At 63.4% G+C, this 56,906-nt stretch carries 55 protein-coding genes and 1 pseudogene (2 of these 56 cut by a window edge); 20 read left to right on the top strand and 36 right to left on the bottom strand.

All coding sequences use genetic code 11. The features are described from left to right. On the bottom strand, positions 1–610 hold the start of the coding sequence (locus WA950_RS14985; RefSeq protein ID WP_424552512.1) for a nucleobase:cation symporter-2 family protein. It extends 782 nt beyond the left edge of the window; only the first 610 of its 1,392 coding nucleotides appear in the window; its start codon is at positions 608–610; its stop codon lies beyond the left edge, outside the window. Positions 611–771: 161 nt separating this feature from the next. On the opposite strand from WA950_RS14985, the gene WA950_RS14980 reads away from it, so the two are divergent. From WA950_RS14980 to WA950_RS14940, 9 genes are all read left to right on the top strand, one after another. Beyond that, the gene (locus WA950_RS14980; protein WP_424552511.1) at positions 772–1,668 is read left to right on the top strand and encodes a LysR family transcriptional regulator; all 897 of its coding nucleotides are present in this window, start codon (positions 772–774) and stop codon (positions 1,666–1,668) included. A 161-nt stretch (positions 1,669–1,829) separates the two neighbouring features. Beyond that, complete coding sequence (locus tag WA950_RS14975) at positions 1,830–2,630, top strand: aldolase (protein WP_424552510.1); 801 nt, start codon at positions 1,830–1,832, stop codon at positions 2,628–2,630. A 220-nt stretch (positions 2,631–2,850) separates the two neighbouring features. Beyond that, on the top strand, positions 2,851–4,161 hold the full coding sequence (locus WA950_RS14970) for an amidohydrolase family protein (RefSeq protein WP_424552509.1): 1,311 nt from the start codon (positions 2,851–2,853) through the stop codon (positions 4,159–4,161). Positions 4,162–4,210: 49 nt separating this feature from the next. Continuing rightward, positions 4,211–5,203 (top strand): BMP family lipoprotein, encoded by a 993-nt coding sequence (locus WA950_RS14965; RefSeq protein WP_424552508.1) that lies wholly within the window; start codon positions 4,211–4,213, stop codon positions 5,201–5,203. A gap of 43 nt (positions 5,204–5,246) precedes the next feature. Then, positions 5,247–6,230, top strand: coding sequence for a BMP family protein (locus WA950_RS14960; RefSeq protein WP_424552507.1), 984 nt, complete (start codon positions 5,247–5,249; stop codon positions 6,228–6,230). A gap of 97 nt (positions 6,231–6,327) precedes the next feature. Then, the gene (locus WA950_RS14955; RefSeq protein ID WP_424552506.1) at positions 6,328–7,395 is read left to right on the top strand and encodes an ABC transporter permease; all 1,068 of its coding nucleotides are present in this window, start codon (positions 6,328–6,330) and stop codon (positions 7,393–7,395) included. A gap of 72 nt (positions 7,396–7,467) precedes the next feature. Further along, positions 7,468–8,400: an ABC transporter permease gene (locus WA950_RS14950; protein ID WP_424552505.1), complete on the top strand. Its 933-nt coding sequence runs from the start codon at positions 7,468–7,470 to the stop codon at positions 8,398–8,400. 5 nt (positions 8,401–8,405) lie between these two features. Continuing rightward, a complete protein-coding gene (locus WA950_RS14945; protein ID WP_424552504.1) occupies positions 8,406–9,950 on the top strand; it encodes an ABC transporter ATP-binding protein in 1,545 nt (514 codons plus the stop codon). Positions 9,951–10,017: 67 nt separating this feature from the next. After that, complete coding sequence (locus tag WA950_RS14940; protein WP_424552503.1) at positions 10,018–10,941, top strand: LysR family transcriptional regulator; 924 nt, start codon at positions 10,018–10,020, stop codon at positions 10,939–10,941. Positions 10,942–10,993: 52 nt separating this feature from the next. Here the strand turns inward: WA950_RS14940 and WA950_RS14935 are convergent, their stop codons facing one another. The 10 genes from WA950_RS14935 to WA950_RS14890 all read right to left on the bottom strand — a co-directional run bounded on the left by WA950_RS14935 (position 10,994) and on the right by WA950_RS14890 (position 20,372). Beyond that, positions 10,994–12,265 carry an L-fuconate dehydratase gene (locus tag WA950_RS14935; protein ID WP_424552502.1) on the bottom strand — a complete coding sequence of 424 codons (1,272 nt, stop codon included), beginning with the start codon at positions 12,263–12,265 and terminating at the stop codon, positions 10,994–10,996. A gap of 59 nt (positions 12,266–12,324) precedes the next feature. After that, positions 12,325–13,059 carry an SDR family oxidoreductase gene (locus tag WA950_RS14930; RefSeq protein WP_424552501.1) on the bottom strand — a complete coding sequence of 245 codons (735 nt, stop codon included), beginning with the start codon at positions 13,057–13,059 and terminating at the stop codon, positions 12,325–12,327. Between the two features lie 19 nt (positions 13,060–13,078). Then, entirely contained in the window at positions 13,079–13,528 is a 450-nt protein-coding gene (locus tag WA950_RS14925; RefSeq protein ID WP_424552500.1) for a MaoC/PaaZ C-terminal domain-containing protein, read from the bottom strand. Positions 13,529–13,540: 12 nt separating this feature from the next. Continuing rightward, positions 13,541–14,611, bottom strand: a complete 1,071-nt coding sequence (locus tag WA950_RS14920) for a Gfo/Idh/MocA family protein (protein WP_424552499.1) — start codon at positions 14,609–14,611, stop codon at positions 13,541–13,543. After that, positions 14,604–14,933 carry an L-rhamnose mutarotase gene (locus WA950_RS14915; RefSeq protein WP_424552498.1) on the bottom strand — a complete coding sequence of 110 codons (330 nt, stop codon included), beginning with the start codon at positions 14,931–14,933 and terminating at the stop codon, positions 14,604–14,606. The genes WA950_RS14920 and WA950_RS14915 overlap by 8 nt, the downstream gene beginning before the upstream one ends. 2 nt (positions 14,934–14,935) lie before the next feature. Further along, on the bottom strand, positions 14,936–16,054 hold the full coding sequence (locus WA950_RS14910) for a mandelate racemase/muconate lactonizing enzyme family protein (protein WP_424552497.1): 1,119 nt from the start codon (positions 16,052–16,054) through the stop codon (positions 14,936–14,938). Between the two features lies 1 nt (position 16,055). Then, a complete protein-coding gene (locus tag WA950_RS14905; protein ID WP_424552496.1) occupies positions 16,056–17,153 on the bottom strand; it encodes an ABC transporter ATP-binding protein in 1,098 nt (365 codons plus the stop codon). Between the two features lie 3 nt (positions 17,154–17,156). Beyond that, complete coding sequence (locus WA950_RS14900) at positions 17,157–18,029, bottom strand: carbohydrate ABC transporter permease (protein WP_424552495.1); 873 nt, start codon at positions 18,027–18,029, stop codon at positions 17,157–17,159. 1 nt (position 18,030) lies between these two features. After that, positions 18,031–18,927, bottom strand: a complete 897-nt coding sequence (locus WA950_RS14895; protein ID WP_424552494.1) for a carbohydrate ABC transporter permease — start codon at positions 18,925–18,927, stop codon at positions 18,031–18,033. 128 nt (positions 18,928–19,055) lie between these two features. Continuing rightward, entirely contained in the window at positions 19,056–20,372 is a 1,317-nt protein-coding gene (locus tag WA950_RS14890) for a sugar ABC transporter substrate-binding protein (protein ID WP_424552493.1), read from the bottom strand. A gap of 158 nt (positions 20,373–20,530) precedes the next feature. Between WA950_RS14890 and WA950_RS14885 the strand changes: the two genes are divergently transcribed. Further along, positions 20,531–21,319: an IclR family transcriptional regulator gene (locus WA950_RS14885; protein ID WP_424552492.1), complete on the top strand. Its 789-nt coding sequence runs from the start codon at positions 20,531–20,533 to the stop codon at positions 21,317–21,319. 64 nt (positions 21,320–21,383) lie between these two features. After that, positions 21,384–21,911 carry a MaoC family dehydratase gene (locus tag WA950_RS14880; RefSeq protein WP_424552491.1) on the top strand — a complete coding sequence of 176 codons (528 nt, stop codon included), beginning with the start codon at positions 21,384–21,386 and terminating at the stop codon, positions 21,909–21,911. A gap of 14 nt (positions 21,912–21,925) precedes the next feature. Here WA950_RS14880 and WA950_RS14875 read toward each other — a convergent pair whose 3' ends face one another. Both WA950_RS14875 and WA950_RS14870 read right to left on the bottom strand, forming a co-directional pair. Further along, the gene (locus tag WA950_RS14875) at positions 21,926–23,062 is read right to left on the bottom strand and encodes an extracellular solute-binding protein (RefSeq protein ID WP_424552490.1); all 1,137 of its coding nucleotides are present in this window, start codon (positions 23,060–23,062) and stop codon (positions 21,926–21,928) included. After that, positions 23,059–24,216, bottom strand: coding sequence for a CaiB/BaiF CoA transferase family protein (locus WA950_RS14870; protein ID WP_424552489.1), 1,158 nt, complete (start codon positions 24,214–24,216; stop codon positions 23,059–23,061). Before WA950_RS14870 ends, WA950_RS14875 begins: the two co-directional genes overlap by 4 nt. A 235-nt stretch (positions 24,217–24,451) precedes the next feature. Here WA950_RS14870 and WA950_RS14865 point away from each other — a divergent pair, with 235 nt between their 5' ends. Both WA950_RS14865 and WA950_RS14860 read left to right on the top strand, forming a co-directional pair. Beyond that, entirely contained in the window at positions 24,452–24,685 is a 234-nt protein-coding gene (locus WA950_RS14865) for a BrnA antitoxin family protein (RefSeq protein WP_424552488.1), read from the top strand. 60 nt (positions 24,686–24,745) lie between these two features. Next, positions 24,746–24,973 (top strand): hypothetical protein, encoded by a 228-nt coding sequence (locus WA950_RS14860; protein ID WP_424552487.1) that lies wholly within the window; start codon positions 24,746–24,748, stop codon positions 24,971–24,973. Positions 24,974–25,150: 177 nt separating this feature from the next. On the opposite strand, the gene WA950_RS14855 is transcribed toward WA950_RS14860, so the two are convergent. The 11 genes and pseudogenes from WA950_RS14855 to WA950_RS14805 form a co-directional block, all read right to left on the bottom strand. Next, positions 25,151–26,317, bottom strand: coding sequence for a fumarylacetoacetate hydrolase family protein (locus WA950_RS14855; protein ID WP_424552486.1), 1,167 nt, complete (start codon positions 26,315–26,317; stop codon positions 25,151–25,153). Between the two features lie 17 nt (positions 26,318–26,334). Continuing rightward, on the bottom strand, positions 26,335–27,465 hold the full coding sequence (locus WA950_RS14850) for an extracellular solute-binding protein (protein ID WP_424552485.1): 1,131 nt from the start codon (positions 27,463–27,465) through the stop codon (positions 26,335–26,337). A gap of 44 nt (positions 27,466–27,509) precedes the next feature. Further along, complete coding sequence (locus tag WA950_RS14845; RefSeq protein ID WP_424552484.1) at positions 27,510–28,280, bottom strand: enoyl-CoA hydratase/isomerase family protein; 771 nt, start codon at positions 28,278–28,280, stop codon at positions 27,510–27,512. Positions 28,281–28,283: 3 nt separating this feature from the next. After that, the gene (locus WA950_RS14840) at positions 28,284–29,489 is read right to left on the bottom strand and encodes a CaiB/BaiF CoA transferase family protein (RefSeq protein ID WP_424552483.1); all 1,206 of its coding nucleotides are present in this window, start codon (positions 29,487–29,489) and stop codon (positions 28,284–28,286) included. A gap of 37 nt (positions 29,490–29,526) precedes the next feature. After that, positions 29,527–30,807, bottom strand: coding sequence for a TRAP transporter large permease (locus WA950_RS14835; protein ID WP_424552482.1), 1,281 nt, complete (start codon positions 30,805–30,807; stop codon positions 29,527–29,529). Positions 30,808–30,811: 4 nt separating this feature from the next. Further along, complete coding sequence (locus WA950_RS14830) at positions 30,812–31,375, bottom strand: TRAP transporter small permease (RefSeq protein WP_424552481.1); 564 nt, start codon at positions 31,373–31,375, stop codon at positions 30,812–30,814. 76 nt (positions 31,376–31,451) lie between these two features. Next, on the bottom strand, positions 31,452–32,423 hold the full coding sequence (locus WA950_RS14825) for a TRAP transporter substrate-binding protein (RefSeq protein ID WP_424552480.1): 972 nt from the start codon (positions 32,421–32,423) through the stop codon (positions 31,452–31,454). A 51-nt stretch (positions 32,424–32,474) separates the two neighbouring features. Beyond that, positions 32,475–32,945 (bottom strand): annotated as a pseudogene (locus WA950_RS14820) (MaoC family dehydratase); the annotation flags it as partial. 177 nt (positions 32,946–33,122) lie between these two features. Further along, on the bottom strand, positions 33,123–34,166 hold the full coding sequence (locus WA950_RS14815; RefSeq protein ID WP_424552479.1) for a LacI family DNA-binding transcriptional regulator: 1,044 nt from the start codon (positions 34,164–34,166) through the stop codon (positions 33,123–33,125). 135 nt (positions 34,167–34,301) lie between these two features. Then, the gene (locus WA950_RS14810; protein WP_424552478.1) at positions 34,302–35,666 is read right to left on the bottom strand and encodes an ATP-binding protein; all 1,365 of its coding nucleotides are present in this window, start codon (positions 35,664–35,666) and stop codon (positions 34,302–34,304) included. Beyond that, a complete protein-coding gene (locus WA950_RS14805; protein ID WP_424552477.1) occupies positions 35,663–36,325 on the bottom strand; it encodes a response regulator in 663 nt (220 codons plus the stop codon). Before WA950_RS14805 ends, WA950_RS14810 begins: the two co-directional genes overlap by 4 nt. 111 nt (positions 36,326–36,436) lie before the next feature. On the opposite strand from WA950_RS14805, the gene dsbD reads away from it, so the two are divergent. From dsbD to WA950_RS14785, 4 genes are read left to right on the top strand one after another with little or no spacing between them, the layout of a single operon-like run. Further along, positions 36,437–38,239 carry a protein-disulfide reductase DsbD gene (dsbD, locus tag WA950_RS14800; RefSeq protein ID WP_424552476.1) on the top strand — a complete coding sequence of 601 codons (1,803 nt, stop codon included), beginning with the start codon at positions 36,437–36,439 and terminating at the stop codon, positions 38,237–38,239. Next, positions 38,236–39,060 (top strand): prolipoprotein diacylglyceryl transferase family protein, encoded by an 825-nt coding sequence (locus WA950_RS14795; protein WP_424552475.1) that lies wholly within the window; start codon positions 38,236–38,238, stop codon positions 39,058–39,060. The genes dsbD and WA950_RS14795 overlap by 4 nt, the downstream gene beginning before the upstream one ends. Then, entirely contained in the window at positions 39,057–39,764 is a 708-nt protein-coding gene (locus WA950_RS14790) for a L,D-transpeptidase (RefSeq protein WP_424552474.1), read from the top strand. Before WA950_RS14795 ends, WA950_RS14790 begins: the two co-directional genes overlap by 4 nt. After that, a complete protein-coding gene (locus tag WA950_RS14785) occupies positions 39,764–40,372 on the top strand; it encodes a DsbA family protein (RefSeq protein ID WP_424552473.1) in 609 nt (202 codons plus the stop codon). Before WA950_RS14790 ends, WA950_RS14785 begins: the two co-directional genes overlap by 1 nt. Here WA950_RS14785 and WA950_RS14780 read toward each other — a convergent pair whose 3' ends face one another. The 11 genes from WA950_RS14780 to WA950_RS14730 form a co-directional block, all read right to left on the bottom strand. After that, positions 40,373–41,044, bottom strand: a complete 672-nt coding sequence (locus tag WA950_RS14780) for a DUF2161 domain-containing phosphodiesterase (RefSeq protein WP_424552472.1) — start codon at positions 41,042–41,044, stop codon at positions 40,373–40,375. It lies immediately after the preceding gene. Positions 41,045–41,127: 83 nt separating this feature from the next. Next, positions 41,128–42,885 (bottom strand): ABC transporter ATP-binding protein, encoded by a 1,758-nt coding sequence (locus tag WA950_RS14775; RefSeq protein WP_424552682.1) that lies wholly within the window; start codon positions 42,883–42,885, stop codon positions 41,128–41,130. 201 nt (positions 42,886–43,086) lie between these two features. Further along, entirely contained in the window at positions 43,087–43,854 is a 768-nt protein-coding gene (locus WA950_RS14770) for an SDR family NAD(P)-dependent oxidoreductase (RefSeq protein ID WP_424552471.1), read from the bottom strand. Beyond that, positions 43,847–44,749: a hypothetical protein gene (locus WA950_RS14765; protein ID WP_424552470.1), complete on the bottom strand. Its 903-nt coding sequence runs from the start codon at positions 44,747–44,749 to the stop codon at positions 43,847–43,849. Before WA950_RS14765 ends, WA950_RS14770 begins: the two co-directional genes overlap by 8 nt. Continuing rightward, a complete protein-coding gene (locus WA950_RS14760) occupies positions 44,746–45,651 on the bottom strand; it encodes a dihydrodipicolinate synthase family protein (RefSeq protein WP_424552469.1) in 906 nt (301 codons plus the stop codon). The genes WA950_RS14765 and WA950_RS14760 overlap by 4 nt, the downstream gene beginning before the upstream one ends. Further along, a complete protein-coding gene (locus WA950_RS14755; protein WP_424552468.1) occupies positions 45,651–47,273 on the bottom strand; it encodes a GMC family oxidoreductase in 1,623 nt (540 codons plus the stop codon). Before WA950_RS14755 ends, WA950_RS14760 begins: the two co-directional genes overlap by 1 nt. Next, positions 47,267–48,415, bottom strand: a complete 1,149-nt coding sequence (gene dgoD / locus WA950_RS14750) for a galactonate dehydratase (protein ID WP_424552467.1) — start codon at positions 48,413–48,415, stop codon at positions 47,267–47,269. The genes WA950_RS14755 and dgoD overlap by 7 nt, the downstream gene beginning before the upstream one ends. Further along, positions 48,412–49,476, bottom strand: coding sequence for an ABC transporter ATP-binding protein (locus WA950_RS14745; protein ID WP_424552466.1), 1,065 nt, complete (start codon positions 49,474–49,476; stop codon positions 48,412–48,414). Before WA950_RS14745 ends, dgoD begins: the two co-directional genes overlap by 4 nt. Before the next feature lies 1 nt (position 49,477). After that, positions 49,478–50,296 carry a carbohydrate ABC transporter permease gene (locus tag WA950_RS14740; RefSeq protein ID WP_424552465.1) on the bottom strand — a complete coding sequence of 273 codons (819 nt, stop codon included), beginning with the start codon at positions 50,294–50,296 and terminating at the stop codon, positions 49,478–49,480. A gap of 5 nt (positions 50,297–50,301) precedes the next feature. Further along, positions 50,302–51,198 (bottom strand): carbohydrate ABC transporter permease, encoded by an 897-nt coding sequence (locus WA950_RS14735; RefSeq protein WP_424552464.1) that lies wholly within the window; start codon positions 51,196–51,198, stop codon positions 50,302–50,304. 62 nt (positions 51,199–51,260) lie between these two features. After that, positions 51,261–52,622 carry an ABC transporter substrate-binding protein gene (locus WA950_RS14730; protein ID WP_424552463.1) on the bottom strand — a complete coding sequence of 454 codons (1,362 nt, stop codon included), beginning with the start codon at positions 52,620–52,622 and terminating at the stop codon, positions 51,261–51,263. Between the two features lie 153 nt (positions 52,623–52,775). Here WA950_RS14730 and WA950_RS14725 point away from each other — a divergent pair, with 153 nt between their 5' ends. Continuing rightward, the gene (locus WA950_RS14725) at positions 52,776–53,507 is read left to right on the top strand and encodes a FadR/GntR family transcriptional regulator (protein WP_424552462.1); all 732 of its coding nucleotides are present in this window, start codon (positions 52,776–52,778) and stop codon (positions 53,505–53,507) included. Between the two features lie 19 nt (positions 53,508–53,526). Here the strand turns inward: WA950_RS14725 and WA950_RS14720 are convergent, their stop codons facing one another. After that, the gene (locus WA950_RS14720) at positions 53,527–54,543 is read right to left on the bottom strand and encodes a LacI family DNA-binding transcriptional regulator (RefSeq protein ID WP_424552461.1); all 1,017 of its coding nucleotides are present in this window, start codon (positions 54,541–54,543) and stop codon (positions 53,527–53,529) included. A 368-nt stretch (positions 54,544–54,911) separates the two neighbouring features. Between WA950_RS14720 and WA950_RS14715 the strand changes: the two genes are divergently transcribed. Next, positions 54,912–56,000: a Gfo/Idh/MocA family protein gene (locus WA950_RS14715; RefSeq protein ID WP_424552460.1), complete on the top strand. Its 1,089-nt coding sequence runs from the start codon at positions 54,912–54,914 to the stop codon at positions 55,998–56,000. A gap of 22 nt (positions 56,001–56,022) precedes the next feature. Then, positions 56,023–56,906: the 5' portion of a sugar phosphate isomerase/epimerase family protein gene (locus WA950_RS14710; protein ID WP_424552459.1), read on the top strand. Its footprint extends 31 nt past the window's final position; the window shows 884 of its 915 coding nt (coding positions 1–884); it begins with the start codon at positions 56,023–56,025; its stop codon lies beyond the right edge, outside the window.

Raw genomic sequence — 56,906 nt, 5'->3', positions numbered from 1 at the left:
GGAACCCTTTCAGGTAACGCGTAAGCAGCAGGATCGAGAGGAGCACGATGGCAGCGACGCCAAGCGCGAAGGGCGCGCCGTAGGCCGGGTTCGGGATCATGCCTTCGGGTGCCCTGATCATCGGCTGGCCACCGGCTGCCCAGTTCACGCCGACGCGCATAAGCGACAGACCGATGACCAGCATGACCGTGCCCGTGACGACCGGCGGAAAGAAGCGCACCCATCGCCCGAAGAAGGGCGCGGCGAGAATGGTGAAGACGCCGGAGCCGATGACGGCCCCGATGACGCCCGGCATGCCGAGATCCGGGTTGGTGCCCGTCGCGATGATGGAGGGCACGGCGGTGAACGAAATACCCATCATGATCGGCAGCCGGATGCCGACTTTCCAGATGCCGAGCGACTGGATGATGGTCACGATGCCACAACAGAACAGATCGGCGCTGACCAGCATCGCGATCTGTTCCTTGGGCAGTTGCAGGGCGCTGCCGACGATGAGCGGCACGGCGACCGCGCCGGCATACATCACCAGAACGTGTTGCAGGCCCAGAGCCATGAGGCTCGGGACAGGATACATCTTCTCGACGGGATCCGTCGTTACAGGATTGGTCATTCGCATTCCTCCCAGGAATAGCGTTCCGGCGCGGTGCGGGCTTTTTGGCCTCGTGGTTTTCTCACCGCACGCCGTACAACGGGGATCATGCGGCTGGCCAAATCAGCAAACAATCGGCATAATCATATTTATTCATCTGATAACTGAATGAATGGACCGGCATGGACATCACGCTGAAGCAGCTTCGGGCCTTCGTCACCGTGGCCAACCTCGGGCAGTTCACGCTGGCGGCCGACAAGCTCGGCTCCTCGCAATCGGCGGTCAGTACGCTCGTTCGCCAGCTGGAAACCAACCTCAATCTGCGCCTCTTCGACCGGCACACCCGGCTGCTGCGGCTCACCCAGTCGGGCATGGACATTCTGCCAGTCGCCGCCCGCGCGGTGGCCGACATCGAAGGAATGGTCGAAAGCTCGCGGGAGCTGAACGCCCTTCGGCGCGGCAAGGTCTCGATCGCCGCCGGCACAGTCCAGGCGGCGCTGCTGCTGCCGCAGCTCGTCCATGGCTTCAACAAGCTCTACCCGGAAATCACTGTCGAACTTCACGACGTCGCCGAAAAGAGCGTGCTCGATCATGTCGCCAACGGATCGGTGGATCTTGGCCTTGGCACCGTGCCGGAGGAGGATGCCGAACTCGTCGGCACCCGGCTGACGACCGACGAATTCCTCGTGGTGCTGCATGTCGACGATCCGCTGGTCAAGGCGCCGAAACTTCGCTGGACCGACCTTGCCGAACGCAAGCTGATCGGGCCGCAACGTGGAAACCCGATCCGCGAGCGGCTCGAAAGCGAACTGGCGCGAAACGGCATCATCCTGCCGCTCGACAAGACGATGCAGGAAGTGGCGCTGCCGCTCACCATCATCGGCATGGTGGAAGGCGGCCTCGGAGTTGCGATCATGACGTCGGCGGTGACGCGGCTTGCGACATCGATGGGGCTCGTCGTGCGCACGCCGACCGAACCGCACATCCAGCGCGAGGTCAGCCTGATCCAGAAGCGGGCGCGCTCTCTCTCGCCCGCCGCACGACGGTTTCGGGATTTCCTGCTAAAATCAGTGCATTGACCGCGCGAAAAATCGGAGGTTATCTGATGACGCTGCTGGACCGCGCGAGGCGCGGGCAGGCAGGGCGCAGTGGCCGCAAGGCATAGCTGCGCGCGGCACCGGCCCCGATGGGCTGCCCGGCGAGCCGCCGCTCCCAGCCAATCAGACCAGGAGCACCACCGATGGCTCACACCCTGAACGACCACGCCGCGCAAGCGCAGGCCCCCGTCCGGCCGAATCGCCCCGATCTTTCCACCGACGCCATCCGCGCGACAAAGGAAGACCTTGCCGCCTGTTTCCGCATGGCGGCGCGCAACGGTTTCGAGGAGGGCATCTGCAACCATTTCTCGGCGGTCGTTCCGGGGCATGACGATCTCTTCATCGTCAATCCCTACGGCCATGCCTTCCGCGAGCTGACGGCGTCCAAGCTGCTGATCTGCGATTTCAACGGCACGGTCATCGATGGCGTCGGCGAGCCGGAGGCCACCGCCTTCTACATCCATGCGGAGATCCACCGGCGCCTGCCGCGCGCCAAGGTCGCCTTCCACACGCACATGCCCTATGCGACCGCCCTTTCCATGACGGACGGCCCGCCGCTGATCTGGGCCGGCCAGACCGCGCTGAAATTCTACGGCCGCACCGTCGTCGACGAAAACTACAATGGCCTGGCGCTCGACTACCGTGAGGGTGCGCGCATTGCCGGCACGGTGGGCGACGCCGATATCGTCTTCATGAAGCATCACGGCGTCCTGGTGCTCGCGCCAACCGTCGCGGAAGCCTGGGACGATCTCTACTATCTCGAACGGGCGGCCGAGGTGCAGGTGCTGGCCATGTCCACCGGCCGCACCGTCTCCCCGGTGGATCCGGCCATTGCCGAGGCCGCCTACCGGCAGATGCGCGAGGGCGACCCCGCCTCCGCAAAAGCCCATCTGGCGGCCATCCGCCGCCAGCTCGACGCGGAGGAACCGCAATACCGGCACTGACTTATCGGAAAGGCCTGCGGCACACCCGCCAGGCCAGAGCGGGCAGAAAAATCCGTAATGCACTGATTTTACTTTATTATACTTGGTGAATATTGCGACCGCAATAAATCTTCGCAGTCGCAATTGTTACGATTTTTTCGCCAAACAATTTAAATAATGAATTTGTTTAAATTAACAGCCCGTGCTTACGTTTGATCAATAACAAAAGGGGTCGGGACGAATGGTACGTGACAATCCAACAGCATCCCTCGCAAACCTGACCCCGGGTCAGTCCTTTGCACTCACCGGAGGAACCGTCATCCATGCGGACGGTTCGCAGTCGATCAGCGACATCATTGTTGGGGCAGACGGGCGGATCATCGCGGTCGAGCCGTTCCTTGATGCAGCGTCCTGCGGCGCCTGTGTCGATATTTCCGGCATGCTGGTTTCACCCGGCTTCGTCGATGCGCACCAGCACCTCGACAAGACCGGCGTGCTGCGTTTCGCGCCCAATCCCTCCGGCACATTGCAGGGCGCCCGGGAAGCTTTCGGCAAATATGCCCGCACCTCCGGACCGGACGATATCCACAAACGCGCCACGCGCACGGTCGAGCGATGTCTTTCGCGCGGCACGACGGCCATTCGCAGCCACATCAACGTCGACAAGGATGCCGGTTTCCACGGCATCGAGACGCTGGCCGGCATCCGCGATGCCTCCAGGGACCGCATCACTCTCCAGCTCGTCGCCTTCATGACGCCGCATCCGGGCCAGGACTTCGACTGGCTCGACAGCAATATCGACGGCGCGGTGGCGCTGGCCGATGCCGTGGGCGGGACGCCGGCGGTTTCGGAAGATCCGCCGCGCTATCTCGACATCCTGTTTTCCGCGGCTGTCAGGGCCGGCAAGCCGGTCGACCTGCATCTCGACGAGCACCTCAATGCCGGCGTGCACCTCATGGATGCAGCCCTCGACAGGGTCGAGCGCTTCGGCATGCAGGGACGCACCGTCTTCAGCCATGTCTCCGTGCTGAGTGCCCTGCCCCGCAAGGACTTCCAGCGCATCGCCGAACGCATCATCGCCCTCGATGTCGGCGTCGTCACGCTTCCGGCCGCCAATCTCTACCTGCAGGGCCGTGACTACGAGATGCTGCCGCCGCGCGGCCTGACAAGGGTCGCCGAACTGCACCGGGCCGGCATCACCATCGCCACCGCTTCCGACAATATCCAGGACCCGTTCGTGCCGACCGGCTCGGGCGACATGCTGGAAATCGCCCGCTGGACGCTGCTGGCCGGGCACCTGCGCGGCGACGAGCTTGCCGCCGCCCACCGCATGATCACCAGCGCACCGGCCCGCCTGATGGGCCTTGGCAAGGACTACGGTCTCCGTCCGGGGGCCCGTGCCGACTTCGTCGTCACGGACTGCATCGATACCGACACGCTGGTTGCCGGCGGCCCGGACCGCGCCTTCGTCTTCTCGAAGGGACGCCTTGTTTCGCAAACAGCGACCACACTCACGCAGAGCGAAGGCGCCCGCATGAAGGAGGACGCATAAGCGAACGGCACTCCGGGGGATTGGACTTCAGTCTAATGGGAGGAATGGAATGAAGAAGACTGTAATTTCACGTCGTTCGCTACTTGCATCTGCTCTCGGTTTGACCCTTGCCGGCATGGCCTGTCACGCCCCTGCCAAGGCAGACGATTTCAAGATGGGCCTTCTCGTTCCCGGCAGCGTTGCGGAGGAAGGCTGGAACCGCATCGCCTATGACGCGCTGAAGCGGGTTGAAAAAGAATTCGGCGCCAAGATCAGCTATGTCGAGCTGCCCGACAATCCCGCCGCCTTCGAAAAGGCGTTCCGCGACTATGCGGCCCATGGCTACCAGGTCGTCCTGGGGCACGGCTTCCAGTTTCAGGATGCAGCCTTGACGACGGCGGCGGACTTTCCCGGGACCGTCTTTCTCGTCTCGTCGAGCTATGTGCATGAAGACAATGTCATCGGGCTCAATACCGATGCCAGCCAGCCCTTCTACCTGATGGGCGTCATCGCCGCGAAGATGGGCAAGGGCGCCGGCCTTGTCGGCGGCATGGAAATCCCGCCAATCGCCCATGCCTTCGATGGTTTCGAGAGGGGTGTCAAAAGCATCAACCCGGATTTCCCCCTGTCCACCGTCTTCATCAACAGCTTCACTGACGCAAGCGCCGCCAAGGAGGCCGCCGTCAGCATGATGTCGCAGGGCGCGGACTTCATCGTACCGAATGCGAACGCGGCCGGACTGGGCGTCATCCAGGCCACCCAGGAAGCGGGCACGCAGTTCGGCACCTTCAGCGTCTACAGCGACTACACGGAGGTCGCACCCCAGAACATCCTCGGCACGTTCATCGCCGATTACGGACAGGGCATCGTGCGTATCGTCTCGGGCATACGGGACGGCGTGGTGCCGCAAAGCAATGTCGACTTCGGCTTGAAGGACAAGGACGTCATCAAGTTCACCTTCAACGACGAAGCCGCCAGATCGATACCGGAAGACCTTCGCAAACACCTGGAGGAGGTGAGCGCGAAGATAGTGTCGGGGGAGATCGAGACGCGCACGAAGTAGTCGACGCGTCGGTCAATCAACATAAATAACGGGAGGAACGACAATGAGATTTTCACGTAGGACCTTTATGCACGGCGTGGCGGCGCTCTCCATCGCAGCCGCCTCGATCCCGGCAATGGCTCAGGCCGAAGAGTTCAAGATGGGCCTTCTTGTGCCCGGCAGCGTTTCTGAAGAAGGATGGAACCGGATCGGCTACAACGCGCTGAAGGGCGTGGAAGAACAACTCGGCGCCCAGATCAGCTATGTCGAGCTGCAGCAGAACCCCGCTTCCTTCGAAAAGGCGTTCCGCGATTATGCCAGCCAGGGCTACAAGGTCATTCTCGGCCACGGCTTTGAATTCCAGGATGCCGCGCTCGAAGTTGCGCTCGATTATCCCGACACCTATTTCCTGATCTCGTCGAGTGCGATCCATGAAGGCAATGTCATCGGCCTCAACACCGACACCAGCCAGCCCTTCTACCTGATGGGTGTCATCGCCGCGAAGATGGGCCGCAAGGCCGGCCTCGTCGGCGGCATGGAGATCCCGCCGATCCAGGAAGCCTTTGCAGGCTTCAAGAACGGTGCACGGAGCATCAATCCCGACTTCCCGATCAGCGAGGCCTATATCGGCAACTTCACCGATACGACGGCCGCCAAGGAAGCCGCACTGAGCATGATTTCCCAGGGCGCGGATTTCGTCGTGCCTAACGCATCCGGCGCGACCGTCGGCGGCTATCAGGCGATCTCCGAATCCGGGCCGGACGTGCGGACCTTTTCCATCTTCAGCGATTTCACGGAAGTCGCGCCCAACAATATTCTCGGCCTCTACGTCGCCGATTACGCGCAGGGCGTGGTGGAAGTCGCGCGGACGATCCGTGACGGCAGCCCGCCGACGGACAACGTCATCTTCGGCCTGAAGGATCCAAAGGTCATGTCCTTCACCTTCCGCGATGACGGCCCGGTCTCCGTACCGGAAGACATCCGCGCCGAGGTCAAGGCGATCAGCGACAAGATCGCAGCCGGCGAAATCAAGACCGACGGTAAGTGACCGGCGAGCGCTGCGGCCATCCGGCCGCAGCGCTCCATTGCCACACCAACATTCGGACCGATCAATGGAACAGGTAAACCAGGGAGCGCGTGAGAACGTGTATCCTCAAGCAACCCGAGCCCGCGCTTTCTACCGCACACTCTCGCAGGCAGCGATCAGCGCCGTGACCCCCATCGCGGCGGTCCTCGTCGCCCTCGCCTTTGGCGCAGTTCTTCTCTGGCTGAACGGCTTCAACGGGACCGACGTGGTCACAGTGATGGTCTTCGGCTCCTTCCAGGACATACGCTCCGTCGCCGAAATCCTGCTGAAGGCGACGCCGCTCATCCTGATCGGCGCGGGTCTTTGTGTCGCCTTCCGCTGCAACATCTGGAACATCGGCGCCGAAGGGCAGCTCTATGTCGGTGCGATCGCGGCAACATTCGTCGGCACCAGCATCGACGGTCTGTCCGTCTGGGTGCACGCACCGCTCGTCATGCTGGCGGGCGCGCTGGCAGGCGGCGCATGGGCCGGAATCGCCGGCTATCTCAAGGTGCGCTTCCAGGCGAGCGAGATCGTCACCACGATCATGCTCAACTACATCGCCATCATCCTGACGAGCTATCTCGTCACCGGACCGATGAAGGATGCGAGCGCCGCCTATCCGCAATCGGCCCGGCTCGTGCGCGAGGCGTGGACACCGCGCATCGTTTCCGACCTGCGCCTGCATATCGGCATCCTCGTCGCCGTGGTTCTGGCTGTCGCACTCTATATCTTCCTGCAAAGGAGCAGCCGCGGCTTTGCGCTGCGCGTCGTCGGGCTCAATCCGCACGCCGCGCGCTATGCCGGCATGGACGTGCGCCGCAACATAATGCTGGCGATCTGCATCAGCGGCGCGCTGGCCGGACTTGCCGGCGCCTTCGAGGTCGCGGGCGTCACCCACCGGCTCTACCAGAACATCTCGCCGGGCTACGGCTTCGAGGGCATCGCCGTCGCGCTGCTTGCCAACAACAATCCATTGGCAGCGATCCTGTCGGGCGGGCTGTTTGCAACCTTGCGATCGGGTTCGGAGGTTCTCCAGATCACCTCGCAGGTGCCTCAGGTCCTCGTCCTCGTCATCCAGGGCGTCGTCATCCTGTCCGTCGTCGCCTTCGCCAAGTTCCGCAGCATCCTGCGAATACTGCGCTAGGCGGCGGTCTGAACACAGAGGTTTAATGCGCCCTCCAGCGAGGGACGGAAATGATCCAAAGGGGTCCGTTTGATGGACGACATGATGTTTCTCACCTTCCTCGCGACACTGTTGGGTGCCGCCTGGAGGCTTGCCACGCCGCTTATCTTCGCCTCCATCGGCGAGATATTTTCCGAACGGGCGGGCGTGCTCAACATCGGGCTGGAAGGCACGATGCTCGTCGGCGCCTTCTGTGGCTTCGCGATGGCCTTTGCGACCGGCAGCGTGCTGCTCGGGCTCATCGCCGGGATCGGCGGCGGGATGCTGTTCGGGCTGATCTTCGCCTTCTTCACGATCACCATCAAGGCGAACCAGATCGTCGTCGGCGCAGCGCTCAACCTGCTCGGCATGGGCCTCACGGCCTTCCTGTTCCGCACCTACTACGTTTCCACCGGCAAGGGCATCGAGATCGCCCAGCCGGTCAACATCCCCTGGCTCAGCGACCTGCCCTTCATCGGCGAGGCCTTCTTCCGCCAGAACCTGATCGTCTACAGCACCATCGTCGTCACTATCCTCGCAGCCTTCCTTCTCTACCGCACCTCCTTCGGCCTGACGCTGCGCGCCGTCGGCGAGCACCCGAAGGCCGCCGACGTCGCCGGCCGGAACGTCGCCGCCTATCGCTATGGAGCGGTTCTGATCGGCACCGGCCTTGCCGGGCTTGGCGGCGCCTTCCTGACGCTCGGCCATTCCAACCAGTTCGTCGAAGGCATCACCTCAGGCCGCGGCTTCATCGCGCTGGCCGTGGTCGTCTTCGCGCGGTGGTCGCCGATAGGCGCCTTCTTCGTCGCGCTGCTCTTCGGCCTTTTCTACGCCTTGCAGCTCATGCTTCAGGCGCAGGCGTCGATCGTCGTGCCCTATCAGCTTCTGCAGGCGCTTCCCTACATCATGACGATCATCACGCTCGTCGTGGTCCGCGGCAAGGGTGCGGCGCCGAGCAAGCTCGGCCAGCCCTACGACATGAGGTAATCGAGATGTCCCAGAAACCCTTCCTGCGCATCGACAATATCCACAAGCGCTTCGGCCCGATCGTCGCCAGCGACGGCGTCTCGCTCGAAATCGAGGAGGGCGAGATCCACGCGCTGCTCGGAGAGAACGGCGCCGGCAAGAGCGTGCTGATGAGCATGATCTGCGGCATGGTGCGGCCCGACGAAGGCGAGATCGTCTACAAGGGCCAGTCCGTCCGCTTCAACAGCCCGCGCGAGGCGATCCGCCAGCGCATCGGCATGGTGCACCAGCATTTCATGCTCGTGCCCAACCTCACCGTTGCGGAAAACTACATCCTCGGCCAGGGATCGGCACTGCGCGTCATCAACGACATGGACAAGGTCCATGCCCGAATCCGCGAACTCAGCGATCGCTATACGCTCGATGTGCGGCCCGACGCTCTCGTCGAAGACCTATCGGTCGGCGAGCAGCAGCGCGTGGAAATCCTGAAGGCCCTGTTCCACGGCATCGACCTCCTGATCCTCGACGAACCGACGGCCGTCCTGACGCCACAGGAGACCGACCGGCTGCTCTCCCTGATGGGGGATCTCGTCAAGGATGGGAAGACCGTGGTCTTCATCTCGCACAAGCTCGACGAGGTGATGCGTGTCAGCAACCGCATCAGCGTCATGCGCGACGGGCGCGTGGTGCACACCGTCAATGTCGCCGACACGGATGCCCGCGACCTTGCCCGCATGATGGTGGGCCGCGACGTGCGCATGGAACTCCCGCGCAGCCCCGCTGCCCCCGGCCCGCTGGTGCTGTCGGTGGAAAACCTCACCTGTCGCAGCGAGGCCGGTCTTCCTGCGGTGCGCGGCGTGAGCCTCAATGTGCGGGCCGGCGAGATCGTCGGTATCGCCGGCGTTTCCGGCAATGGCCAGACCGAGTTGTCGCTGGCGCTGTCCGGCCTGCTGCCGGTCGATTCCGGCCGCGTCATCCTCAACGGAAAGGACATTACCGGTCACGAACCCGCCCGCATCAATGCGAGCGGCTTTTCCCACATTCCGGAAGACCGGCACAAGCACGGCGTCGTGCTCTCCCTTTCACTCAGCGAGAACACCATCCTGCAACGCTACGACCAGCCTCCATTTGCAAGCCGCGGCATGCTGAACCGCAAGACGATCAGCGCGCATACGCAGGATCTCATCAAGCGCTTCCGGGTGAAATCGCACGACGAGAACCAGCAGATCGGCGACCTTTCCGGCGGCAACCAGCAAAAGCTCGTCGTCGCCCGCGAACTGGCGCGCAACCCGGATTTCATCCTCGTCAACCAGCTTGCCCGCGGCATCGATATCGGCGCCATGGAGTTCGTGATGGAGGAGATGCTGAAGCAACGTGACAACGGACGGGCGATCCTGCTGATCTCCACGGAACTGGAAGAACTGTTTGCGATCTGCGACCGGATCCTCGTGATGTGCCACGGCGAAATCCTCGGCGAACTGCCGCCGGATCGCGGCCGTCTGGAGGAACTGGGGCTGCTCATGGCGGGCCAAAAGGCGGATCATGTCCAACAACCGGCGCTCGCGGGCTAGACAGGAACGTCAACGACAGCGTTTATAAGCAACGTAACCGGCATGTCCCAAGGAGGGCGGCTCGCCCATGAATATAACCCTGCGGCAACTCAGGGCCTTCATCTCGGTGGCCGAGCTTGGCCAGTTCAATCTCGCCGCGAGAAACCTCCATCTGACCCAGTCTGCGGTCAGTATCCTCATCCGTGATCTGGAATCGGAAATCGGCGCTCGCCTCTTCGATCGCCATACCCGCATGGTCTCGCTGACGCTGGTCGGCCAGGAATTCCTGCCGCAGGCGCGCAAGATATTGAAGGATCTGGATCTGGCGGTTGGCGACGTGCGCGACAATGCCTCGCTGAAGCGCGGCCAGGTGACGATTGCCGCCGCGATCGTGCTGGCGGCGACGATCGTGCCGCCGATCATCGCGCGCTTCCTGCGCATGTATCCGGAAATTTCCGTCAATATCCGCGACATGCCGGAAGAAGCGATCAGCCCCGCCCTCAAGCGCAACGAGGTCGACATCGCGGTCGGCACCCTGTCGGAAGAAGATCCCGAGATCACCGCGACGCCCCTGCTGCGCGACAAGCTGATGGTCGTCTGCCGGGAGGATCATCGCTTTGCCAAGCGCAAATCCGTTCGCTGGGCCGAACTGAAGGACGAGAACCTCATCACGCTTGCCGCCGCCAATCCGCTGCGCACCATCGTCGAGCACAATCTCATCCGCGTCGTATCGAGCTTCCGGCCGAAATACGAGGTCCGCTTCTCGACCACCGCCATCAGCATGATCGCCGCCGGCATGGGCGTTTCCGTCCTGCCGGAAAATTCCAGCCAGCTGGCGTCCGTCGTGCGCGTGACGACCGTCGATCTCATCGACCCGCCCGTCATGCGCGATGTCTCGCTGTTGCAGCGCCGGCATCACAGCCTCTCGCCGGCCGCCGAACATCTCAAGGCTGTCTTCGTCGCCTGCGCGGCGGAACGGGCCGGATTCTCCGAACGAAGCCTCCGGGAATAGAAAAGGCCGCGCAGGGCAGCACGGCCTTTCGTTTCGACATTTGGATTCTCGATCAGCCGAACGTATAGGCGGCAATCGATTCCGGTTTCATCTCGATGGAAAAGCCCGGCAGCGAGGGCGGCATATAGGCGGCGTTCTCGATGCGGCAGGGATCGATGAAGTGCTCGTGCAGATGGTCGACATATTCGATGACGCGGCCTTCCTTCGTGCCCGAGACTGTAATGTAGTCGATCATCGAGAGATGCTGGACATATTCGCAGAGCCCGACACCGCCGGCATGCGGCCAGACGGGCAGGTCGTATTTCGCGGCCATCAGCAGCACGGCCAGCACTTCGTTGAGACCGCCCATGCGGCAGCTGTCGATCTGCACGATGTCGATCGCGCCGCCCGCGATCATCTGCTTGAACATGATGCGGTTCTGGCACATTTCGCCGGTCGCCACCTTCACGGGATACACCGCCTCGCGGATCGCCTTGTGACCGGCCACATCGTCCGGGCTGGTCGGCTCCTCGATGAAGAAGGGCTTATATGGCTTCAGCTCGTTCACCCAGTCGATCGCCTGTCCGACCTCCCAGACCTGATTGGCGTCGATCATCATGTAGCGGTCGCCGATCACCTCGCGGGCGATGCGCAGACGGCGCTTATCGTCTTCCAGGTCGCGGCCAACCTTCATCTTGATGTGGGTGAAGCCCTGATCGACAACTTCCTGGCAAAGGCGGCGCAGCTTCTCGTCGTCATAGCCGAGCCAGCCGGCCGAGGTCGTGTAGCAGGCGTAGCCCTCCTTCTCCAGCGTTGCGATCCGCTCTGCCTTGCCGGCTTCCGCCTTCTTCAGGATGGCAAGCGCTTCTTCCGGCGTCAGCGCATCCGTCAGGTAGCGGAAGTCGACGATGGAGAGGATTTCCTCCGGGCTCATCTCGGCAACGAGGCGCCAGACGGGCTTGCCTGCTTCCTTGGCCAGAAGGTCCCACACCGCATTGACCACCGCGCCGGTCGCAAGATGCATCGCGCCCTTGTCCGGCCCGATCCAGCGCAGCTGGCTGTCGCTCGTCACATGCCGCCAGAAGCGGCCGGGATTTTCACGCACCCAGTCGAGATCGAGGCCCACCACAAGGTGCTTCATCGCATCGATGGCCGCGCAGCAGATCTCGTTGCCACGACCGATGGTGAAGGTGAGGCCATGGCCTTCCAGCCCCGCCTTGTCCGTTTCCAGCACGACATAGGCGGCCGAATAGTCGGGATCGGGGTTCATCGCATCCGAACCATCGAGGCTTAGCGACGTGGGAAAGCGCAGATCGATGGAGCGCAGGCTGGTGATCTTGGTCATGGAAGCGGCCCTTGGAATGGTCGGGTTGGCCGCCGGCTGGTGCCGGCGGCATCGGTGTTTCAGATCGTCCAGCCGCCATCGATGGCGTAGGCCTGGCCGGACGTGTAGGTCGCGCCGGCGAGGTAGACGGCAAGGTCCGCGATCTCTTCCGGCGTCCCGATGCGGCCGATCGGCTGGCGGGCGATGAAGGCGGCGCGCGCTGCCTCGAAGTCCCCCTGCGCGCGCAGGCGGTCCTGCAGCGACGGGCTCTCCACCGTGCCGGGGCAAATGCAGTTGCAGCGGATTCCCTCGGCGATGTAGTCGGCCGCGACAGACTTGGTGAGACCGACGACGGCCGCCTTCGTGATGGTGTAGGCGGCGCGGTTCGGCACGCCCTTCACGCTGGAGGCGACGGAAGCCATGTTGATGATCGCGCCGTCCTTCTTCTCCAGCATCGCGGGCAGGACCGCCCGGATCGTGCGTATCATGGCGCGCACGTTGAGATCGAAGGCGAAGTCGAGGTCCTTGTCCGCCATGTCGAGGATCGAGCCGGCATGGACGAAGCCCGCGCAATTGAACAGCACGTCGAACGGGCCTGCCGCCGAAACCACGCGGGTGACGGCTTCGTCGCTCAACACGTCGAGGACGTAGGTCTCGATATTCTCCTCGCCCGCAAGGCTCGTCAACGCATCCGCATTGATGTCGGTCGCGACGACCTTCGCGCCGGCGCGCGCAAAGGCGATGGCGCTTGCCCGGCCGATACCCTGGCCGGCGGCGGTGAGGAGGACGCGTTTGTTTTCGAGGGAACGGGACATGATGGCTCCTTGGCAATGCTCAGGCGAGCGGGCGGCGCTCGACGACATAGATATGATCAGCGGCGAGAACGACCTCGCCCTTCTGGTTGACGACTTCCATACGTTCGACCACACGGCCGGAGCCCGCCCGCTTGGGGTCGTCCTCCTTGCCGGTGATCGTCACGCGGCTGTGGATCGTATCACCAATGAAGACGGGTTTGATGAAGCGCATCCGGTCATATCCATAGGAAAAAGCGACCGGATTGATAACGCTCGCCGTCAGGCCGACACCGATGGAAAACACCATGGTGCCGTGGGCGATGCGCTGGCCGAAGGGCTGCGTCTTCATGAATTCCGCGTCCATGTGATGCGGAAAGAAATCGCCCGTATGACCAGCATGCACGACGAAATCGGTCTCGGTGATCGTGCGGCCGCTGGTCTTGCGGCCATCGCCGATCTGGTAGTCCTCGAAATACTTGACCTGTTCCATGGTCTGTCCTGTCTACGGCCGCGCGGCAAGCGGCGTTGCGGGTGCGGCGCTGGAGGCGTAGGCGGCCTCGACAAGCGCCATCGTCATCCAGCCATCCTCCACCGAGGAGACCAGTTCATCGTCCTCGCCCGAAACGAAGCGCTGGAGGTTCGCCATGCGTCCCACGAAGGCATCGGGGAACCAGGTGCCTTGTAGCGGCACCGGCACCCATCCTTCGCCACCCTTCGGATGGATTTCCAGAATGTCGGGCTCGCCACGCGGATAGTCGAGATTGACGCCGAGCTGGAGATAGGCCGCACCGTCGGTGCCCGAGACGCGGAACTCGCAGGCCTGATGCCTGCGGCCGAACTTGTGGTCGTGGTTGATCGAGAGCGCGCAGCGGACGCGATCGCCATAGTCGAGGATCGCGGTGGTGCGGGTCTGCGCCATGCGATGGTTCGGATGGCCGATGGTCTTGGCATGAACGCCTTGCGGATCGCCCAGCACCTGGCGGATCACATCGAGATAGTGGATCGAGTGCATGGCGATCTCGATGCGTGGCAGGCCTTCGAGGAAGGACCAGAGCTGCCAGGGCGTATCGAGCGCCAGATAGACGTCGAAATCGACGACTTCGCCCAGCAGCCCCTTGGCGATGGCATCCTTCAGCGCCAGCATCATGGGTGCAAAGCGCAGCTGGAAATTGACGGCGGCCTTGAGCTTCTTCTGCCGGCAGATCTGCAGAATCTCGGTTGCCGCTGCAAGATCGGCGCCCATCGGCTTCTGGAGAAGCACCGCCGCGCCATCCGGCAGGGCCGAAAGCACCCGGGCATGGGCAGCCGGAGGCGTAGCCAGATCGAAGATCGCATCGTCGACCGCGGCCGCTTCCTCGACCGTCCGATAGGCGGTCACGCCCCATTTTTTGGCCAGCGCCTTCGCCTTGTCGTGGTCGGGATCGTAGAGGCCGGCAATCGGAAAGCCGCCCTTGCGATAGGCGGGAAAATGCGCGTCGCCGACGATCGACCCGGCGCCGAAGGTGACGATGGGGCGCGGCTTGGCCGGCAGCGGCCAGGACTGGGAAAGCGAGGCTGGATCGAAATCAGGCATGGAAGAAAACCTCCTCCATCGACGCCCACCATTCGCCCTCTTTCCGGGTCTCCAGCGGCGCCTGGCAGGGCATGCAGACGGCCCACCATTCCTGCGTCTTCGGGTCGGCTGCCATCTTCGCCATGTCGGCGGCGTAGTCCTCGCCGTGATATTCGAAGAAGGAAAACAACAGGTTTTCCGGCTCCTTCAGGAAGATAGAATAGTTCCTGATGTTGCAGGCGGAAATCATCGACAGCACGTCCGGCCAGACGGCGGCGTGCAGGCGCTTGTATTCTTCGATCTTTTCCGGCTTCACGCCGATCACCGTGCCGATGCGCTGCATGTCTAGGCCCCTTCGCGGATTTCGTGCTCGAACTCGGGGATCGAACGGCTGCGGATGGCGTCCCAGTCCCAGTCGATGCCGAGACCCGGCGTCATGGGCGCGAGCGCCATGCCGCTCTCGATCACCATGCGCGAGGCGGTGATGTCGTCGAGCTGCGGGATGTATTCGACATATTTGCCGTTCTGTACCGCGCAGGCGAGGCTGACATGCAGCTCCATCAGGAAATGCGGGCAGACCGGCATGTCGAAGGCTTCCGCCGCATGCGCGACCTTCAGCCATGGCGTAATACCGCCGATCCGGCCCGCATCGACCTGCACGATCGAGCAGGCGCCCTTCTGCATGTATTCGCGAAAATGGCGGATGGAATAGAGCGATTCCCCGATGGCAATGGGGGTCGCCGTCGAGCGGTTGAGGCGCACATGCCCGTCGATATCGTCGGCCGGCAGCGGCTCCTCGATCCAGCCGAGGTCGAGTTCGCGCAAGCGCTCGGCCCTTCGGATCGCCTCATCGACGGAAAAGCCCTGATTGGCGTCCGTCATGATCTCGTAGCCGTCGCCGACGGCCTTGCGCACGGCCGACAGCCGCGCGTAGTCCTCCGCACCATGCGGTTTGCCGATCTTCACCTTCGAGCCGGTAAAGCCCTTCGACTTCGCGTCCAGGGCATCCTCGACAAGCGCTTGCGTCGAAATGTGCAGCCAGCCGCCCTCGGTCGTATAGAGCGGGCAGCGGTCCTTGGCGCCGCCGGCGAGCTTCCACAGCGGCAGGTTTTGCTTGCGGGCCCGCAGGTCCCAGAGCGCCGTGTCGATGGCGGCGAGCGCGATGGAGGTGATCGCGCCGATGGTGGTGGCGTGGGTGGCGAATTCCAGCTCGCGCCAGATCGCCTCGATCCGGTCGGCATCCCGGCCGATGATCCTCGGTACGAGGTGATCGGCAAGCAGGCGCATGACGGAGGAACCGCCCGTGCCGATCGTATAGCTGTAGCCGGTGCCCACCGCGCCATCGCTGTCGGTAATGGTCACGAGCGGCGTTTCCTGGGAAACGAAGCTCTGGATGGCGTCCGTGCGCTCGACCTTCGGGCGAAGGTCGACCATCTTCAGTTCGACGCGTTCGATCTTCGCCATGTCAGCCTCGCAGCGTGCGGCCGCTTTCGCGGTCGAAAAGGTGGGCCTGGGAGAGGTCGAAGCAGAACGGCAGCACATCGCCCGCGCGCAACGGCTTCGGGTTCAGCATGCGGCCGACCCACTCGGCACCGCCGAATTCGGAGAAGACCAGCGTCTCGTTGCCGAGCGGTTCCGTGAGAATCACGCCAAGCTCATGCCTGTGCACGTCGGCATCCTCGCCGGAATGGATGCCGTGGCCGGCAGGGTAGAGGTCATCGGGGCGCAGGCCGAAGGTCACTTTCTGGCCGGCGGTCACGCGATCGCGGAAACGCACCGGCAGCGGCAGGCGGTCGCCATTGGCGAACACGACCTCACCATCGGCGATTTCGGCGTCCTTCAGGTTCATCGGAGGCGAACCGATGAAACCCGCGACGAACTTCGAATTCGGCCGCTGGAAAACGTCTTCCGGCGTGCCGACCTGCTCGATATAGCCGTCGCGCATGATGACGATGCGGTCGGCAAGCGTCATCGCCTCCACCTGGTCGTGGGTGACATAGATCACCGTCGACTGGACCTTGGCGTGCAGCTTCTTGATCTCGACGCGCATCTGGGTGCGCAGTTTCGCATCAAGGTTGGAGAGCGGCTCGTCGAACAGGAAGACGTCCGGATCGCGCACGATGGCGCGGCCCATGGCGACGCGCTGGCGCTGGCCGCCGGAAAGCTGCGAGGGGCGTCGATCGAGCAGATGGACGAGGTCCAGCGTCCTGGCCGCCTCGTCGACGCGCGGGGCGATTTCCTCCGGCTTCATGCCGGCAATCTTCAGCGAGAAGCCCATGTTCTCGCGCACCGTCATATGCGGATAGAGCGCGTAGGACTGGAAGACCATGGCGAGATTGCGCGAACGCGGCGGCAGGTCGTTGACGATCCGGCCGCCGATCCTGAGATTGCCGCTGGTGATCGGCTCGAGACCGGCGATCATGCGCAGCGTCGTCGACTTGCCGCAGCCGGAGGGGCCGACTAGCGCAATGAACTCGCGGTCCGCGACCTCGAGGTCGATGCCATGCACCACTTCGAGCGAGCCGTAGCGCTTGACCAGCTTTTCAAGGGAAACGGTTGCCATGGATTATCCTTTGACTGCGCCGGAGGTGAGACCGGAGACGAGATGCTTCTGCACGATGAAGGTCAGCACGAGCGCGGGAATGATCATGATCACCGCCAGCGCGCACATGCCGCGCCAGTCGATGGTGAATTCCGACGTGTAGTCGAGCAGGCCGACCGGCAGGGTCTTGGAGGTGACGGAACGGGTGAGCTGGGATGCCAGCGCGAACTCGTTCCACGAGGTGAGGAAGGCGAAGATGCCGGCCGAGGCGATGCCCGGCCCGGCAAGCGGGAATTCCACCTGCCAGAACGCCTGCCAGCGCGTGCAACCGTCGATCTGTGCGGCTTCGGCGAGATCCTTCGGCACCTGGCGGAAGAAGCCGTCGATCAGCCAGATGGTGAAGGGCACGTTGAGCGCCACATAGGCCATGATCAGCCCGAAATGCGTGTCGATCACGCCGAGCTTGGAATAGACGAAGAACAGCGGCAGCGAGAGCGCGATGCCCGGCACCGTGCGCGTCAGCATCAGGCCGAGGAAGATCGACGACTTCGCCTTGAAGCGGAAGCGCGCGAAGGCGTAGCCGCCGGCCATGCCGATCGCCAGCGCGATCGCCGTCGAGGTGACGGAAATGATCAGCGAGTTGCGGAAATATTCGATGACCGGAATGCCCCCCTGCCCGACGCCGGAAAACATGGCGACGTAGGCATCGAAGGAAAGCTCCTGCGGGATCCAGACCGGCGGCTTGGCCATGATCTCGACCGTTGGCCGGAACGAGGCAAGCACGATCCACAGGCCCGGCAGGCAGATGATCGCCATCGCGAGAAACAGGCCGATCTTGTGGGCGACCGACAGAAGGATGCCGTTGATACGGGCTTTTGCGTTTGCGTTCTCGTTCATCTCACCACTCCGCAGCGATCTGGGTCCGCGCCGCCGCAAGCTTGCGGAAGAAGTAGACAGTGAAGAGGATGGACAGCAGGATCGCGACATAGGCCATGGCATTGGCAAGCCCCATGCGGGCATCCGCATAGGCCGTGCGCGAGATGAGCGTCCAGAGCAGTTCCGTGCGCTTGGCCGGCCCGCCATCCGTCATGATCTTCACGATGTCATAGGCCCGGGCGACGTCGAGCGAACGGATCGTCATCGCGATATAGGCGAAGGGCATGATGAAGGGCCAGGTAACGTAGCGGAATGTCTGCCAGGGCGTGCAACCGTCAACGCGCGCGGCTTCGATCGGCTCCTTCGGCATGGCGAGCAGCCCGGCAAGGATGAGGATGGCGAAGACCGAGGTCGACGACCAGATTTCGGCGATGAGGATCGCGGTGAAGGCGAGCGAGCCGTCGATCAGCCACGGGATCGCCTGATCGGTCAGCCCCAGCGACTGAAGCGCGTTGTTCACCAGCCCGATATTGTCGTTGAACATGAACTTGAACTGGAAGCCGACGAGGATCGGCGAGAACATCATGGGGAACATCATGATGGTTCTGAGCATCCGCTGGCCGCGCGTCGCCTTTTCCACCAGCATGGCAAGGCCGAGGCCGAGCAGCATTTCCACGTTGAGCGCGACGGTCAGCAGGAGCACGGTGCGGCCGAACGCCGTCCAGAACTCAAGGTCCGTCAGGATACGCGCATAGTTGCGGAAGCCGATGAAATTGTAGAGCGAGGCAGGCTGTGTCAGCCGGAACGACGTGAAGCTCGAATAGAGCGACAGGATCAACGGAATGATGACGACGGCTGCGAGCACCAGAATGGCGGGCAGCAGAAGCAGAAATGGCGCCGGTGGCCTCCAGCCTTTCATGTCGGCTTCTCCTGTCTTCACGAATGCGGGAAAGACGCCGCCCGCCACAGCCGGCCGGCAGTTTCGTCCTTCGGAATGTTGCTAGGGGTGGAAAGCGGCGCCGGACAAACCGGCGCCGCATCTGGCAATCAGAGGTCGCCAGCGTCTTCGAGGATCTGCGTCGCCTTTTCGGCGGCCGCATCCAGCGCTTCCTTGGAGGTCTTGTCGCCGAGGATGGCGGCCTGAAGCTCCGGATAGACGGCGTTGGAAATCTCGATCCAGGATGCCGTCTGCGGCACGGCGAAGGCGTTCTTTGCCGCCTCCTGGAAGGCCGTCAGGACTTCCTTGCGGTACGGATCGCTTTCAGCCTGCTGGATATTGTATTCCCAGACGGCGGTGCGCGTCGGCAGCGGACCGGCAGCGGATTCCAGCTTCTGGCTGTCCTCGTTTGTGAGGAACCAGATGAGCGAAGCGGCCGCTTCCTTGTTGGCGCAGCTTTCCGTGATCGAGAAGCCATGGTGGCCGGACCAGCCGGTGCGCTTGCCGGAAGAACCGGCCGGCTGCACCTTCACGCCGACATTGCCGGCAACCTTGGACGACTTCGGATCGTTGAAGAAGCTCGCCCAGCCAGGCCAGTCGAGGTTGACAGCGATGGTGCCCGAGGCAAAGCCCTGGCCCAGGTCGTCCCACAGGTAGTTGGTGGTGCCGACCGGAACCGCCTTGGCCTTGTAGAGGTTGACGAACCAGTCGAGCGCACGCACGCCGGCTCCCGAATTGAAGGTCGGCTTGCCGTCGGCATCGAGATATTCGCCGCCCTCGGCAACCAGCATTTCATAGAAGCGACCGTTGATCGCCTCTTCCTTGCCGGCATATTGCGTGCCGTAGAAATCCGGCGGGTTGGCAAAGAAGGTCGCCTGATCCGTGACCTGCTGCCAGGTGTCCGGCGGGGCCAGGTCGTAGCCAAACTTTTCCTTGAACGCCGTCTTCTTGGCGTCGTCCTCATAGAGGCTCTTCTGGTAATAGAGCGCCGAGACGTCGAACTGCGCGCGCGGCAACATCACGAGCTTGCCGCCAAGCGTGGAGGCCGAGATGGTGGACTGCACGAAAGCGTCGATCTCTTCCTTCGGCAGCAGCGCGCCAAGATCGGTATAGATATCCGGATATTGCGGGGCGAAGGACGAGTGGTTCGAGCCGACGCACCAGGTAATGTTGCCGGTCGCGATGTCCGACTTGATTTCCTTGTCCAGTTCGAAGTGGTTCTTCTTGGAAAGAACGTTCACCTTTGCGCCCGTCGCCTTCTCCCATTCGGCGATGCGCGCATAGAGCGCTTCATACTGCTGGCCGCCGATGAGCTTCGCATCGACAGAGACACCTTCGAATTTTCCCGGCAGATCGGCAGCGAGCGCAGAACCCGCCCATGCGCAAAGTACGGCACCGGCCGCAACGCCGGCTAGAAATCTCGACATCTTCCCCTCCCATTTGGCTTGACGTCAGCCCTTACCAATAAGAGCTTCATTTATATACAAACCAATTATTCACTTATCGTCAAGCAGAAACGGCTATCCGGGATTGTCATTGCGTATTTCTGCGCATATGAATTTGCTTATTCACCGGAGGATTTCGCGTGTCGGACGATGAAAATGATCGCTACAGAGCGCCCGCGCTCGACAAGGGCCTCGACATCCTGGAACTGCTGGCGGACGTTGACGGCGGCCTGACCCAGGCGGAAATAGCCAAGCGCCTCGACCGTAGCCCCAACGAATTCTACCGCATGCTCGACCGGCTGGTGAAGCGCGGTTACGTCACCCGCATCGACGGCGACCGCTTCTCGCTAACGCTGAAACTCTTCGGCCTTGCCCAGCTTCACGCACCGGTGCGTCGCCTCGTCTCCTTCGCGGTTCCCCTGATGCGCGAGCTTGCCGAAGCCTCCCGTCAGGCCAACCAGCTCGTCGTCTTCGACCGCGGCAATCCCGTCGTCATCGCCCAGCAGGAAGCCCCCGGCTACTGGGGCATTTCGATCCGCGTCGGCTCGCGCATCGGACTGTTCGACACCGGTTCCGGCCATGCCCTGCTGGCCTTCCGCTCGCCGCAGGAGCGCGAGCGCATGATCGCCGAACATGTCGGCGACGGCGGCACGGACGGCCGCGTGACGCCCGAATTCCTGGCGCGCCTCGACCTCATCCGCACCCGCGGCTACGAAATGATGCCGAGCGCCCAGACGGCCGGCGTCATCAACCTTTCCGCACCGGTGCTCGGCGCAGACGGAACGGCGATCGCGGCGTTGACCGTGCCCTATATCACGCTGATCAACACGCCCGTCGCTCCCGACATTTCCACGACCATCCAGCTGCTGAGCGACACGACGCGCAGCCTTTCCGAAATGACGGGCGCCGGGTTCAAGGTCGACGAATAGTCGATTTGCATTTGAATGAATCATTTCCATATGACAGATTGATCCTCTATCGGAGGATACAGGCATGACATCGACGGTCGGCACCCAGAGCACACATCCCAAGACGATGCCGCAGGCGCATGCGGATTTGCCGGTCTGGAATTCGGAAAACTGGTTCTACGAAGATTTCGAAATCGGCCACAAGATCCGCTCGCTTCGCCGCACCATCTCGGAGGGCGAATCGATGCAGTTCAACGCGCTCGTGCTCGACATGCATCCTTACGTCGGCGACCAGATCTTCGCCGAGACCGAAGGCCTGTTCGGCCGTCGCCTCGTGGCGGGCGCCTTCGTCTTTTCGGCCGGCCTCGGCCTGGTCGCGACCAACTGCATCAACGCCTTCTCCTACGGCTACGACCGCCTGCGCTTCATCAAGCCGGTCTTCATCGGCGACACGATCTACACGATCCGCACCAATCTCGACAAACAGCCCAAATATGACGAACTCGGCCTTATCCGGGCCTCCTATGAGGTCTTCAAGGGCGAAGGCGAGCTGGTGCTCTATTGCGAGCACATCCAGACCGTAAAATACCGGGACGGCAAACCGCAGGCGTGAAGCGCCCCTCCTTCCTACCGGAAGCTCTTCACGAAAAGCGCGTTGAGATCGGCAATGGCCTGCGCCGCCGGCTCGCGGCTCGTCACGGCCTGGTTGATGCGCTGCGAGGCCGCTTCCTGGAACGGCATGTAGCCATCATGGCGCGGCCGCAGCCAGGCACCCTCGAGCGTCCGGCGCGTGTTGCGGTAGAAGCCGAGTGTCGCGGCATTGGCGGCCTCGTCCTCCCAGCCGGCGGCATGTCCCGGCTGGCCGCCGGACCGCCAATAGCGGTCCGCCTGCACAGGCCCGCCGGCGATCCAGTAGGCAAAGTCGATGGCGGCATCGCGGTTTTCCGAGAAGGCCGAAACGGCAATTCCCGTGCCGCCGAGCGCCGAACCGACCGGGCCGCCAGCACCGGCAACCGGCATATCGGCAAATGCGATGCGGTTTGCGCGAAACCCATCCAGACTATAGCTGACATAGCCGTATATCAGCGGCGAGAGACTGTAGCGCGCGCCGTTCTCCCCCATCCTGTCCAGCACGGCAATCGGATCCATCTCGATGCAGGCCGGGTCGGTAAGCGCAGCAAGCTCGCGGATCATCTCGATGGCCGCAACGCCGGTCTGCGCATCGACGAACGGCCGGTCCTTCTCCACGGAGCACGGCTGGCCGAGATTGCCGCAGAGCGTGAAGAGGCACATCAGCGAATGCGGCGGGCGAAGCGGCAGCAGCACCTCGCCGGCTTTGGCAAGGTCGAGAACCTCCTCCCAGCGCGTCGGCGGGGCTACCATGCGGTCCGGCCTGAAGGCGAGGACCTGCGTTGCCGCATCGATCGGGAATGCCCATTGCCGTCCCTGCCAGTTGTAGCTAGGGAAGGACGCGCCGACCGTACCCTGCGCCAGTTTCGCAAGGGGCACCTCGCGACCGGGCACGTCCAGCGGCGCAAGGCAACCTTCCGCCGTGATCTGCCCGACATGCGGGTGATCTATGACGATGAGGTCGTAGCGGCGGGCAAGTTCCTCGACCGGAAAACTCTCAAAGTCCTGAAGCGAACGCTTGTCCCATTCGATGGATACGCCCGTCTTCTCTAGCCAGTCCTGCGCGCAGGCGACCATCGGGTCGTAACCGCGCGGATGGCTCCAGGTCATGCCCTTGAGGGCGATGCCGCTCACGATGCGAATTCCGCACGGATAGCCGCCGTATGCTCGCCCACGCGCGGCGCGGCGCGGCCGTTTTTCGGGCGGCGTCCGTCGACACGCACCGGACAGCGCGTCGTGCCGATAGAAACATCGTCCTCCCGCGTGACGGTCTGGAGCATATCGAGAACGCGGAAGCCGTCGCTCGCCATGAGCTCCGGCCATTGGAGCACTTTCGAACACCAGATGTCGGCCGGCTCCAGGATGGAAAGCCAATGTTCGACGGTTTCGCCCGCGATGCGCTCCGCGATGATCTGCTTGATCGTGTCGCGCTCGGTGAACCACGCCTTGCTGTCGTCGCGGTAGGGCGCGAGCGCTTCGATCTCAAGCAGGTCCTGCAACCGGCCGATCGGCATCATGGCAATCGCCAGATAGCCGTCCTTGGTCGGATAGACGCCGTAGGGTGCGGAAAGATAGGCATGGGCGCTGCGGAAGTCGGAGCGCCTCGGCTTGCGGCCGCCGTCGTTCAGATGCGTGGTCAGCACCTCGAACTGGAAATCGACGAGGCCTTCGAGCAGGCTCGTCTGGATATGCGTGCCCTTGCCGGAAATGCCGCGCCGCACGAGACCCGCGAGAATGCCCTGGCAGGCATTGGCGCCAGCGAGCATGTCGGCGATGGCAAGACCGAACGGCACCGGCCCCTGCTGCTCATCGCCGTTGAGCCACATCACGCCGGAGCGCGCCTGCGCCAGAAGATCCTGGCCCGGCCGTCCGACCCATGGGCCTTCCTCGCCATAGCCGCTGATCGACGCATAGACGATGGCCGGATTGATCGCCTTCACCGCCTCGTAGTCGAGGCCGAGGCGCTCGATGACGCCCGGCCGGAAATTCTGGATGAGCACGTCGGCCTTGAGGATAAGCTTGCGCAGGAAGGCAAGGTCGTCCGGATTCTTGAGGTCTATGCCGAGGCTTTCCTTGCCGCGATTGATGGCATGGAAGAGCGTCGAGTCGCCGGCGACTTCCGTATCGCTGAGATAGAGCCTGCGGGAAAGATCGCCGCCATCGGGCCGCTCGATCTTGATGACCCGGGCGCCGAGATCGAGCAGGCGTAGCGAGCAATAGGGACCGGACAGAAACTGGCTCATGTCGATTACGGTGAGGCCGGAAAGCAACCCGGTTTCGTCCTGCATCAAGTCTTCCTCCTCATCGGCAGGCCATAGCAGGCCGCCAGAAATTCTTATTTAAATTGATACTTCATATATGAGTTTTGTCAACGCACGGCCGCCCTCGCCGGCCGCAGAATCCAACCATGCAGACATCACGCGCATCTCCTTGTGCCCCTGCAGAACGTGCCGAAGACAGGCATTGCTCGACATCCTCCCGAAAAGGATGGCACAAGCGAATCAGCAACGAAAAGGAAGCGACATGGCATCGACACCGCGTAGACCGATCAATCCGAAGGATGCTGCCGAGGCGTTGTTCAAACCGGCCAAGAAGGTCGCCGCGCCTGCAGTCGAACGGCCTGCAGTCCCCAATACCAAGGAGCTTGTTTCGCTGAAGATCGACAGCGACGTCGTGGCGTTTTTCCAGGCGGACGGGCCGGGCTGGCAGGATCGGATCAATGATACCTTGCGGGCCGCGATGAATCGGCTGGCTTGAACGACGCCGGACAAATGGTCGGGCTGTCACACGAAGCCGGGACAACTCGGAGGGACGGCATTGAGCGATGGAAAGAGGGACCTGACGGCCCTCATGAAGTCGGTGATTGAAGCGCCGAAGCGGGACAACACGGACTACCACCACGCAATCGCAGAAGTCCGTCGCGCATTTGCCGAGGCCGATGCGGCGCTCGGTCCTGATATCCGCGTCAGGACGAAACGCAAATGGAAGCGAAACGGCGACTACGTCGTGAAGCTGACGTTCAGGAAAAAGGCGCCGGACGCCTGAACAGGCGCCGCGCCGCAGCGCGCCGTTTTCGCGTTTCGCGGCGCAAACAGATGGGCTGGCGAACCCGTCCCGCGCGATCGACATGTGCGTTCGTTCCGTCAATTCCGGCAATCCGGGCTGAGCGATGATAGAGTGATACCCGGCTCCCCGAACGGGAGCCGGCTGGTTCCGAGCCTCCTAGAGGAGATTGCGCGCGGCGAGATTGCGCATCAGGTGCGATGCGCCGAAGCCCCAGGGTGCCGCGCGGTCGGTCGGCTGCACGCGGTTGACGAGCGCGCCGAGTTGCGGTGCGCTGATCGTCACGACATCCCCTGTCTTGTGGGTGAAGCCACGCCCCGGCTCGTCGCGATCCTGGATAGGGGCGAACATCGTGCCGAGGAACAGGACGAAGCCGTCAGGATAGCAATGATGGGCGTTGACCGCCTGTGCGACCAGATCCTCCGGATCCCGGCTGATCTCGCTCATGGAGGAATGGCCGGTCATCCGGAAACCCTCCGGGCCGTCCACCGCAAGCGAAAGCTCCAGCCGGCGAACGTCATTCATATCGAAATGCGCGTCGAACAGGCGGATGAACGGACCGATGGCGCAGGCGCCGTTGTTGTCCTTCGCCTTGCCGAGCAGGAGCGCCGAGCGGCCCTCCACGTCACGCAGATTCACATCGTTGCCGAGCGTCGCGCCGACGACCTTCCCGGCGGAAGAGACGACAAGCACCACTTCCGGTTCGGGATTGTTCCAGGTCGATGCCGGATGCACGCCGATATCGACGCCCGTCCCGACGGCGGAGAGCGGCTGGCCCTTGGTGAAGATTTCGGCGTCCGGGCCGATACCGACCTCGAGATACTGGCTCCACGCACCGGCTTCGATCAGCGCCTCCTTCAGCTTGGCGGCTTCCGGCGATCCGGGCTTCAGATTGCGGATGTCGTCGCCAACCAGCGACGCGATCCGGGCTCGCATGCCGGCGGCAGCCGCCGCATCACCGCGGATGCGCTCCTCGATGACCCGCTCCAGCATGGAAACGACGAAGGTGACACCAGCCGCCTTCAACGCCTGAAGGTCGACCGGCGCGAGAAAATAGGGACGCGACGCATCGCGCACCTCTACCGCGGCGTTTTTCAGGATCTCCTCGACCGAACCGATATCCTCGCCCTCGGCAGCCCGCAATGCGCTGGCGGGATTGCCCGCCTCGCAGAGATCGCGGACCGTCGGGAACGCGGCCGTGATGTCGATGACGCGCCCTCCCTCGATCCGCACGACGGACGGGCCGGCCACGTCCGGGCGGTACACCCGGCCGACAAGGCTCGCCGTTGCATTCTCGAGAAGGGCATTCATGCTGGTATCAACCATGTCTGTTCCAGGGCCTGTCAAATGAAGCTGCTGCGAAAGAGAGAATTGAGGTCGGCGATCACCGTGCCCGCCGCTTCACCGGCCTTGAGGCCGGTGCTGATGCGCTCGGACGCCGCCGCCTGAAACGGCATGTAGCCGTCGTGCCGGGGGCGCAGATAGGAGCCTTCGAGCGTCGCCCGCGTCTTGCGGTAGAAGTCCCAGGCGGGAGCGTTGACGCCGCCGTCCTCCCAGGCCAGCGCGTGCCCCGGCTGGCCGCCCGCAGCCGCATAAGGACCGCGTTGCGCATCCGCGGCGGAAATCCAGTAAGCGAAATCGAGCGCAGCCTGCGGGTTCTTCGTATAGGCGGAGACCGCGATGCCCGTTCCACCCAAGGTTCCGCCGACAGGCCCGTTCGTCCCGGCTGCCGGAATATCGGCGAAGTCCAGCCGGTTCGGCCGGAAACCCTCCCAGGCATAGCTGACATAACCGTAGGTGTAGGGAATGCAGGCCGCCCTGCCCCCAGCCGCAGCCATCGCTTCCGAAGCCTCGATCGGGTCCATGTCGAAGCAGGCCGGATCGAGATGCTGCACGAGCTCCCGCAGAAGGTCGTAGACTTCGGCGCCCGCCGCCGGATCGATGAATTCACCCGCAGCCGCCGCACACGGCCGGCCGATGTTTGCGGCCAGCGTGTAGAACGTCATGAGGGCGTGCGGCGAGCGAAGCGGCAGCAGGACACGTCCCTCGCGGGCGAGATCCATGACCTCGGCCCAGCGCTCGGGCGCACGGGACACCAGGTCGGGCCGGAAGGCCTGCACCTGCGTCGCCGCATCGATGGGGAACGCCCACTGGCGGCCCTGCCAGAAGTAGCTGCGATAGGACGGGCCGACGGTTGCGGCGGCAAGCGCTGCGCGTTCCGCCTCACGGCCCTCGATATCGAGCGGCAGCAGGCAGTTTTCCCGCGTCACCTGCCCCACATGGGGGTGGTCGATGACGATCAGATCGTAGGCGCGGGCCAGTTCGTCGACCGGAAAGCTCTCGAAGTCCTGCAACGAGCGCTTCTCCCAGACGACCTCGATCCCGGTCGTTTCCCGGTAGATTTCGGAGCAGCGCACCATCGGGTCGTAGCCGCGCGGATGGCTCCAGGTCATGCCTTTCAATGTCACGGTCATGGTCGCAACTCTTGTCTCTTGCTTTGTATCGGGAGCAGGTTTGGTCAGCGCCGGGAAAAGATCGGGGCGCGCTTTTCCTTGAAGGCCGCGCGGCCTTCGAGGGCGTCGGCCGTCGCAAAGCAGATCGTCTGTAGGTCGCGCTCGTATTCGATCGCCTTTTCCTGCGGCATGGAATGGGCCGCGCGCAGGTTCAGCTTGGCGGTTTCGGCCGCAATCGGCGCACGCGATGCAATCGTCTCGGCGATGGCGCGCGCGCGCGCCATCAATTCTGCCTGCGGTACGACCTCGGTGACGAGCCCCCAGGCCAGTGCCTTTTCAGCCGGGATGGGATCACCCGTCATCAGCATCAGCGCCGCATTGGACGCACCGACCGAATGCGCGAGGAAAGTGGCCATGCCGCCGCCGCCGATCCAGCCGAGCTTGATTTCCGGGGCCGCGAACTGGGCATTGTCGGATGCGATGCGGATGTCGCAGCTCATCGACGTTTCCAGCCCGCCGCCGAAAGCGTAGCCATTGACGGCCGCAATCGTCGGCTTCAACAGCCGGCGCATGGCGTCGCAATAGTCCGGCCGGTTGCGGAACTGCCACGGCGTTTCGTAGGTATCCAGTTCCTTGATGTCCGAGCCGGCGCAGAAAGCCCGCTCGCCTGCGCCGGTCACGATGACGCAGCGGATCGTATCGCTGGCATTGACGGTTTCCACCGCTGCGATGATCGCATCGGACATTTCCGGCGTGACGGCATTGAGCTTGTGCGGCCGGTTGAGCGTGATCGTCGCTACATGGCCGTCAACCGTGAAGAGAACGTCGTCCGTCATCGCTCAGATCTCCCCCTGGGCGACGACGCCGGTTGCCAGAAGATTCTCGATGCGGTCCGCATCGAAGCCCGCTTCCGTCAGGACTTCGCGCGAATGCTGGCCGGTAACCGGAGCGCCGCGATCGACCCGCGAAGGCGTCTTGGAGAAGTTGATCGGGAAGCCGGGCGTTTTGACGTGGCCTTCGGTCGGATGGTCGTACTCGACGAAGGTGCCGTTGTGGAGGATCTGCTCGTCCTTGACCAAATCCTCGTAGCCATAGACCGGGCCGCACCAGATATCGGCGGCGCGCAGCAGTGCCAGCCATTCGGCGGACGTCTTGGCCAGAAGCCGCTGACGCGTGCAGGCGAAGATATGGTCGCGCTGCGTCCAGCTGTCCGTCTCGTCGTCCATCGTCAGGAAGGACGGCTCGCCGATGATCTCGCCAAACTTCTTGAGCGGCGGGAAGGCGACGATGATGTAGCCGTCGCTGGTGGCGAAGGCGCCATAGGGCGCACGGATGTAGACGTGGGCGTGCGGCTCGGCGGAGCGCGCCTGCGGCTTGCCGGCCACGGTGAAGACGGAGAGTTCCTGCATCTGGATGTTGGTGATGGCATCCAGCATGTTCACCTTTACGAGCTGGCCCTCGCCGGTACGCTCGCGGTGAAGCAGCGCCGCCAGCGCGCCTTCGAAGGCGGTGTATGCAGCCACCGCATCGACCAGATACTGGCCGGCGGCGGTCGGTGCCTCGCCCTCCCGGCCAGCCGACAGCATGGCGCCGGACATGCCCTGCAGCACCAGGTCCTGGCCGGGACGGTCGAGATAGGGGCCGTCCTCGCCATAGCCCGACATGGAGACATAGACGAGGCGCGGATTGAGCTTGGACAGCGTCTCGTAGTCGACGCCGAGCCGCTTGGCGACGCCGGGACGATAGTTCTGCAGGAAGACGTCGGCGTCCTTCACCAGATCGAGCAGGGCTGCCTTGCCTTCCGGCGACTTCAGGTCGATCGCCAGCGACCGCTTGTTGCGGTTCAGCGAGAGGAAGGAGACGTTGATGCGGTTGCCCTTTGCGCCACCGGCCGAGACATGGCGCTGCCACTCGCCGGTGACGGGTTCGATCTTGACGACGTCCGCACCGAGATCCCCGAGCCGTTGCGCGGCAAAGGGGCCGGCCATTGCGATGGAGCAATCGAGTACGCGGTAGCCGGAAAGAATACCGGGGTTTTTGGTCATTTCACTAGATCCTTGGTTCTAACTTTGCAGTCGGCGCTCAATAGAAGAAGTTCGGCAGCCACATCACGATCGGAGACCAGTAGGTGATCAGCAGAAGCATGATGCCGAGGGGGATGTAGAAGGGCATGATTGCCCTGATCATTTCCGAGAAGCGTATCTCGGCGATGTGCTGGCAGATGAACAGGATGACACCCATGGGCGGCGTGATCGCGCCGATCAGCAGGTTGACGATCATGATGACGCCGAGATGGATCGGGTCGATGCCATAGGCGGCAGCGAGCGGCAGGAGCGCCGGCGTTGCGATCAGCAATACGGCTGTCGTTTCGATGAAGAGACCGAAGATCAGCAGGGCGATATTGACGACCAGCAGGAACACGACCCAGTTTGCGCCGATGGACTCGAAGAAACCGAGCAGGCCGGACGCATAGTTGCCGACGGAAATGATCCAGCCGAACGGGACCGCAGCCGCGATGATGAGAGTCAGGATGCCCGACGTAACGGCACTCTGGCGAATGTGCATCAGCAGCGAGGAGAACGTCAGGTCCTTGGTGACGAAGCCGAGTACGACGGCATAGATCACGGTCAGGGCGCCAAGTTCCGTCGGCGTTGCGAAGCCGAGCAGCATGCCGGCCGTCAGGAAGATCGGGGCAACCAGTGCCGGCAATGCCTTCCAGAAGGTGACGGCGATCAGCGGAATGCTGGCGCGCGGCTCCGTCGGCGCCTTGACGCGGCCCGTTGCAGCCAGGACCCAGACGAGGATCATCAGCGCCAGACCCATCGTCAGGCCCGGAATGATGCCGGCAAGGAACAGCTTGGTGAGAGAAACCTGCGCGGTCACGGCGTAGACGACCATGATCACGCTTGGCGGAATGATGGGGCCGATGATGGCGGAGGCGGCGGTGCAGGCGGCGGCAAACGGAGCGCTGTAGCCATGCTCCTTCATGTGCTTGATCTCGATGGTGCCGAGACCGGCCGCATCGGCCTGCGCCACGCCGGACATGCCGGCGAAGACCATGCTGCCGAAGATGTTGACCTGCGCAAGGCCGCCCTTGATATGACCGACAAGTGCGACAGCGAAGGCATAGATCCGCGCCGCGATGCCCGCGCCGTTCAGGATATTGCCGGCAAGCACGAAGAGCGGGATTGCAATCAGCGGGAAGCTGTCGAGGCCGGAGGCCATGCGCTGCACGACGATCTGGATCGGCATCGGCGTGAAAATATCGATATAGGCCAGCGACGACAGGAAGAGCGCGATGGCGACGGGGACTTCGGCCGCGAGGAGGGCGAGGAAGCCTGCGAAAAGAATGAATATCGGCACGGGATCAGCTCGCGGTTTGGGGAATGTCTTGCTCTTCGACGGGGAACGGCTCGACGAGCGGCGTCCGGTCCTTGAGCACGATCAATCGGAAGAGGCGGGCCAGGCTCGCAAACGCCGTCACGAAGGCGAAGTAGAACAGCGGCACGGAATAGAACCACGAGCGCGGCACATCGATCGGCAGTGCGATGGTCGTGCTGCGACCTTCGATGGCGATGACGCTCGGCGAAATCCAGGCGAGATAGGCGCATCCGAGGAAAATGAAGAAGTGGCTGACGATCGCGATCTTGCGAAGGCCCTCTTCTCCGAAATTGGCGCTGAAAAGTTCCACCTTGATGAGGCGGGCCTGCTTGGCGCCATAGCTTGCGCCGACAAAGGTGATCCAGATGAAGGCGTAGACAGCCCCCTCCTCGACCCAGGTAATAGGACGCCCGAACGCGTAGCGTGTGACTGTCTGAAGCGCGATGGACACGATGATGAATGTCATCGCGACGACCAGCGCGGAAATTTCCAGTCGGGCGATGATGCGGATGATCCCCGCAAAAAACCCGTCAATTCTCTTGGCAAGCATTGTTTCTACCTCTTCGCGAATGCATCCGCCCTTAAGGTGGGGAAGCGGCCGGCACGGGCCGGCCACTCGCATCCGGTCATTTCAGGGACTGAATCTCGGCCCAGAGGCCCTTCGGCCAGAAGCCTTCGGATTCCAGCTTCTCCACGGCGACTTCCGAACGCTCGCGAAGCGGCGTTACGTCGATTTCCGTCACCGTCGCCCCGTCGGCAGCCATCTTTTCGAGGGTTTCGGCCTGCTCCGCCGTAACCGTTTCCATTTGCCAGTTCACCGCATCCTGCGCAGCCTTGGACAGCAGCTCCTGGGTCTCGGGAGATTGCGACTGGAACCATGCGTCATTGACGGCGATGTGCGCGATGATGCGGACATGGTCCGTGCGCGTGACGTTCTTCGCCGCCTCATGGAACTTTGCACCATGGATGGAGGAGATGCCGCCTTCGGCGCCTTCGACAACGCCGGTGGAAAGCCCCAGGAATGTCTCACCCCAGGCGACACGCGCCGGCGCAGTACCGAGGGTTTCCCACAGCGCCAGATAGGTGCGGATTTCAGGCACCCGCATCTTCAGGCCGGCGAGATCCTCGATGCCCTTGATCGGGCGGGTCGATACGGTCACACGGACCTGTCCGGGAGCTGCAGCCAGAACGCGGACCCCCTGCTCGGCACGCAGTTTTTCGACAGCCTTCTTGTAGGTATCGCTCTGGATGAAGGCCTGGACGTGGGCATTGTCACGGAACAGGAAGCCCCAGCTGACGATATTCAGTTCCGGCACCCAGTTCGAATAGAAGCTGAAGTCGTCGCCGTAGAACTGAACGGCGCCGCTCATCACCTGCTCGATGACCTGCACGTCGTTGCCAAGCTGCTCGCCGCGAATGAACTCCAGCTTGATCTGGCCGGCGCCCCGTTCATTGACGAGATCGACGAAGTGCTGGTTCTGGCGATCATAGACGCCCTCCAGCGGGTCGGCCCCGCCGAACACCGCCGAGACATCGGCGGATGCCGTGCCCATCGTCCCCAGCAGCGCCAGCGCGCCGATCAGACCTCTTCCTATCATTTTCATGCTCTCCTCCCTTTGAGCTTGGGCGGCAGTCACGCCGCCCCGTTATTATTCAACCGGTCGAGTACCTTTCGGGGTCTTCTCGACCATTCGAATGTGATCGCTAACAAGAACAGTTTCGCCGCGCTGGTTGATCACCTCGCAGCGCTCGGTCACGCGGCCATATTCAGGCTTGCGCGGATCGTCCGCCTTCTCGATGACAGTGACGCGACTCTGGATCGTATCGCCGATGAAAACGGGGCGGACGAAGCGCAGCCTGTCGTGGCCATAGCTGAACGACGCCGGATTCACCTCGGCAGCCGCAAGGCCGATTCCGATGGAAAACACCATCGTTCCGTGCGCAATTCGCTTACCAAACGGCGTTTTCGCGGCAAATTCCGCATCGACATGGTGGGGGAAGAAGTCACCGGTATGCCCGGCATGCAGGACGATGTCCGTCTCGGTGATCGTGCGCGTCGGCGACGAGCGGGTTGCCCCGATGGTGAATTGCTCGAAATAGACGGCGCTCGACATGACTCTCTCCCTTGCAAAAGAACACTCGAAGTCGCCGCCGGGCCAAGCAAGGCTCCGGCGTCAGGCGACCATTATGGATCGCTTCGAATGACGGGATTTTGGGTCTCCCCCCGAAAACTCCGTAGTTTCGTGTTAGCGCTATCAGAAAATGTTGTCAATTGCCCCTGAGCGCTTTCAGCACGCTTATGCGCTGCCGCGCCGCAGAAGCTGAAGCGGTACGATTGTCTGGCGCGGCCCCTTGGCTGTTCCATCCAGTCTTGCGAGAATGGCATTGGCGGCAAGGACGCCGATTTCCTCGAAAGGAACGGCGATTGTCGTCAGCGACGGCTGGACTGAGTCGGCGAAATCGTAGTTGCCGAAACCGCAGATCGCGAGTTGCTCCGGCACGCGCACTCCCCGGCGGTTGCACTCGAGCAAGGCGGAAATCGCCAATGTGTCGGCGCTGAAGAAGATCGCCTGCGTCAGCGGATCGGCCGCCAGCACCTGGTCGAGCCCACGAACGCCATCGCCGGCAGGCATCGGCAGCGTGAGTTCGATGCGGGCGACCGGCGCCAGGCCCTCTTCCTCCAGGCGAGATTGCAGGCCTTCGAAACGCGCATTGGAGCGAAAATCCTGATCGCGCCGCCCGCCGACATAGGCAATGCGCGTCAGGCCGCGGCTGAGGAAAAGCTCGGCAACCTTGCGGCCCGCCTCGAAATTGCTGAAACCGATCGACATGTCCATCGCGGCATTGTCGCCATCAAAGGTCTCGACCACCGGGACACCGCTGCTCTTGAGGAGCTGACGCGTCAGATCCGTATGCTGTGTACCCGTCAGGATGAAGCCGTCCGGCCGGCGTTCGAGGAAGGACTGCACGAGACGCTCCTCGCGCAGTTCGGAATAATCGCTATGGCCGATCACGACCGAAAAGGAATGCTCCTCCAGAACACGCACGATGTGGTGAACTTCCTGTGCATAAACCGTGGCTGAAAGGCTCGGGATGATGACGGCGACGATATGGCTGACACTCGAGGCCAGTAATCTTGCCGCGCTGTTCGGGATGTAGTTCAGGTCCCGGATGGCCTGTTCGACGAGCTTGCGGGTCTCGTCCGCGACGAGTTCCGGGCGGCTGAGGACGCGCGATACCGTCTGCGTGGACGTGCCCGCCAGCCGGGCGACGTCCTCCATCTTGACCCCGCCACTGGACAGGCGGCGGCCGCGCTTGCGCTTTTCTGTTGTCCCGGACATGAGCCCTCCCCGGCCGTAGTTCGCAGGAGACCTATCTTATATCGCGCGCCATGCAAACGTCAGGTGGCAAGGCCGAAGACGAAATCAAACCAAAGACGTGGCCATTTCAGCGACACACTATCAAAGCTGCCAGCGTCAAACGTCGCTGATCGGAAACGACATCCGCACGACAAAGCCTGCGCTACGCTGGTCGAACGAGAGCGTGCCTCCCAGCTTTTGCACCGCCATTTCAACGATCGACAAGCCGAGACCCGTTCCTTCCCCTCCGCCTGTCCCTCGGTTGAAGCGTCCCAGAAGGTGCCGCACCTCGTCCGGGGTCATGCCGGGTCCGCTGTCGATGACGTCTATCGCCAGCGCCGTCGACGTTTCCTCGATGAGGACCTCGACACGGGAGCCCGCCGGCGAATGCACGATTGCATTCTCGAGTACGTTCTTCATCATGAGCCCGAAGAGCATGCGGTTGAAACGGGCAGGTCGAACGGTGTCGCCGACACCGACCTCGACCGTCACGTTCCTGCCGGCCCGCAGAGTTTCGAGGTCAGCGCGAATCTCCTCTATCACCACCGCGAGGTCGACCGGCTCTGGCGACCGGGGCGTATCGGCGGAATCGACCGCCGCCATGTCGATGAGCTGGCGCACGAGCCGTCCGGTGCGGTCGACACTGGTCGAGATGTGGCGCAGCGCCCTATCCCTTATGCCGGCATCGTCGCTTCGCAAGGCGACCTGCGCCTGCGTCTTCAGACCGGCAAGCGGCGTCTTCAACTCATGCGCGGCGTAGGCGATGAAGGTCTTTTCGCGGTCACGCGCCTCGCTGACCCTTTGGAACAGAGCGTTGAGAGAGCGCAGGAGCGGACGCACCTCCCGCGGCGCACGCCCTTCCTCGATCGGGTGAAGCGCAGTGGCCGACCGGCCTGAGAGCGTGCTTGCAATGCGGCTGAGCGGCGCCAGCCCGCGGTCGACGCTGAACCAGATCAGTGCCGCAAGAATCGGCAGGATGGCAAGAGCGGGGATCAGCTGCCCCTTGACGACATCGCCGATCAGACGGTCCCGGATTTCGAGACTGTCGCCGACAAGGACGCGCACGCCGAGCGTCGGGTTGACCACGGCATAGACCCGCCAGCGCTCGCCGTTGATGACAGTTTCCTGGAAGCCGTCGTCGTGACCGGCCAGCGATGCCTTCGGCGCGCTTTCCGAACGGCTGACGAGCTGGCCCTCCAGCGACCAGATCTGACAGGAAAGCTGGCGGCTGTAATTGCCTTGCGCCACCGTAAAGCCCGGCGGGACATCGCCGGGCGTCACCGCATCCACGGCCGCAGCGGCATCGATATGATGATCGGTGAGCAGCGAGCTCACCATGCGGGCAGCTTCGGTCAGCCTTGCATCCAGCACCTGCTCCACCTGATGCTGCGTGCTGAGGTAGGTCCAGAACACCGCGCAACACCAGACGGTACCGGTCGTTACAAGCAGGATGGCGATGAGGCGGATACGGATCGAGGTCATGCGGATTTGCCCATCCGGTAACCGACGCCGCGCACGGTCTCGATGGAGGCGGCGCCGAGCTTGGCACGCAGCTTGTGCACATGCACCTCGACGGTGTTGCTCTCCACGTCTTCCTGCCAGCCATAGAGACGCTGTTCGAGCGCCTGTTTCGAATGGATCATGCCCGGATTTTCCATGAGCGCCTGCAAGAGGGAGAATTCGCGCCGCGAGAGGGGGATGGCGTCGTTGCCTTTGCGCGCCGTCATGCCGGCAAGATCGAGCTGGATGGCGCCGCATCGCAGTTCGGGCCGGGCACGGCCTTCCGCACGCCGCGTGATCGCCCTCAGCCGCGCGGCCACCTCGTCGAGATCGAATGGCTTGCCTAGATAGTCGTCGGCACCGGCATCGAGGCCATCGATGCGATCGGCGGTCTCGTCCTTTGCGGTCAGGAGCAACACAGGCGTCCGGTCCCCACTTGCCCGCAGCTGCACGAGAACATCCAGCCCCGAGCCGTCCGGCAGCATGCGGTCAAGAACCACGGCATCGAACCGATCCGTCGCCAGCGCTTCGTTCGCGTCGGCGACCGTGGCGACTGCATCGACCGTAAAGCCGGAAAGGCCGAGGCCGACCTTCAGCCCGTCGAGCAGCACCATGTCGTCCTCGATCACCAGAATACGCATCAAACCTCCGTCAGCCCCGCCGGTCTTCCGCTTGCGCCAGCCACCTTAAGCCTGCCTTAAGCTGACGACGCGATCGCTCCGCCCGACATGAACGACAGGAACGGAAGCACGATGCGGAAAGCAACCCTCTTGGCGCTGGTTTGGGTCCTCATTGCGGCAATCTCGCCTGCAAGGGCCTTCCAGGCGCCATTGCCGATGGACGAGGCCTTCACCCTGTCGGTCTCGAAAGAAGACGACGGCGCTCTTACGATCGAGTGGCAGATCGTGGACGGGTACTATCTCTATCGGGACTATCTTGCGGCAGAGGGGCCGGACAAGCAGCCGCTGACGCTCCACACCGAGCCCGGTGAAATCAAGGACGATCCGGGCTTCGGGAAGACGCAGGTCTTTTACAAGAACGCTTCGGCGACGATTGCCGACGCCCCGCAGACCGTCCGCCTCACCTATCAGGGATGCCAGGACGGCGGGTTGTGTTATCCGCCGACGACAAAGACCATCGATCTCGCCTCGATGTCGATCAGCACACCGGGCGGCGGCGGCTTTTCCCTTCCACCCGCCACCGATGCCCAGCCGGCGCAAGACAGCGACCCCGGCTTCGCTATCGCCGCTGATGGCAACGAAACCGCAATCGACCGGCTGCTGACGGGTGGCGGGCTGGCCTTGCTGCTGGCCGGTTTCCTCGGCTTCGGCCTGCTTCTCGCCTTCACGCCCTGCGTCTTTCCGATGTATCCGATCGTCGCGGCGATGCTTGCACGCGAAGGAGAAGCGCTCTCTGCCCGGCGCGGCTTCGTGCTCGCGGCCTCCTATGTGCTGGCGCTCGCCACCGCTTTCGGCCTTTTCGGAATGGCTGCGGCATGGTCCGGCCAGAACCTGCAGATCGTGCTGCAATCGCCCGCCGCCATCGGCGTGGTCGCAGCGCTGTTCGTCGTGCTCGCGCTTTCCAATTTCGGCCTGTTCCACCTCCAGATCCCGGCCGCCATCGGCAAGCGCCTGAACGGCGGCGGGCGCAAGGGCGGTTCCGCCGGCGGTGCGGCCCTGCTCGGCTTTTCGTCGGCCTTCCTCATCGGCCCCTGCGTTACCGCGCCGCTGGCCGGCGCGCTCCTCTATATCGCCCGGACCGGCGACATTGCGGTCGGTGCGCTCGCCCTCTTCGCGCTTGGCCTCGGCAAGGGCATTCCGCTGGTCGCCATGGCGACGATCGGCGGCAAGGCCCTGCCACGCGCCGGCGCGTGGATGGACACCGTGCGCCACATCTTCGGCTTCCTGTTCCTGGCAACCGCGATCTGGCTTGCAGAGCCACTTCTGCCGGAGCGGTTCGCCCTCCTGCCCTGGGCGGTTCTGACACTCACCTTCGGCGTCTATGCCGGCGGATTGGGACGTGCGTCCGGATACGGCGTGCTGGCGCGATCCGCCGCCATCACCGCCCTCCTGTGGGGCAGCCTGCTGCTGGTCGGCTTCGGCCTCGGCGCCAGTGACCCGCTGACCCCGCTCGGCCCGTTGAAGGGGGTAGCGAGCGGTGGGCGGGCGGCTGTAATCGGGAAGGCTGACTTCGTGAAGGTCGGTTCCGCCAGTGCATTGTCGAGCCTCCTGGACACCGCCGCCTCCGAGCGCCAGCCGACGCTTGTCTATGTCACCGCGGACTGGTGCGTCACCTGCCGAACGATCGAGCGCTCCGTTCTGACGGCGCCCGACGTCGTGGCTGCGCTTGACGGGGTTCGCCTTGCAAGCCTCGACGTCAGCACGCTTGACGCTGACAACACTGCACTGATGCGCGACCTCGCCGTCGTCGGCCCGCCGACCATGATCTTCTTCGGCAACGACCGGCAGGAGGCCTCCGGCACCCGCCTCGTCGGCGACATATCCGTGACTTCACTCGCCGAAGCCGCCCGGACAGCGAAAGGCGTCGTGCAATGAATGCCGTCGCCATAGGCCCCTTCGCATTTTCGGCTGATCGCTTCTCGGTGATTGTCGGGCTGGTCGTCTTCATGGTGGTCGGGTCCATCCTGTCGGCGCGCGTCGATGACCGGCTCGGCAGCTGGACGACGACGGCGGCACTTGCGGGCCTCGTCGGTGCGCGTGCCGTGCATGTCATGTCGCATGCCGGAAGCTTTGCGCAGGATCCCTGGCGCATTCTTGCCATCTGGCAGGGCGGCTTTTCCTGGATCGGCGGGCTGATCGGCGTGGCCGTCGCCTCCGCCATCCTCTGGCGCAAGGCGCGGCACGTCACGCCGTGGGCCGCCGCATCCATCGCGGCGGGCCTGTTCGCATGGGTCGTCGTCACCACACTCGTCAATGGCGGCGCAACACCACGCGCCCCGGAAGCGGCCTACGCGGTTTATGCCAAGCCGGAAATGGTATCCATCGCGGACCGCAAGGGCCGCCCGGCCGTTCTGAACCTCTGGGCGAGCTGGTGCCCGCCATGCCGGCGCGAAATGCCGATGATGGCGGACATGGCCGCAAGCAACCCGCAGGTCGATTTCCTTTTCGCCAACCAGGGCGAAGGCAAAGAGGCGATTGCGGCCTACCTCCGCCAGACCGGCGTCAATCTCGACACGATCCTCCTCGATCCCTTTTCCGGCCTCTCGCGGCACTACGGCACGATCGGACTGCCCGCGACACTATTCATCAACCCCGACGGCACGCTCGCAACTGCCCATCTCGGCGAGATTTCCCGCGAGGTGCTCGCGGAGAAAATTGCTTCTCCTTCAACCCAGGACAGGACACAGACAGAATGAGACTTCCGGTTTTCCCGGCCATCCTTCCTCGCACGCGCGCAATACTGCTGGTGACCGCCGCCGCCGGCCTGCTCTCCGCCTGCGCCCAGACCGCTGCCCCATTGCAGGAGCGCGCAACGCCCCGCACGGACCCGAATATCCAGAGCATGTATGCCGCCGTCGAGGATGGCGACACGATCGTGCCGGCCGTCGACGTCTCCAAAATCGATCCAAAAAACATCCGCCAGGTCGTCGATTACCGCACGAAGTATCCGCCCGGCACCATCGTCGTCGATCCGCATGCACGCTTCCTCTACCTCGTGATGGAAGGCGGCAAGGCGATGCGCTACGGCGTGGGCGTCGCCAAGGCCGGGCTCGAATTCGTCGGCGAGGCCGACATTGCCCGCAAGGGGCGGTGGCCGGGCTGGGTGCCGACACCGAACATGATCAAGCGCGAGCCGGAGCGCTACGGTCCGCTCGCCGGCGGCATGCCTGGTGGGCTGAAGAACCCGCTCGGCGCCCGCGCACTCTATCTCTACAAGGATGGGCAGGACACGCTCTACCGCATCCACGGCACCAATGAAGCATGGTCGATCGGCAAGTCCGTTTCCTCTGGCTGCATCCGCCTGCTCAACCAGGACATCATCGACCTGCACCGGCGCGTTCCCAAGGGGTCGCGCGTGGTCGTCCTCGGCCCCAACGAATCCGGACAAGGAGAAATCTGATGCTCACCCGCAGAACCGTTCTGACCGCAACGCTCGCCGCCGCTGCCGTTTCCACACTTGGCGTGCGGTCGTCTCACGCCCAGAAGATCACCAAGCAGGAAATATTCTTCGACAAGGATGCACCGGTACTGGGCAATCCCAAGGGTGATGTGACCGTGGTCGAATATTTCGACTACCAGTGCCCCTACTGCAAGAAGGCCCACCCGATGATCAAGAAGGTCATCAAGGAGGACGGCAATGTGCGGCTCGTGTTGAAGGACTGGCCGGTCTTCGGCGATGCCTCCATTTTCGCCGCGCAGGCGGTTCTGGGCGCCGCGCAGATCGGCAAATACGAAACCGCCATGGAAGCGCTGATGAAAACCAGCGGAAAACTGTCCCATGAGGATGTCGAAAAGGCGCTGACGGGCGCCGGTCTTTCCATCGAGAAACTGGCGGCAGCGGTCAACAAGAACAACGACAAGATATCGGGCCTGCTCGACCGCAACTACAATCAGGCCGTCGCCTTCAATTTCGTCGGCACGCCTTCCTTCGTCATCGGATCGACGCTCTTCCCGGGCTATCTCGATGAGAAGGGCTTGAAGGACGCCATCGCCAAGGCAAGAAAGTAATCACCCGGCAGGATCGGTGGCGCCTTCGGCCGCCACCGATTCCAGTACTTGAAGGCCCGCCGGAGTAAGCCCGTAGACGCCCTTTTCGATCCTCTCGAACCAGCCATAGTAGTTGTTGAGTAGAATCTGACCGGCCGTGGGAACGGCCTGCTTGAGATCGCGCGGACGCAGGGGACCGCCGGCAAGGGCGACGGCGCAGGCGATCGCCTGCTGGCGATAGGCCGTCATGATCGGCACCCTCGTCGATCCGCCGCGGGACGGGTCCCCTTCACGCTTGCGGTGTTCCTTGACCAGCCGTGTCCTGCGCTTCGGGTTGGTGCGCGGCATCGGCGATACGGAACTCACGATCACGCTCACCTCGCCCCTGTCGGACACGCCGAGCATGCCCAGCCCGAGCCGGCGGCAGAGGTCGCGGTAGCGCTTGTCGGCCTCCCGCCCCCTGCCCTTGGCGGAAATGCGCGCAGCGATCCAGACCTCGTCGCAAACCGTGGCGCGGTCGACCGCCTGCAGGATCAGTTCGAGGTTGAAGGTGAGCTTCAATTCGCAGATGACCACGACAGTCGGGTCGCCGTCGCTGAGACCGACAAGGTCGCAGCCGCCGATCTCGCCCTTCACCGTATAGCCGGCGCGTTCGAGAAAGCTTTTGACGGGAAGATAGAGCGTCGTTTCCATGGTGGCGAAGAATCACTGTTCAGCGAGCCGCAATAGCACGACCAGGCGCCTGCTTGAATCCCCGCGCGAATGCGACGGCCCGGCTAGACCTTACTCTGCAGATGGTGCACCGTCTCGCCGTCCGTCTGCGCGGCCTGGAGATTGCGATATCGCCCGTTCTTTCGCGCGATAAGCTCGGCGTGGTTGCCGCTTTCGACGATGCGGCCGTCATCCACGACGAGGATGCGGTCGGCATTGGCGATGGTGGCAAGGCGGTGGGCGATGATGAGCGTGGTGCGGCCGGCGGAAAGCTCGGCGAGCGACTGCTGGATGGCGCGTTCCGTCTCCGTGTCGAGCGCCGAGGTCGCCTCGTCGAGAATGAGGATCGGCGGGTTCTTCAGGAAGATGCGGGCAATCGCCAGGCGCTGCTTCTGACCGCCCGAGAGCTTGACGCCCCGTTCGCCGATCACCGTGTCGAGACCGTCCGGCAGGTTGGCGATCACGTCGTCGAGCCGTGCCCGGCGCGCCGCCTCGACGATCTCGGCCTCGCTGGCGTCGAGCCGGCCATAGGCGATGTTCTCGCGGATCGTGCCGGCGAAAAGGAAGACATCCTGCTGCACGATGCCGATGTTGGAGCGCAGCGATTTCAGCGTCATGTCGCGGATATCGACGCCATCGACGATGATCGCACCGGCCGTGATCTCGTAGAAGCGCGGCAGGAGGGAGCAGATCGTCGTCTTGCCCGCGCCGGACGGGCCGACGAAGGCGACCGTCTCGCCCGCCCTGATCGCAAGGTCCAGCCCGTCGAAGATCGGCCTTTCGCTGCTGTAGCCGAAGCCGACACCGCGATATTCGATGTCGCCGACGAGCCGGCCGGCCTCTGCCGCGCCGTCGCGGTCCATGATGTCGGGCTGCGTGTCGAGGAACTGCGTATAGCGCGAGAAGCCGGCAATGCCCTTCGGATAGGTCTCGATGATCGAGTTGATCTTGTCGATCGGCCGGAAGAAGACGCCGACCAGCAGGAGGAAGCCGACGAAGCCGCCGGCGGACAGCTCGCCGCGCGTGACGAACCAGGCGCCCGCCAGCATCACCACCACCTGCACGAAGCGCATCGACAGATAGGAGAGCGACAGGGAGGCCGCCATCACGCGGTAGGCCTGCATCTTGGTGACGAGGTAGTTGCGGTTGCTCTCGGCGAAAAGCCGGCGCTCGTGATCCTCGTTGGCGAAGGCCTGCACGACGCGGATGCCGCCGACATTCTCCTCGATCCGGGCATTGAAATCGGCGACGCGGCCGTAGAGCGCGTGCCAGGTCGTGGTCATGCGCGAACCGTAATGCGTCGTGACCCAGGCCGTCAGCGGCACGATGACGACGGTGATCAACGCCAGCGGCACATGCACCCACAGCATGAGGATGAAGGCGCCGACCAGCGTCATGATGGCGATGAAGAGGTCTTCCGGGCCATGATGGGCGACCTCACCGATCTCCTCGAGGTCCTTGGTCAGCCTTGCGACGAGGTGGCCGGTCTTCTGGTTGTCGAAGAAGCCGAAGGAGAGCTTCTGCAAATGGTCGAAGGCCTTGCGGCGCATCTCCGCCTCGATGCGCACGCCGAGCATGTGGCCCCAATAGGTGACGATGACCTGGAGGCCGGCATTGATCAGGTAGATCAGGAAGAGCCCGATGGCGGCAAGCGCGATGAGATCGAGCCGGCCGGTCGGCAGCAGGCGGTCGATGAAGAGCGTCACGGCCACCGGAAAGGCCAGTTCCAGCAGGCCCGCGACCACGGCGCTGCCGAAGTCGAGCGCAAACAGGGTGCGGTGCGGGCGGTAATAGGACGCAAAACGCTTCAGGAGATCAGGCATAGACATCAGGGAAAGGCTTTCAGTACCACTTCAATCGTCGAGACGATCGAATACCCTGTTTCTTGAGTTTTTGCCGCAAGTTTTTAGCGCATTGACGCATTTTTGAAATCGCTGCCTTTTTCGCCCCGTCCTACCGCGCTGTCGGGGTTGGCGGCGCTCGCATGCAAGGTTGCCCCGGCATGGCGAGCGCCGTCGGATTTCCTAACCGGTAACGACGACCCCGCCGTCGATGACAAGCGACTGCCCGGTCATCATGCGGCTGGCCGAGGAGGCGAGAAACACGCAGCCGCCGACAATGTCCTGCGGCGCCAGCGTATCCTTCAGGCATTGACGGTCGAGATGGGCGGAGAGCGCTTCGGGCGTCACCCACATCTCCTTCTGCTTGTCCGTCAGTACCCAGCCCGGCGCAATCGCGTTGACGCGGATACGGTCGGGACCGAATTCCCGTGCGAGCGCCCGCGTCATGCCGTTGATGCCGGAATTCGCCGTCACATAAACGGGGTAGCCGGAATTGCCCATCATGTAGCTGATCGAGGTGAAGTTGATGATGGAGCCGCCGTTGGCCGCCTTCATGCCGGGGATGACCGAACGACAGGCGAAGAAATAGGCCTTCAGGTTGATCGCTATCGACTGTTCCCAGAAGGCCTCGTCGACGGCAAGCGTCTCATGCCGCTGGTCGTTGGCGGCATTGTTGACGAGAACGGTAATCGGTCCATGGGCCGCGGCGGCCGCGGCAAGCGCCCGCTCGAGGGACGCTAGGGCGCTGATATCGGCGGGCACGAACAGCGGACGCCGGCCGGTCGCCCGTTCCATCTCGTCGCAGAATGCCGTTGCATCGGAGCGCTGGCAGAAGGCGACGCGCGCGCCCTGCCGAAGGAAGCCTTCGGTGAGCGCCGCGCCGATGCCGGAACCGCCACCGGTGACGAAGACCGACGCCTCGGCCAGGTCAGGATAGAGCGCATCAGTCATGGGAGACGTCCTTGTTCGCATCGATCAGGATGGCGACGGTCCATTCACGCGCCTCGCCCGGCTGGATCAGGCTTGCCTTGCCGCTCTCGACTGCCGCCGCGAGGCTTTCCATCGGCGCCGTCGTGGGTGCAAGCGAGATCTGCTGCACCGGGGCTTCGGCAGGCCAGCCGCCGTAGTCCAGCCACAGACCGAGATAACCGACCTCTTCCCCATTCCAGCGCAGGGTGAATGAGCCGCTTTCGCCCACGACGCGGGCCTCTGCTTCCCCGCGCACCGGCGCAAAGAACTTCGCGGCAAAATCCGCCGCCAGCGGGTGGGTCCGGTCGAGCACCGGCAGGCCATCGCGGTTGGGGTCGGGGAAAGCAACGGGCCCAGACGGCAGAACGCGACCGCCATTGCTGAGAAAAGCCGCATCGAGGCTGTCGATGCCCGGCAGTTCCAGCCGGTCGCCATCCTGCGGCGCGATCAGCAGATGCTGGCCCCACAGATAGGGCATCGCCACCGCGCCCTCGTTGAGGACCCGGTAGGTCAGGGTCAGGCGGTCACCGGCGAGCGCAATCGTGCGCTGGAAGCGCAGCGGCCCGGCCTGTCCCGTCAGCGTGGCGCTTTCGGACGTGGCCGCAACCTCGACCGGGCGCGCCCAGAATTCACCGTGATCGCGCAGCGCCATCGGCCAGGCATCCACCTGGCAGGACGCCGCGGAGGGAAAGCACTCGTCCCAGCCGCGCGCCTGCTCGACGCCGAACGTCGCGTCCTGCGCGGGTGAGCCCACGGCGGGGCCGTCGACCAGCCAGTTCCGGCCGGTGCGAAGATCAGTCAGTTCGCTGACGCGTGCCCCGAAATCCGGATCGAGGCGAAGACGAAGGGTTCCGTTGTCAAGAACGATGGCGGTCATGTCCGCTCCTTTTGCAGGCGGGAAAGGGTTTCTGCCCATTGCTGCGCAATCGACAGCCCGATGGGCTGGACGGGCAGGCACGGAGCACGATCGTGGATTGCGATGCCGGCATTTTCGCCGAATATCCGCTTGCCATAGGTGATGAGATGTTCGAGCGACTGCATGACGAAGGTCGATGCCGGGAGCGCTGCCGCATAGACTGTCTCGGCCCCCTCCCGGTTGCCGGCCTGCCACAGGTCGAAGATCCGGGCCGCGACCGGGGCGATATCAGGCGCCAGAACCAGCCCGCGGCAGCCGATGCGCAGGACATCGGTCATCTCCAACCCGCCCCGACCGCCGATGACCGCAAAACGGTCCCCCGCGACATCGATGATACGGGCAAGGCCGAGCGCCGCATCCTCCGCCTTCACGGCGGTCAGGTTCGGCGCGCGCTGCTTCAGGCGAACGAGATCCTCGCCCGAAAGGCCACGACCGAGATATTGCGGCGCGTTCTGAACCGCGACCGGCAGCGCCGTCGACGTCGCCACGCGGGCGAAGAAGTCGAGATAGACATCCGCCCCGTAGCTGCCGACCATCGGCGGCTGGAGGATCAGCCAGTCCGCACCCGCCGCCTCGGCGCAGGCGGCCAGCGCCACTTGCTCGGCCACGGAGTTGCCGGCAATCGTCACCGAAAACGGCAGGCGGCCGCCATTGGCGCGCGCCGTCGTTTCCACCAGAGCGCAGCGCTCCTCGAAGGTGAGCTTCAGCACCTCGGTCGCCAGACCGAGAACGGTGATGCCGTGGCAGCCCGTTTCGACGCAGTAGTCGACCTGCGCCTTCATAGCACCGTGATCGAGCGCTTCCTGCGCGTCGAACAAGGCAAAGAGCACGGCATAGACGCCGTCATGGAGGTTGGCTTTCATCAGAGCGCTCCCATCATGATATCCACGCCGCGATCGGCGACCGCCATGGCGGGTGCATTGGTGTTGCCGCTGGTGATGCGCGGCATCATCGACACGTCGAAAACGCGCAGGCCCTCGACGCCCTTGACGCGCAGGTCAGGCGTCACCACGGCAAGCGGATCGTCTTCCGCGCCCATGCGGGCGGTACCGCAAGGGTGGTAGTTCGTCTTGACCGTGCGCTTGCAGTGGGCAAGCAGCTCGGCATCGGACCGTAACGCCTCGCCCGGAAAGATCTCGCCCTTGACGACCTTCGCCATCGGGCCGGTTTTCAGCACGTCACGCGCAAAGCGCAGGCCCGCGATCTCATGGCGGATGTCGTCCTCATGGCCGAGATAGTTCGAGTTGATCATCGGCAGCGCGGCAGGATCGGACGAGCGCAAACGCACGTTCCCGCGCGCCTTCGGCTGCAGCAGGCAGGAATTGAGCGTGACGCCATCGGTCGGCGCAACGCCCATCACGTCGCGGTCGAGATAGACCGTGGGCACGCAATAGAACTGGATCATCGGCTCGCCCGAAGGATCGAGCGGATTGATGAAGGCGCAGGTTTCGCAGCCGTTGGTCGAGACCGGGCCCGAGCCGAACAGCACATATTGCAGGCCGTTGGCGAGCATCCGCATGCCGCGGTCCTCGCCGTAATAGCCGAGCTTTTCGTGGGTGGCGGCGACAAGCGGAACCTCATGATGGTCCATCAGGTTCTCGCCGACGCCTGCAAGATCGGCGCGCACGTCAATGCCGTGGCGGCGCAATTCGCCCGCCTGGCCGAAGCCCGAGAGCATCAGGATTTTCGGCGTGCCGAAGGCTCCGGCCGCGAGGATGACCTCGTTTGCCGCGTCAAGCCGCTTGACCTGGCCGCCCTGGGCAATCTCCACGCCGACCGCGCGGCCGCCCTCGACGATGACACGCAGCACACGCGCATCGGTCATGATCGTCAGCTTCGGATTTCCGGCGACAGGCTCGATGAAGGCCTCGACCGCGCCACAGCGGCGCGCGCCGCCGATCGTCGTCTGCATGTAGCCGACGCCGGCCTGTGTGCCGTCGTTGAAGTCGTTGCGCAGCGGCAGGCCCATTTCCTGCAGCGTCTTGACGAAGACATTGGAAATCTCGGCGACATGACGCGGGTTGGAAACCTTCAGCGGTCCGTCCACGCCATGCGCGGGGCCGGCGAGCGACTGGTTGCCTTCCTGCCGGCGATAGTGCGGCAGGATATCGTCCCATCCCCAGCCGATGCCGTTGGGGCCGGCCTGCGTCGCCTGGTTCCATGCATCGTAGTCGGAGCGGCGGCCACGCATGTAGACCATGGCGTTGACGGTCGAGCCGCCGCCGAGCACACGGCCCTGCGGCAGATCGTGTACGCGGCCGTCAAGCTGCGGCTGCGGTTCCGTCTTGTGGAAGGTCAGGTACTTGCTGCCCTTCAACATCTTCACGAAGCCCGCCGGCATCCGCAAAAGCGGATGACGGTTGGACGGCCCCTGTTCGATGAGCGCGACGCGCGCGCCATGTTCCGTGACCAGCTTCGCAGCGGTCACGCAACCGGACGAACCGCCGCCGACAATGATGTAGTCGAAGCCGTTCATGCTCACCATTCCGCAATGGAGCCGTCGGCGTGTCGCCAGAGCGGCGCACGCCAGGCATGCCCCTCGACGGCGCGGGCGCGGACCATGTCCTCGTCCACCTCGATGCCGAGACCGGCGCCCATGGGAATCGGCAGATAGCCATCCTCCACCTTGAAGCGGCTTTCCGGCATCAGGTAGTCGTTGAGGTCGCCGCCCTTGTTGTAGTGGATGCCGAGCGACTGTTCCTGGATGACGGCGTTGTAGCAGATTGCGTCCACCTGCAGACAGGCGGCCAGCGCGATCGGCCCGAGCGGGCAATGCGGCGCCATGGCGACGTCATAGGCTTCCGCCATATGGCCGATCCGCACCATTTCCGAAATACCACCGACATGGGCCGTATCCGGATTGATGACGCCGGCGGCGCGCTTTTCGAAGACCGCGCGGAAATCGTAGCGGCTGTGCAGCCGCTCGCCGATGACCAGCGGTATCGACGTATAGCGCGCAAGGTCCGCCATGTGGTCGACCTGTGCGGAAACCACCGCATCCTCGATGAACATCGGCCGCAGCGGCTCAATTTCCCGCAGCAGGATTTTCGCCATCGGGGCATGCAGGCGGCCGTGGAAGTCGAAGGCGAGGTCCATGCGCGAGCCGACCGCATCGCGCAGTTCGGCAAGCTTGGCGACGATCTTGTCGATCTTGGCGTAGCTGTCGAGGAACTGGACCTCCTCGGTGGCGTTGAGCTTGCAGGCGTCGTAGCCCGCCGCCAGAAGCGCCTCGGCGTCGGCGATGAGATTGCCCGGCCGGTCGCCGCCGATCCAGCGATAGGTGCGCACCTTGTCGCGCACCTTGCCGCCCATCAGCGCATGCACCGGCTGGCCGAAAGCCTTGCCCTTGATGTCCCACAGCGCCATGTCCACGCCCGACATCGCGCTCATCAGCACCGGCCCGCCGCGGTAGCAGCCGTTGCGATAGATCATCTGCCAGGTATCTTCGATGAGCAGCGGATCACGCCCGATGAGCACGGTTTCCAGTTCACGGATCTTCGCGGCGAGCGTTTCGGCATGGCCTTCGAGCACCGGCTCGCCCCAGCCGGAAATGCCCTCATCCGTCGAAATCTTGAGGAACAGCCAGCGCGGCGCGACGACGAAGGTTTCGAGTTTCGTGATTTTCATTGGGAAGTCCTCAGTCGGGCGCCGGATGCGCTGTCGAAATAACGAATGCCATTGGGTGAAAGCCGGAGTTCAACGGTAGCCCCGATCTCCGGCCGGAAATGCTTGTCGGCCTTGAGCACCAGCCTGCCCTTGCCGTGGTCGGCAACGACGAGCGTCGCATCGCCCGTCGGCTCGACCGAATAGATGGTCGCCGTCATGTCCCCGCGTTCGCCCGCTTCGACAACCGTGATGTCTTCGGCACGAATACCCAGCTGGGCTTCCTTCGCGCCGGCAATGCCGCGCGCTTCGATGCTGGCGTTGCCGGTGCGGAAAACACCCTCGCCAATGTCGCCGGGGATGAAGTTCATCGGCGGCGAGCCGAGGAAGCCGGCCACGAACAGGTTGTCGGGATCGTCGTAGATCTGATCGGGCGTGCCGATCTGGCGGATTTCACCCGCTTCCATGATGATCACACGGTCGGCAAGCGTCATCGCCTCGATCTGGTCATGCGTGACGTAGATCGTGGTGATGCCGGTTTCTCGCTGGATGTGCTTGATCTCGGCCCGCATCGCGCCGCGCAGCTTGGCGTCGAGGTTCGACAGCGGCTCGTCCATCAGGAAGACATCCGGCGAACGGACAAGCGCGCGGGCAAGCGCAACGCGCTGGCGCTGGCCGCCAGAAAGGTTCTTCGGCAGACGGTCGGCATAGGGAGCAAGGCCGACCTTCTCCAGCGCGGCGAGCGCCTCGCGTTCCCGCTCGGCCTTGCCGAGGCCACGGGCGCGCAGCGGGTAGGCGACATTGTCCAGCACCTTCATATGCGGATAGAGCGCATAGTTCTGGAAGACCATCGCCATGTTGCGCTCGCGCGGCAGGCGATTGGTGATGTCGGCGCCGTCCTTCAGGACCTTGCCGGTGGAAGCCGTTTCCAGCCCCGCGATGATGCGCATGGTGGTGGTCTTTCCGCAGCCGGAGGGGCCGAGCAGGACGAGGAACTCACCATGCGGGATATGGAGGTCGATGGGCTTGAGCGCGGTCAGCGATCCCCAGCTCTTGGTGACGGATTGAAGCGTGATTTCGGTCATGTCAGCGATAGGCCCCCATGGTCAGGCCACGGATAAGGTGGCGCTGGAAGACAAGAATGAAAAGGATGACGGGGATGATCAGCAGGCTGGCGGAAGCCGACAGCTCGGCCCAGGCGATCGTCTGGTAGCCGATGAAGCCGTAGAGGCCGACCGGCACGGTGCGCACCGCCGAATCTCCCAGAACCAGCGCGAACAGGAACTCGTTCCACGACAGAAGGAAGATCAGGATGCCGACCGAGATGAGGCCGGGCATGGCGAGCGGAAGGGTTATCCGGGTGAACACCTGGAAATGGTTGTCGCCGTCGAGGCTTGCCGCTTCCTCGATTTCACGCGGCAGCTCGGAGAAGAAGCCGCGCAGCAGCCAGACCACGATCGAGATGTTGAGCGTGACATGGGCGAGGATCAGGCCGAGATGCGTATCGAGCAGGCCGATCTGGTAGTAGAGCACGAAGAACGGGATCAGCATCGCGACCGGCGGCGTCATGCGCGAGGACAGCAGCCAGAAGCCGAAGTCGCCGCGTCCGCGGAACGAATAGCGGGCCAGGATATAGGCCGCCGGTGCGCCAAGCGCGAGCGTCAGCAGGCTGGAGCCGGCAGCAACGATCGTCGACGAGGCGAAATAGGCCCAGATATCCGGATTTCCGATGACCTTGGCGAAATTAGCAAGCGTCGGCTCGAAGATGAAGAGCGGCGGCCGGGCCATCGCCTGGATCGGCGTCTTCAGCGCGGTCATGAAGATCCAGTACATCGGGAAGATGCACCAGACGGCGAAGACGTAGAGGATCAGGCGGCGCAGCCAGACGGAGGAGAACAGCTTCATGGCGCTTAATCCTTCAGATCGAAGAGGCCGAGCCGGCGAAGGAACACCTGGCCCGCAACGAGGGTGAAGACGAGCATGACGATCGCCAGCGCGGAGGCGTAGCCCATCGACAGGTACTCAATGCCGAATTTGTAGGCGAGCAGGTTGAGCGAGCGGGTCACGACGCCCGGGCCGCCGCCCGTCAGGACGAAGATGATGTCGAAGGTCTTGAAGGCATCGATCAGCCGGAACAGCAGGGCAAGCGCCAGATAGGGCTTCAGCCGCGGCAGCGTGACGATGAAGAAGGTGCGGAACGGGCCTGCGCCATCCATCTGGCTCGCCTCTTCCGGCTCCGGCGGCAGCGCCGCCATGCCGCCCATGACGATGAGCAGGATGAAGGGCGTCCATTGCCAGACGTCGACGAGGATAAGGGACAGGAGCGCTGTTTCCGGCGCGGCCGTCCAGGCGCTCGGCGGCAGGCCGACGAGGCCCAGCAGATAGTTCAGAACACCCTGCGTCGGGTTGAACATCAGGCGGAAGGTAAAAGTGGCGGCAATCGGTGTGATCGCCATCGGCAGGAGATAGATGACGCGCAGCCACGACGCCTGCTTCACCTCGTGATGCAGGAGCGCTGCGATGCCGACGCCCAGCACCGTCTCGATGCCCACGGCGACGATCGTGAAGATCGCGGTTATGCGCGCGGCCTCCCAGAAATCGCCCGACGTCAGGAGGTCGGAATAGTTCTTGAGACCGACCCAGTTGACCGTGTCCGGCGCGGTGAGCGAATAGTCGGTAAAGGAAAGATACACGCTGACGAGGAAGGGAACGAGCGTCAGCGTCAGCATCAGGATCGTCGCCGGTGCAAGCATCAAGAGGATGAAGTTGCGCTCGGCGCGTTGAATTGTGGTCTGGCGGAGGGGCACGGGCTTGTCTTTCTGATCGGGTGCCCCCCGAACGAAACGCTCGGGGGGCTGGATAATCCGCGTCAGCCCTGAAGGGCGGCGTTGACCTTGACCGTCGCGGCGGAAAGCGCGGCCCGCGCATCTGCCTGGCCGGTGACGACCTGGTTGATCGCCACGGCGAAGGGATCGAGGATCTCGCTGGACTTGCGGTGGAACCAGGCTGCCTTGAAGATCTTCGCGTCGCCCGAGTTCAGGTTGAGAAGGGCTGCGGATGCCGCCTCGGCGCCGAACCGCGCCTGGAAGGCCTCGCTCTTCCAGGCGGAATTGCGCACCGTGGCGAGCCCGCCGGCCGAGCTGAGCAGGCAGCCGGGCTTCGAATTGAGGAAGCTCAGCAGCAGGAAGGCCGCCTTCTTCTTCTTCGAATAGGCGTTGATACCCGCCTGCCAGGCCCAGATGTTCGGCTTGATCGGATTGGCGCCGGCGCTCGGCATGGCGGCATAGACGGCATCGGCCGCAACCAGGCTCTTTTCCGGATTGGAGATATCGGTCGCGAAGTTGGAGCTGTCACAGCCGAGAGCAGCCGCACCGCTGGAGAAGTCGTTGAGTGCTTCGTACCAATGGTAGTTGCCAACGCCGATCGGCCCGGCTTCACGCAGCAGGCGGCCGTACATCTCGACGCCGGCCACAACCGCATCGCTGTCGAGCACGCAGCGTCCGTCCGCGTCGATGATTTCGCCGCCATAGGAGAAGACGAAACCGCCGCAGGTCCATGGGCCGGCGGAGCTGTCGGACTTGGCGCGCATGGCGATGCCCGCGACCATATCCGACTTCAGCTTCAGCGATGCCGCCAGCAATTCGTCCATGGTGGTGGGAACAGCAAGGCCGGCTTCGCCGAGCATCGCCTTGTTGGCAAACAGCGTCTGTGCTTCAGCGGTGATCGACATCGAATAGTTCTGCCCGTCCGCTTGGGTCGGGAACTCCCGCGCCATCGCGAAGACGTCGTCCTGATCGTACCAGGCCGCATCGAAGAACGACTTGTCGGCATAGTAATCATCGAGCGGCTCCGCCCAGCCCGCCGAAACGAACTGACCGAGGGCATGGATCATCATCACGTCCGGCTCAGCCGACTTGGCGCCGAGCTTGATCGGCATCTGGGACGTGTATTCCGTCTCCGACTGGGTGTTCAGCCGGACCGTGATACCGGTCAGTTCCGTGAAGATCGGCAGGAGCGGCTCGATCGCCGCCGTCCAGGGATGCGTCATGGCCTCGATCGTCAGGCTCTCGCCCTTGAACGCCATCCAGTCGATATCGGCCGCGGCAAAGCCCGCGCGCGCTTCCTCTGCCGTCTGGGCAAAACCCAGCTTCGGCGCGATTGCCAGCCCGAATGCCGTCGCAGCCGCGCCGGTCATCAGTTGCCGCCGGCTCAGGCGAATTTCTCTGCTCATGCTCTCCTCCTCTTGGGATCAAATTTCGCGGAAACATATCGATACTACCATTCGTGTCAAGTGTAGTACTATTCGATTTTCTGTGGGATCATTTGCACTCCAAAGCTGTTTCGGCTATTCCAGCGAGGATCACATGGAAGATGGAGACAGGGCTTGAGGCGGGAGCAGGACGCGGTGGATACGCAGGAGACGGCATCGACCAGCATCCATGAGACGATCGTTACGACCATGGGAAAGCGCATCGTCTCCGGCTACTACACGCCGGGCGCGCCGATCGGCAGCGAGACGGATATCGGGCAGACGTTCAACGCCTCGCGGACCGCGACGCGCGAAGCGTTGAAGATCCTCGGTTCAAAGGGCCTGATCGAAGGCAAGCCGAAGATCGGCATCGTCGTCAGGCCCAACGAACGCTGGAACATGATGGATTCCCTGGTGCTCGACTGGGCGTTGCAGGACCCGCGTCAGGCCGAGAAGGCCATTTCCGACCTCTATGCACTGCGCCTTGCTATCGAACCCAAGGCGGCGCGCATGGCGGCGCGCAATTTCAGCCAGGCCGACGAGGCCGCCGTGCGGCGGGCGCTGCGCGGCATGGCGACCTATCTCGACGAGAACGACCGGGTCGATCAGGACGTTGCCTTCCACATCGCGATCCTTGCCGCGTCGGGAAACCGCCTCTTCTATTCGCTTGGTGAACTGATATCCGTCGGCCTGCGCCATCTCTTCCGCGCTGGCCTGCGCGCCACCAGCGAAGAGGACGATCGCTGGATCACGCGCCACAAGCGGGTGGCGGACGCGGTGTTCAGCGGCGACGAGGCCTCCGCAGAAACGGAAATGGTCGCACTGCTTTCCGAAGCCCAGGAAACGCACCAGGTCGAGGCGAACTGATCAGCTCAGAAGCGCCCCGTCAGGACTCGGGGATGTTTTCCCGGAAAATCACCTGCAGGCGCGGCGGGTGATATTCACCCTGCTGGCCGCGAACCGCACGGCTGAGCATCGAGAGCGCCTCGCGGGCCTCGACCCGCGGGTTCTGGTCGATCACCGCGTCGAGCGTTCCGTTGAGCAACAGGCGCTTGTTGTGCTCGGTCAATTCGTGGCCGATGAAGATGATGTCGCGCGCGCGGCCCGATTCGATCAACGCCTCGCCAATACCGGAATTGCCAGCACCGATATTGTAGATGCCGGACAGATCTGGATGACGCTTCAGCAGTGCATGCGCCTCATCGAATGCCCGCGCGCGGTCGTCGCGGATTTCGCGCAACTCCACGACCTCCAGCTCGGGAAACTCCTCGGCGATGATGTGCCGGAACCCCATCTCGCGCTCTTCATGACCGCGATACGACAGCGAGCCGGCAAAGAGCGCGATCTTGCGCCTGCCGCCCCGCCCCAGGAAACGCCCCAGCAGGTAGCCACCGAGGCGTCCGGCCGCCCGATTGTCGATGCCGACGTAGCCGGCGCGCGGCACGTGCAGGATGTCGGAGACGAGCGTGACGATCGGAACGCCGCAGGCGGCGAGCGAACGCATCGCCTCGCGCACGGTCGGGTGATCGAGGGCGATGACTCCCACGCCCATGCTGCGTCCCTGTAGATCGTTGAGCATGCCCGCCAATGTGTCCGGGTTGAAGCCTTCCACCGAATGAATGCGCACGTCGAGATCCTGCCGGGAGGCGGCCTGCGTCTCGATTTGCTGCAGGAGATTGGCGATGAAGGTGTTGGTGCCGGCAGGCAGGACGAAATCGAGCTGGATGCGCCCCTCTTCCGGGATCGCGTCGGCGCCTTCACCCAGATAGCCGAGACGGCGCGCCGCATCGAGCACGATATCACGCGTCCTCTCCTTCACGCCGATGCGGTTGTTGAGCACCCGGTCCACCGTCGCGCTCGATACGCCAGCCTCGCGGGCGATGTCCGCCAAAGTCGATCGCAAAACGAAACTTCCCCTTGGAATGATTGATTTTGATGTAATTACATTTCACCGAGATGCAAGCAAAAAAGCGGCGACGCCCTCTTTTCACGCCAATTCACAGCCTGATCTTGAACTGAAAAATTGTCGCCACCCGCGAAAAATCAACAAGTTGACGCATATTGCCAACATCGATCAATCATTCCGAAGCCATATTGTGATTGGTAATGATGTGAATTGATGTTGACTTTGATGTGCCTCGCGGACACTATCCGGCCAACTCGCCGGCTGTGGAGCGCCAGGAGAGGCAGCCGCGACCGCTTTCCGGCGCAGAAATCTTCTACGAGAGAACCGGCTGAAAGCGGGCGGAACGGACGAAACGGGAGGAATTGATGGGAAACGGCAGTTTTACACCTGACCCGGCGGTCCGGGTAAAGGACTACAGGATCGGCTGCATCGGCGCCGGCATGATCATGGCCGAATGCCATCTGGCTGCCTACAGCGAGGCCGGCTTCCCGGTTGTAGCCATCGCCTCGCGCACCGAGGAAAAAGCCCGCGCCGTCGCGGAGCGCTGGGGCATCGCGACCGTCCATGCGAGCCCAGCCGCCCTCATCGCCGACCCGCAGGTCGACATTCTCGACATCGCCTTCCCGCCGGACCAGCAGCCGGCATTGATCCGCGAGGCGCTGCGGCAGCCGCATATCAAGGCGATCCTGGCGCAAAAGCCGCTGGCTCTGACGCTCGAAGAGGCGAAGGCGCTGCGCGACGAGGCGGCGGCAGCCGGCAAGATCCTCTCGGTCAACCAGAACATGCGCTACGACCAGTCGATGCGGGTGCTGAAGCAGATCCTCGACCGCGGCGAACTGGGCGATGCCGTGATGGCGACCATCGAGATGCGCGCCATTCCCCACTGGCAGGCCTTCCTTGAGGATTATGACCGCCTGACGCTCTCCAACATGAGCGTCCATCATCTCGACGTGCTGCGCTTCCTGTTCGGGGAGCCGGAGGCCATCACCACGGTAACGCGTACCGATCCGCGCACCACGTTCGACCACAAGGACGGCATCACGGTTTCGACATTGACCTTCCCGGGCGGCCTTTTGGCCGTGTCGATGGAGGATGTCTGGTCCGGCCCGCGCGAAGAGGGCTTCGATAGCGACATCTACATCAAGTGGCGCGTCGAAGGCATCGATGGCGTTGCGCAGGGCACGATCGGCTGGCCGGACGGCTCGCCCTCAACGCTCCGCTACGCCTCCAGAAAGACCACCGGGGGCAAATGGGTCTCGCCTGAGTGGGAAACCATGTGGTTCCCCCACGCCTTCATCGGCGTCATGGAGCAGCTGCAATATGCGGTGAAATCCGGGGAGCCGCCGGCTCTTTCGGTCGCCGACAATGTCAAGACCGTCGCGCTGGTGGAAGCGGGTTACCGCTCCATCGCGGAGGGGCGCACGGTCAAGCTTTCAGAAATCGCAATTCACTGAATTCAAAGGGAGGATTTTCATCATGATGCAGACAGGAATTTTCTCGGGCTACTTCCCCTACGGCCTCGAAGAGACCGCACAAAAAATCCGGGCGCTCGATTTCAACACCGTGCAGCTCGACATGCATTTCAAGGATGTCGACCTGTCGGCCGGCCAGATCAGCAAGGAAAAATGCGTCCGCATCCGCGAGACCTTCCGCGATCACAATCTGCCGATTTCGTGCATTTCCGGCTACACGAACATCATCCACCCGGACAAGGCCGAACGCGAGCGCCGCGTCGGCTACCTGAAGGAAATCATCCGCCACGCGCAGTATCTCGGCACGCCCTATGTGATCTCCGAGACCGGCACCTACAACACCGAATCGGACTGGGTGCACCACCCGAAGAACAAGACCGAGGAAGGGTTCGAGGAGTGCCGCAAGGTCATCGCCGACCTCGCCCAGCATGCCTATGACCATGGCGCGGTCTTCCTGCTGGAAACCTATGTGAACAATGTCGTCGGCTCGGTCGAGGAGACCGTGAAGATGTTCGCCCAGGTCGACCACCCCGGCCTCGGACTGCTGATGGATCCGACCAACTATTTCGAAGCCCATAACATCGACCGCATGGACGAAATCTTGAACCAGGTCTTCGACACGCTGTCGGACAAGATCAGGATCGCCCACGCCAAGGACGTGAAGCGCTCCGGTGACGACAAGACAGAGAAGCACGCCGACATCGGCGATGCCGAAGCGCTGGAAAGCCACACGTTCCGCGGCGTCGGGGAGATCGAACTGCCGGCCCCCGGCCTCGGCTCGCTGAACTACGATCTCTATCTCAAGCGCCTCGCCAGGAAGCACCCCAACATCCCGATGATCATCGAGCATCTCGATGAGAGCGACGTGCCGCGCGCCAAGAAGTTCCT

The sequence above is a fragment of the Shinella sp. genome (assembly GCF_049651085.1).
In the GTDB taxonomy this organism is placed as follows: Bacteria; Pseudomonadota; Alphaproteobacteria; order Rhizobiales; family Rhizobiaceae; genus Shinella.
The sequence above is the reverse complement of the archived record's forward strand: the minus strand, read 5'-3'. Positions and strand labels throughout refer to the sequence as shown.

Coding starts and splice junctions, on each gene's coding strand:
- WA950_RS14865 (WP_424552488.1), top strand. CDS start 24,452: ATGGCATCGACACCGCGTAGACCGATCAATCCGAAGGATGCTGCCGAG.
- dsbD (WP_424552476.1), top strand. CDS start 36,437: ATGCGGAAAGCAACCCTCTTGGCGCTGGTTTGGGTCCTCATTGCGGCA.
- WA950_RS14785 (WP_424552473.1), top strand. CDS start 39,764: ATGCTCACCCGCAGAACCGTTCTGACCGCAACGCTCGCCGCCGCTGCC.
- WA950_RS14775 (WP_424552682.1), bottom strand. CDS start 42,885: ATGCCTGATCTCCTGAAGCGTTTTGCGTCCTATTACCGCCCGCACCGC.
- WA950_RS14815 (WP_424552479.1), bottom strand. CDS start 34,166: ATGTCCGGGACAACAGAAAAGCGCAAGCGCGGCCGCCGCCTGTCCAGT.
- WA950_RS14715 (WP_424552460.1), top strand. CDS start 54,912: ATGGGAAACGGCAGTTTTACACCTGACCCGGCGGTCCGGGTAAAGGAC.
- WA950_RS14925 (WP_424552500.1), bottom strand. CDS start 13,528: ATGGAACAGGTCAAGTATTTCGAGGACTACCAGATCGGCGATGGCCGC.
- WA950_RS14805 (WP_424552477.1), bottom strand. CDS start 36,325: ATGCGTATTCTGGTGATCGAGGACGACATGGTGCTGCTCGACGGGCTG.
- WA950_RS14790 (WP_424552474.1), top strand. CDS start 39,057: ATGAGACTTCCGGTTTTCCCGGCCATCCTTCCTCGCACGCGCGCAATA.
- WA950_RS14930 (WP_424552501.1), bottom strand. CDS start 13,059: ATGTCCCGTTCCCTCGAAAACAAACGCGTCCTCCTCACCGCCGCCGGC.
- WA950_RS14910 (WP_424552497.1), bottom strand. CDS start 16,054: ATGGCGAAGATCGAACGCGTCGAACTGAAGATGGTCGACCTTCGCCCG.
- WA950_RS14940 (WP_424552503.1), top strand. CDS start 10,018: ATGAATATAACCCTGCGGCAACTCAGGGCCTTCATCTCGGTGGCCGAG.
- WA950_RS14745 (WP_424552466.1), bottom strand. CDS start 49,476: ATGACCGAAATCACGCTTCAATCCGTCACCAAGAGCTGGGGATCGCTG.
- WA950_RS14850 (WP_424552485.1), bottom strand. CDS start 27,465: ATGACCGTGACATTGAAAGGCATGACCTGGAGCCATCCGCGCGGCTAC.
- WA950_RS14895 (WP_424552494.1), bottom strand. CDS start 18,927: ATGAAAGGCTGGAGGCCACCGGCGCCATTTCTGCTTCTGCTGCCCGCC.
- WA950_RS14880 (WP_424552491.1), top strand. CDS start 21,384: ATGACATCGACGGTCGGCACCCAGAGCACACATCCCAAGACGATGCCG.
- WA950_RS14905 (WP_424552496.1), bottom strand. CDS start 17,153: ATGGCAACCGTTTCCCTTGAAAAGCTGGTCAAGCGCTACGGCTCGCTC.
- WA950_RS14980 (WP_424552511.1), top strand. CDS start 772: ATGGACATCACGCTGAAGCAGCTTCGGGCCTTCGTCACCGTGGCCAAC.
- WA950_RS14730 (WP_424552463.1), bottom strand. CDS start 52,622: ATGAGCAGAGAAATTCGCCTGAGCCGGCGGCAACTGATGACCGGCGCG.
- WA950_RS14975 (WP_424552510.1), top strand. CDS start 1,830: ATGGCTCACACCCTGAACGACCACGCCGCGCAAGCGCAGGCCCCCGTC.
- WA950_RS14915 (WP_424552498.1), bottom strand. CDS start 14,933: ATGCAGCGCATCGGCACGGTGATCGGCGTGAAGCCGGAAAAGATCGAA.
- WA950_RS14780 (WP_424552472.1), bottom strand. CDS start 41,044: ATGGAAACGACGCTCTATCTTCCCGTCAAAAGCTTTCTCGAACGCGCC.
- WA950_RS14900 (WP_424552495.1), bottom strand. CDS start 18,029: ATGAACGAGAACGCAAACGCAAAAGCCCGTATCAACGGCATCCTTCTG.
- WA950_RS14935 (WP_424552502.1), bottom strand. CDS start 12,265: ATGACCAAGATCACCAGCCTGCGCTCCATCGATCTGCGCTTTCCCACG.
- WA950_RS14970 (WP_424552509.1), top strand. CDS start 2,851: ATGGTACGTGACAATCCAACAGCATCCCTCGCAAACCTGACCCCGGGT.
- WA950_RS14890 (WP_424552493.1), bottom strand. CDS start 20,372: ATGTCGAGATTTCTAGCCGGCGTTGCGGCCGGTGCCGTACTTTGCGCA.
- WA950_RS14960 (WP_424552507.1), top strand. CDS start 5,247: ATGAGATTTTCACGTAGGACCTTTATGCACGGCGTGGCGGCGCTCTCC.
- WA950_RS14810 (WP_424552478.1), bottom strand. CDS start 35,666: ATGACCTCGATCCGTATCCGCCTCATCGCCATCCTGCTTGTAACGACC.
- WA950_RS14770 (WP_424552471.1), bottom strand. CDS start 43,854: ATGACTGATGCGCTCTATCCTGACCTGGCCGAGGCGTCGGTCTTCGTC.
- WA950_RS14870 (WP_424552489.1), bottom strand. CDS start 24,216: ATGCAGGACGAAACCGGGTTGCTTTCCGGCCTCACCGTAATCGACATG.
- WA950_RS14920 (WP_424552499.1), bottom strand. CDS start 14,611: ATGCCTGATTTCGATCCAGCCTCGCTTTCCCAGTCCTGGCCGCTGCCG.
- WA950_RS14830 (WP_424552481.1), bottom strand. CDS start 31,375: ATGCTTGCCAAGAGAATTGACGGGTTTTTTGCGGGGATCATCCGCATC.
- WA950_RS14945 (WP_424552504.1), top strand. CDS start 8,406: ATGTCCCAGAAACCCTTCCTGCGCATCGACAATATCCACAAGCGCTTC.
- WA950_RS14950 (WP_424552505.1), top strand. CDS start 7,468: ATGGACGACATGATGTTTCTCACCTTCCTCGCGACACTGTTGGGTGCC.
- WA950_RS14855 (WP_424552486.1), bottom strand. CDS start 26,317: ATGGTTGATACCAGCATGAATGCCCTTCTCGAGAATGCAACGGCGAGC.
- WA950_RS14765 (WP_424552470.1), bottom strand. CDS start 44,749: ATGACCGCCATCGTTCTTGACAACGGAACCCTTCGTCTTCGCCTCGAT.
- WA950_RS14740 (WP_424552465.1), bottom strand. CDS start 50,296: ATGAAGCTGTTCTCCTCCGTCTGGCTGCGCCGCCTGATCCTCTACGTC.
- dgoD (WP_424552467.1), bottom strand. CDS start 48,415: ATGAAAATCACGAAACTCGAAACCTTCGTCGTCGCGCCGCGCTGGCTG.
- WA950_RS14965 (WP_424552508.1), top strand. CDS start 4,211: ATGAAGAAGACTGTAATTTCACGTCGTTCGCTACTTGCATCTGCTCTC.
- WA950_RS14760 (WP_424552469.1), bottom strand. CDS start 45,651: ATGAAAGCCAACCTCCATGACGGCGTCTATGCCGTGCTCTTTGCCTTG.
- WA950_RS14840 (WP_424552483.1), bottom strand. CDS start 29,489: ATGACCAAAAACCCCGGTATTCTTTCCGGCTACCGCGTACTCGATTGC.
- WA950_RS14795 (WP_424552475.1), top strand. CDS start 38,236: ATGAATGCCGTCGCCATAGGCCCCTTCGCATTTTCGGCTGATCGCTTC.
- WA950_RS14825 (WP_424552480.1), bottom strand. CDS start 32,423: ATGATAGGAAGAGGTCTGATCGGCGCGCTGGCGCTGCTGGGGACGATG.
- WA950_RS14755 (WP_424552468.1), bottom strand. CDS start 47,273: ATGGTGAGCATGAACGGCTTCGACTACATCATTGTCGGCGGCGGTTCG.
- WA950_RS14845 (WP_424552484.1), bottom strand. CDS start 28,280: ATGACGGACGACGTTCTCTTCACGGTTGACGGCCATGTAGCGACGATC.